At 57.0% G+C, this 57,671-nt stretch carries 51 protein-coding genes (2 of these 51 only partly in view); 22 read left to right on the top strand and 29 right to left on the bottom strand.

Features of this window, described 5'->3' with window-relative positions; all coding sequences use genetic code 11:
• A protein-coding gene (gene ssp4, locus AC3WOK_RS11845; protein ID WP_492354567.1) for an Ssp4 family T6SS effector crosses the window boundary here: on the top strand, positions 1-478 show its end. 518 nt of this gene lie to the left of the window's left edge; 478 of the gene's 996 nt are visible here — the last part of the coding sequence; its start codon lies off the left edge, out of view; it ends in the stop codon at positions 476-478.
• Here the strand turns inward: ssp4 and AC3WOK_RS11850 are convergent.
• Both AC3WOK_RS11850 and AC3WOK_RS11855 read right to left on the bottom strand, forming a co-directional pair.
• Positions 441-2,219, bottom strand: coding sequence for a hybrid sensor histidine kinase/response regulator (locus AC3WOK_RS11850; RefSeq protein WP_063431638.1), 1,779 nt, complete (start codon positions 2,217-2,219; stop codon positions 441-443). The genes ssp4 and AC3WOK_RS11850 overlap by 38 nt on opposite strands.
• The gene (locus AC3WOK_RS11855; RefSeq protein ID WP_059312228.1) at positions 2,216-2,848 is read right to left on the bottom strand and encodes a response regulator transcription factor; all 633 of its coding nucleotides are present in this window, start codon (positions 2,846-2,848) and stop codon (positions 2,216-2,218) included. Before AC3WOK_RS11855 ends, AC3WOK_RS11850 begins: the two co-directional genes overlap by 4 nt.
• 175 nt (positions 2,849-3,023) lie before the next feature.
• Between AC3WOK_RS11855 and AC3WOK_RS11860 the strand changes: the two genes are divergently transcribed.
• On the top strand, positions 3,024-3,338 hold the full coding sequence (locus AC3WOK_RS11860; protein WP_010435531.1) for a lipoprotein: 315 nt from the start codon (positions 3,024-3,026) through the stop codon (positions 3,336-3,338).
• A gap of 116 nt (positions 3,339-3,454) precedes the next feature.
• On the top strand, positions 3,455-6,472 hold the full coding sequence (locus tag AC3WOK_RS11865) for an autotransporter outer membrane beta-barrel domain-containing protein (protein WP_492354568.1): 3,018 nt from the start codon (positions 3,455-3,457) through the stop codon (positions 6,470-6,472).
• A gap of 61 nt (positions 6,473-6,533) precedes the next feature.
• Here the strand turns inward: AC3WOK_RS11865 and AC3WOK_RS11870 are convergent, their stop codons facing one another.
• The gene (locus AC3WOK_RS11870; protein WP_059312226.1) at positions 6,534-7,061 is read right to left on the bottom strand and encodes a helix-turn-helix domain-containing protein; all 528 of its coding nucleotides are present in this window, start codon (positions 7,059-7,061) and stop codon (positions 6,534-6,536) included.
• Positions 7,062-7,732: 671 nt separating this feature from the next.
• Here AC3WOK_RS11870 and pgaA point away from each other — a divergent pair.
• From pgaA to pgaD, 4 genes are read left to right on the top strand one after another with little or no spacing between them, the layout of a single operon-like run.
• Complete coding sequence (gene pgaA, locus AC3WOK_RS11875; protein ID WP_492354569.1) at positions 7,733-10,171, top strand: poly-beta-1,6 N-acetyl-D-glucosamine export porin PgaA; 2,439 nt, start codon at positions 7,733-7,735, stop codon at positions 10,169-10,171.
• Positions 10,172-10,179: 8 nt separating this feature from the next.
• Positions 10,180-12,117, top strand: a complete 1,938-nt coding sequence (gene pgaB, locus AC3WOK_RS11880) for a poly-beta-1,6-N-acetyl-D-glucosamine N-deacetylase PgaB (RefSeq protein ID WP_492354570.1) — start codon at positions 10,180-10,182, stop codon at positions 12,115-12,117.
• On the top strand, positions 12,110-13,441 hold the full coding sequence (gene pgaC, locus AC3WOK_RS11885) for a poly-beta-1,6-N-acetyl-D-glucosamine synthase (protein ID WP_059312223.1): 1,332 nt from the start codon (positions 12,110-12,112) through the stop codon (positions 13,439-13,441). The genes pgaB and pgaC overlap by 8 nt, the downstream gene beginning before the upstream one ends.
• Complete coding sequence (gene pgaD / locus AC3WOK_RS11890; protein ID WP_492354571.1) at positions 13,438-13,872, top strand: poly-beta-1,6-N-acetyl-D-glucosamine biosynthesis protein PgaD; 435 nt, start codon at positions 13,438-13,440, stop codon at positions 13,870-13,872. The genes pgaC and pgaD overlap by 4 nt, the downstream gene beginning before the upstream one ends.
• A 52-nt stretch (positions 13,873-13,924) precedes the next feature.
• On the opposite strand, the gene gss is transcribed toward pgaD, so the two are convergent.
• The 6 genes from gss to AC3WOK_RS11920 all read right to left on the bottom strand — a co-directional run bounded on the left by gss (position 13,925) and on the right by AC3WOK_RS11920 (position 21,356).
• Entirely contained in the window at positions 13,925-15,787 is a 1,863-nt protein-coding gene (gss, locus tag AC3WOK_RS11895) for a bifunctional glutathionylspermidine amidase/synthase (RefSeq protein ID WP_492354572.1), read from the bottom strand.
• Between the two features lie 185 nt (positions 15,788-15,972).
• On the bottom strand, positions 15,973-16,950 hold the full coding sequence (locus AC3WOK_RS11900) for an ABC transporter ATP-binding protein (RefSeq protein WP_492354573.1): 978 nt from the start codon (positions 16,948-16,950) through the stop codon (positions 15,973-15,975).
• The gene (locus AC3WOK_RS11905) at positions 16,947-17,924 is read right to left on the bottom strand and encodes an ABC transporter ATP-binding protein (RefSeq protein ID WP_059312218.1); all 978 of its coding nucleotides are present in this window, start codon (positions 17,922-17,924) and stop codon (positions 16,947-16,949) included. The genes AC3WOK_RS11900 and AC3WOK_RS11905 overlap by 4 nt, the downstream gene beginning before the upstream one ends.
• Positions 17,917-18,762 carry an ABC transporter permease gene (locus AC3WOK_RS11910; protein WP_023294546.1) on the bottom strand — a complete coding sequence of 282 codons (846 nt, stop codon included), beginning with the start codon at positions 18,760-18,762 and terminating at the stop codon, positions 17,917-17,919. Before AC3WOK_RS11910 ends, AC3WOK_RS11905 begins: the two co-directional genes overlap by 8 nt.
• Positions 18,763-18,767: 5 nt before the next feature.
• Entirely contained in the window at positions 18,768-19,721 is a 954-nt protein-coding gene (locus AC3WOK_RS11915) for an ABC transporter permease (protein ID WP_492354574.1), read from the bottom strand.
• Positions 19,722-19,766: 45 nt separating this feature from the next.
• Positions 19,767-21,356 carry an ABC transporter substrate-binding protein gene (locus AC3WOK_RS11920; protein ID WP_063430985.1) on the bottom strand — a complete coding sequence of 530 codons (1,590 nt, stop codon included), beginning with the start codon at positions 21,354-21,356 and terminating at the stop codon, positions 19,767-19,769.
• Between the two features lie 245 nt (positions 21,357-21,601).
• Here AC3WOK_RS11920 and yghU point away from each other — a divergent pair, with 245 nt between their 5' ends.
• Together yghU and AC3WOK_RS11930 are read left to right on the top strand one after the other, a co-directional pair.
• Positions 21,602-22,468 carry a glutathione-dependent disulfide-bond oxidoreductase gene (gene yghU / locus AC3WOK_RS11925; RefSeq protein WP_059312546.1) on the top strand — a complete coding sequence of 289 codons (867 nt, stop codon included), beginning with the start codon at positions 21,602-21,604 and terminating at the stop codon, positions 22,466-22,468.
• Positions 22,469-22,623: 155 nt separating this feature from the next.
• Positions 22,624-22,956, top strand: a complete 333-nt coding sequence (locus tag AC3WOK_RS11930; RefSeq protein ID WP_059312547.1) for a glycine zipper domain-containing protein — start codon at positions 22,624-22,626, stop codon at positions 22,954-22,956.
• Between the two features lie 107 nt (positions 22,957-23,063).
• Here the strand turns inward: AC3WOK_RS11930 and AC3WOK_RS11935 are convergent, their stop codons facing one another.
• Positions 23,064-23,318: a hypothetical protein gene (locus AC3WOK_RS11935; RefSeq protein ID WP_492354575.1), complete on the bottom strand. Its 255-nt coding sequence runs from the start codon at positions 23,316-23,318 to the stop codon at positions 23,064-23,066.
• A 127-nt stretch (positions 23,319-23,445) separates the two neighbouring features.
• Entirely contained in the window at positions 23,446-24,993 is a 1,548-nt protein-coding gene (locus AC3WOK_RS11940; RefSeq protein WP_063430991.1) for a methyl-accepting chemotaxis protein, read from the bottom strand.
• Between the two features lie 219 nt (positions 24,994-25,212).
• On the opposite strand from AC3WOK_RS11940, the gene AC3WOK_RS11945 reads away from it, so the two are divergent.
• Positions 25,213-26,253, top strand: a complete 1,041-nt coding sequence (locus tag AC3WOK_RS11945; protein ID WP_063430993.1) for an aldo/keto reductase — start codon at positions 25,213-25,215, stop codon at positions 26,251-26,253.
• Positions 26,254-26,355: 102 nt separating this feature from the next.
• Here AC3WOK_RS11945 and AC3WOK_RS11950 read toward each other — a convergent pair whose 3' ends face one another.
• Both AC3WOK_RS11950 and AC3WOK_RS11955 read right to left on the bottom strand, forming a co-directional pair.
• The gene (locus AC3WOK_RS11950) at positions 26,356-26,844 is read right to left on the bottom strand and encodes a TIGR00645 family protein (protein WP_047347852.1); all 489 of its coding nucleotides are present in this window, start codon (positions 26,842-26,844) and stop codon (positions 26,356-26,358) included.
• A gap of 81 nt (positions 26,845-26,925) precedes the next feature.
• Positions 26,926-27,429, bottom strand: a complete 504-nt coding sequence (locus tag AC3WOK_RS11955; protein WP_008499806.1) for an ESA_00282 family adhesion-associated protein — start codon at positions 27,427-27,429, stop codon at positions 26,926-26,928.
• Between the two features lie 103 nt (positions 27,430-27,532).
• On the opposite strand from AC3WOK_RS11955, the gene AC3WOK_RS11960 reads away from it, so the two are divergent.
• Together AC3WOK_RS11960 and AC3WOK_RS11965 are read left to right on the top strand one after the other, a co-directional pair.
• Complete coding sequence (locus tag AC3WOK_RS11960) at positions 27,533-27,937, top strand: hypothetical protein (protein WP_047347851.1); 405 nt, start codon at positions 27,533-27,535, stop codon at positions 27,935-27,937.
• A 1-nt stretch (position 27,938) separates the two neighbouring features.
• Positions 27,939-28,385, top strand: a complete 447-nt coding sequence (locus AC3WOK_RS11965) for a cytoplasmic protein (RefSeq protein ID WP_447856191.1) — start codon at positions 27,939-27,941, stop codon at positions 28,383-28,385.
• Here the strand turns inward: AC3WOK_RS11965 and AC3WOK_RS11970 are convergent.
• From AC3WOK_RS11970 to exbB, 3 genes are all read right to left on the bottom strand, one after another.
• Positions 28,382-29,833 (bottom strand): methyl-accepting chemotaxis protein, encoded by a 1,452-nt coding sequence (locus AC3WOK_RS11970; RefSeq protein WP_447856192.1) that lies wholly within the window; start codon positions 29,831-29,833, stop codon positions 28,382-28,384. The two genes, AC3WOK_RS11965 and AC3WOK_RS11970, sit on opposite strands and share 4 nt — an antisense overlap.
• Before the next feature lie 325 nt (positions 29,834-30,158).
• A complete protein-coding gene (exbD, locus tag AC3WOK_RS11975) occupies positions 30,159-30,584 on the bottom strand; it encodes a TonB system transport protein ExbD (RefSeq protein WP_047347848.1) in 426 nt (141 codons plus the stop codon).
• 4 nt (positions 30,585-30,588) lie between these two features.
• Entirely contained in the window at positions 30,589-31,320 is a 732-nt protein-coding gene (gene exbB, locus AC3WOK_RS11980) for a tol-pal system-associated acyl-CoA thioesterase (RefSeq protein ID WP_047347847.1), read from the bottom strand.
• Between the two features lie 251 nt (positions 31,321-31,571).
• Between exbB and metC the strand changes: the two genes are divergently transcribed.
• Both metC and yghB read left to right on the top strand, forming a co-directional pair.
• Positions 31,572-32,759 (top strand): cystathionine beta-lyase, encoded by a 1,188-nt coding sequence (gene metC, locus AC3WOK_RS11985; RefSeq protein WP_492354576.1) that lies wholly within the window; start codon positions 31,572-31,574, stop codon positions 32,757-32,759.
• 143 nt (positions 32,760-32,902) lie between these two features.
• The gene (gene yghB / locus AC3WOK_RS11990; protein ID WP_059312553.1) at positions 32,903-33,562 is read left to right on the top strand and encodes a DedA family general envelope maintenance protein YghB; all 660 of its coding nucleotides are present in this window, start codon (positions 32,903-32,905) and stop codon (positions 33,560-33,562) included.
• 45 nt (positions 33,563-33,607) lie between these two features.
• Here yghB and AC3WOK_RS11995 read toward each other — a convergent pair whose 3' ends face one another.
• On the bottom strand, positions 33,608-34,507 hold the full coding sequence (locus AC3WOK_RS11995) for an AraC family transcriptional regulator (RefSeq protein ID WP_492354577.1): 900 nt from the start codon (positions 34,505-34,507) through the stop codon (positions 33,608-33,610).
• A 195-nt stretch (positions 34,508-34,702) separates the two neighbouring features.
• On the opposite strand from AC3WOK_RS11995, the gene yqhD reads away from it, so the two are divergent.
• Positions 34,703-35,866, top strand: a complete 1,164-nt coding sequence (yqhD, locus tag AC3WOK_RS12000) for an alcohol dehydrogenase (protein ID WP_492354578.1) — start codon at positions 34,703-34,705, stop codon at positions 35,864-35,866.
• 105 nt (positions 35,867-35,971) lie between these two features.
• Entirely contained in the window at positions 35,972-36,799 is an 828-nt protein-coding gene (gene dkgA / locus AC3WOK_RS12005) for a 2,5-didehydrogluconate reductase DkgA (RefSeq protein ID WP_492354579.1), read from the top strand.
• A 41-nt stretch (positions 36,800-36,840) separates the two neighbouring features.
• Here the strand turns inward: dkgA and AC3WOK_RS12010 are convergent, their stop codons facing one another.
• The 6 genes from AC3WOK_RS12010 to AC3WOK_RS12035 all read right to left on the bottom strand — a co-directional run bounded on the left by AC3WOK_RS12010 (position 36,841) and on the right by AC3WOK_RS12035 (position 44,833).
• Complete coding sequence (locus AC3WOK_RS12010; protein ID WP_492354580.1) at positions 36,841-37,182, bottom strand: transthyretin-like family protein; 342 nt, start codon at positions 37,180-37,182, stop codon at positions 36,841-36,843.
• Between the two features lie 173 nt (positions 37,183-37,355).
• Positions 37,356-39,530 carry a YgiQ family radical SAM protein gene (locus AC3WOK_RS12015; protein ID WP_492354581.1) on the bottom strand — a complete coding sequence of 725 codons (2,175 nt, stop codon included), beginning with the start codon at positions 39,528-39,530 and terminating at the stop codon, positions 37,356-37,358.
• Positions 39,531-39,681: 151 nt separating this feature from the next.
• Positions 39,682-41,094 carry a cell division protein FtsP gene (gene ftsP / locus AC3WOK_RS12020; RefSeq protein WP_059310604.1) on the bottom strand — a complete coding sequence of 471 codons (1,413 nt, stop codon included), beginning with the start codon at positions 41,092-41,094 and terminating at the stop codon, positions 39,682-39,684.
• 59 nt (positions 41,095-41,153) lie between these two features.
• The gene (gene plsC / locus AC3WOK_RS12025) at positions 41,154-41,891 is read right to left on the bottom strand and encodes a 1-acylglycerol-3-phosphate O-acyltransferase (RefSeq protein WP_029740707.1); all 738 of its coding nucleotides are present in this window, start codon (positions 41,889-41,891) and stop codon (positions 41,154-41,156) included.
• A 163-nt stretch (positions 41,892-42,054) separates the two neighbouring features.
• Positions 42,055-44,313 carry a DNA topoisomerase IV subunit A gene (gene parC, locus AC3WOK_RS12030; RefSeq protein ID WP_063957085.1) on the bottom strand — a complete coding sequence of 753 codons (2,259 nt, stop codon included), beginning with the start codon at positions 44,311-44,313 and terminating at the stop codon, positions 42,055-42,057.
• A 118-nt stretch (positions 44,314-44,431) separates the two neighbouring features.
• Entirely contained in the window at positions 44,432-44,833 is a 402-nt protein-coding gene (locus AC3WOK_RS12035) for a YgiW/YdeI family stress tolerance OB fold protein (protein ID WP_047347838.1), read from the bottom strand.
• 138 nt (positions 44,834-44,971) lie between these two features.
• Between AC3WOK_RS12035 and qseB the strand changes: the two genes are divergently transcribed.
• The 5 genes from qseB to lysM all read left to right on the top strand — a co-directional run bounded on the left by qseB (position 44,972) and on the right by lysM (position 48,583).
• Positions 44,972-45,631, top strand: a complete 660-nt coding sequence (qseB, locus tag AC3WOK_RS12040) for a quorum sensing response regulator transcription factor QseB (protein WP_059310602.1) — start codon at positions 44,972-44,974, stop codon at positions 45,629-45,631.
• Complete coding sequence (gene qseC / locus AC3WOK_RS12045) at positions 45,628-46,965, top strand: quorum sensing histidine kinase QseC (RefSeq protein WP_447856194.1); 1,338 nt, start codon at positions 45,628-45,630, stop codon at positions 46,963-46,965. Before qseB ends, qseC begins: the two co-directional genes overlap by 4 nt.
• A gap of 105 nt (positions 46,966-47,070) precedes the next feature.
• A complete protein-coding gene (locus tag AC3WOK_RS12050) occupies positions 47,071-47,652 on the top strand; it encodes an NAD(P)H-dependent oxidoreductase (RefSeq protein WP_047347835.1) in 582 nt (193 codons plus the stop codon).
• A 31-nt stretch (positions 47,653-47,683) separates the two neighbouring features.
• Entirely contained in the window at positions 47,684-47,998 is a 315-nt protein-coding gene (locus AC3WOK_RS12055; protein ID WP_059310600.1) for a putative quinol monooxygenase, read from the top strand.
• A gap of 144 nt (positions 47,999-48,142) precedes the next feature.
• Positions 48,143-48,583: a peptidoglycan-binding protein LysM gene (lysM, locus tag AC3WOK_RS12060; protein ID WP_003862507.1), complete on the top strand. Its 441-nt coding sequence runs from the start codon at positions 48,143-48,145 to the stop codon at positions 48,581-48,583.
• A gap of 17 nt (positions 48,584-48,600) precedes the next feature.
• Here the strand turns inward: lysM and AC3WOK_RS12065 are convergent, their stop codons facing one another.
• The 5 genes from AC3WOK_RS12065 to AC3WOK_RS12085 are packed head-to-tail and all read right to left on the bottom strand — an operon-like array spanning position 48,601 to position 53,274.
• Positions 48,601-49,488, bottom strand: a complete 888-nt coding sequence (locus AC3WOK_RS12065; RefSeq protein ID WP_063431012.1) for a MurR/RpiR family transcriptional regulator — start codon at positions 49,486-49,488, stop codon at positions 48,601-48,603.
• Positions 49,485-50,435, bottom strand: coding sequence for an iron-siderophore ABC transporter substrate-binding protein (locus AC3WOK_RS12070; RefSeq protein ID WP_063431014.1), 951 nt, complete (start codon positions 50,433-50,435; stop codon positions 49,485-49,487). Before AC3WOK_RS12070 ends, AC3WOK_RS12065 begins: the two co-directional genes overlap by 4 nt.
• A 9-nt stretch (positions 50,436-50,444) precedes the next feature.
• Positions 50,445-51,485 (bottom strand): FecCD family ABC transporter permease, encoded by a 1,041-nt coding sequence (locus AC3WOK_RS12075; protein ID WP_492354582.1) that lies wholly within the window; start codon positions 51,483-51,485, stop codon positions 50,445-50,447.
• A complete protein-coding gene (locus AC3WOK_RS12080) occupies positions 51,482-52,465 on the bottom strand; it encodes a FecCD family ABC transporter permease (protein WP_492354659.1) in 984 nt (327 codons plus the stop codon). The genes AC3WOK_RS12075 and AC3WOK_RS12080 overlap by 4 nt, the downstream gene beginning before the upstream one ends.
• The gene (locus tag AC3WOK_RS12085) at positions 52,465-53,274 is read right to left on the bottom strand and encodes an ABC transporter ATP-binding protein (RefSeq protein WP_492354583.1); all 810 of its coding nucleotides are present in this window, start codon (positions 53,272-53,274) and stop codon (positions 52,465-52,467) included. The genes AC3WOK_RS12080 and AC3WOK_RS12085 overlap by 1 nt, the downstream gene beginning before the upstream one ends.
• Before the next feature lie 385 nt (positions 53,275-53,659).
• Between AC3WOK_RS12085 and AC3WOK_RS12090 the strand changes: the two genes are divergently transcribed.
• A complete protein-coding gene (locus AC3WOK_RS12090; RefSeq protein WP_447856196.1) occupies positions 53,660-55,801 on the top strand; it encodes a TonB-dependent siderophore receptor in 2,142 nt (713 codons plus the stop codon).
• 126 nt (positions 55,802-55,927) lie between these two features.
• Here AC3WOK_RS12090 and parE read toward each other — a convergent pair whose 3' ends face one another.
• Positions 55,928-57,671 carry the 3' portion of a DNA topoisomerase IV subunit B gene (gene parE / locus AC3WOK_RS12095; RefSeq protein WP_047347830.1) on the bottom strand. It continues 149 nt past the right edge of the window, so only the last 1,744 of its 1,893 coding nucleotides appear in the window; the start codon falls outside the window, past its right edge; its stop codon occupies positions 55,928-55,930.

Genomic DNA, 57,671 nt, shown 5'->3' on the forward strand with positions numbered 1-57,671 from the left:
AGTCGACTGGATTGATACACAGGGCTGGTATATAGCCACTACCACTGCGCTCGATTTAATTTCACTGCTTTCGCTAACGGGGCCGCTAAAAGAGGCGGTCATGACATACAAGGCAATGAAGTCAGCCTCTTCGTTGAAAGTTATTGACTGGTTGAAGCGTTATCCGAGAATGGAGCGGGTTCGTCTGACCGAAGGCATCATAAAACAGCTCAATCCGGGGATATCCAACAAAGCGATGATCCGCGTTGGGAAATACCCAAGACGTTTTCCCTCAGAGGCCGTTCACAAAGAATTAATAAAGCAACTCATCAGCGCAACGACCAGTGCAATGGCGATTTCCGGAAGTACTGTCAGTGGGGTTATACAATCACCGGGAAGCATCACCACCTCCGGTGAGTATATTTTTAGATTACTACAATCAGTGGATACTTTCATCCACGTCACCCCGACCACTGCGTCAGCAGCGCATGCAGTTTAGCCGGCTCCAGAGGCTTGCGCAGCACCAGATATCCCTCCTGCTCCGCCTCTAGCAGAACCGGTGAATTAAATTCGCCGCTGACTATCGCGCCGCTCATATCCGGGAGACGTTCAAAAAGCGCTTTCAGGATATCGAAGCCGCTTTCGCCGGACCGCAGGCGCTGGTCGCACAGCACGGCAAACGGCGTGAAGCCGTCGTCGATAATGGCGAACGCTTCTTCAGCAGAGGCAGCACAGCGCACGTTGATTCCCCATACGCTCATCAGGCTCTCCCAGGCAGACGTTACCAGCGGATCGTCATCGACGACCAGGCAGGAACCGTGCAGCGGCGCAAAGGGTACCGGCGTGGCGGTGTTGTCACAGGCGGGCGAGATATCCGGCGCGATGTCTTCGCCAGCATATTGGGTAAAGCGCATCCAGAAGCGTGAGCCTTTACCTTCAATGGATTGCATCCCGTACTTCACCTTCATCAGCTTGGCACAACGGGCCACTACGGCCAGTCCCAGCCCGTGTCCGGCGCTGTCGATCTTCCATGCCAGCTCGGGACGGTAGTAAGGCGAGAAGATTTTACCTTTCTCGTCATCGGCAATACCGACCCCCGTGTCCCACACCTCCACCATACACTCCTCGCCGCGCGGTCGGATGGCGACCAGCACGCCGCCCTGAAGCGTGTAGCGAAGGGCGTTTTGAATCAGGTTAATCAGAGATTGTCGCACCAGCAGCGGATCGCCCATCACGTAGATACGGCGTTTGGGCCGCCGGGTACATAGCCTAAGCGCGCGGCTGTTGGCCTCTTCGCGAAACAGCGTTATGACCGAGTCGAGCAGAGCACCGATATCCACTTTGGTCGGGGCAGAGAGTACATTTCCGGATTCTATTTTGCTGAGATCGAGCAGAGAATTGAGCATCAAATGTACCGAGCGAACGCTCTGCTGCAGGTCAAGAAGCTGCGGCGTCAGGCTGACGTCCCGGTTTCGGTGGAGGATGGCCTCGATCAGAAAGCCCATAGCGTGCACGGGCTGGCGCAGATCGTGGCTGGCGGTGGTCAGAAACTGATTTTTATCCAGCAGCGCCTGCTCCGCGTCCTCTTTGGCCTGACGAAACTGTTCCGCCAGCCGTGAGCTTTTTTCCTCAAGCAGCGCTTGCTGAATAAAGAACGCATGTGACGTTAACGCATGGCGGTAAATCGCGAATCCGTAAAGCAGATTCAGCATGAGCACGATAAACATCAGCTCATCCAGCCGCCAGATAATACCGAGGTTCAGCATCCCCCAGGAGGCGAAGAAAAAACGCGTAAAGGTGCTGATGACAGGCGTCAGATGCGTCGCATTGGCGGCGACGATGGCGGCGATGCTGATATTAAGCAGCAGGAAAAAGTCAAAGTTCTGCGTCTGCGGGGTAATTAAATAGAGTGATGAAATTCCCAGCCCGTGAATAAAGGCGATATTATTAATACGCGGAAGCCAGCGTCTCAGGACGTCTTTTTCAACGTTTTCTTTCGCTTCGCGCTGATAGCGTCGGTGCAATATTCGTATCGCTACAGCACATAGCAGATAAATGCTTATCCAGGTAATCGTTGGGCCAAGGTCGTCCCCAAGCATATAAATCCAGATGGCGAAAGGAATACCGACAAAGGGGACCGCGCTAAAGCTGAACACCAGCCGTAAAAAGGTGTTGTTTAGCAAACGGATCTGCGCCGGAGCGGAGATACTCTCGTTCTGTAAACTCTGGAAAAACCTCATTCCGACGGTTCCTGCTTGCCATGCAGAAGCGTGATGGCCTCTACCCTGCTGTTAACACCTATCTTTTTCAATATATTGCTGATGTGTTCTTTGACCGTGGGCTCAGAAATTGAAAGCTGTGCGGCAATTCTTTTATTTGGCAGGCCACGCATAATCATATTTAACACATCTATTTGCCGCGGCGTTAAGTTAAATTTACTTAACTTGTCATTATTCGACTGAACGGAAATTTCGCTTCCATCAGGGAACCACGTCAAATTATTAGTGAGTGCGAAAACGGCTTGTGAGAACATTTCAGGCGGTTCGCTTTTCAATACAAAACCGTGCCCCCCGGCGGCATGAACTTTCCGCCAGAGATCATTATTGTTATCCCCGCTGACCACCAGGAGTCGTATCTGTGGGTAAAGGTGTTTCACTTCTTTGAGTAATTTCAACGCCGTTCCGGACGAGAGCCAAAAATCGATTACCAGCAAACGTGGCGGGCCATTATCCCTAATTTGACGGTAGCAATCGTCTTCATTCGTCACCACATACGCCTGCTTAAATTGGCAATGTGTAATCAGATAATTGGCGATGCCGCTAGCGACCAATGGATGGTCATCAACGACTAACGCATAATTCTGTCCCAAAGGGTCCTCCTTTAACCTTCGCATATCTGAGAGTACAGATGAATTATTATCTACCCACCCTACTTTAGGAGGGTTTTTTCGATTAGGAAAGGGAAATATATTATTTGCTGATTTGAGTAAATGAAAACATAAATACAATCGGTGAAATTAACTGATTGGATATCAAGGATAATTTATGAAAAAACCTCTCGTCTTTTTAACCGTTACGTTGATGCTAACCGGTTGTTCCACGCTGAAAACCGATCAGGCAATTCCACTCCTGCAGGCGGAGACCGCTAAAATGCTGGGGCTGGGCTCATCGGATGAAATAACCGTGACCAATGTTAATGGCGCCCAGCCGGACGCGCTGGGAGGACAAAAACTCTCTTATCGCGCTACGACGGAAAAAGGGCGCATTTTCGATTGCTCATCGATGATGATGCCTGGGATTTTAGGATCCGCACCGACGCTGAGCGCGCCAACCTGTACACCTGTTGTCACACATAAATAATTAACAGCACATCAAAAGGCGTACTGAAATAACGCCTTTTACGTTATCTGACGTATCTGAGTTTTCATATAAAAACGATTTTCCCGACATCACGCTAATGAGTACGGAGATAGCCCGTGAATAACTCTACATCGCATTCTTTAGCGGTTAAGACACCGCTTTCCAGACTTTACCTCGCTCTATTTTCCGCGCCGCTGTTACTGCTTTCGCCTGCCGATTTCGCCCGTGCAGCCGATGCAATTTTTGATGGCGATTCGCGTATTACCGAAACGCTGGGTTACGCCGGAGATGTTTACGTTGGACGTAATCAACGCGGAAACCTAATGATCGATAACGGCAAAATCACCGCCTATAACATCAATATCGGTCGGCTGTTCGACGGCCAAATTTATGAAAGCGTGGTCACGGTCCGAGGGCCAAGCGCGGAGCTTAACGCGGTGAACGATCAATACGTCCTGCGCGGCGACCTGAATCTTGGCCTCGGCACCCTTCGAGTCGAAGAGGGCGCGCTGGCGAGCGCTAAGGAGATCGTTGTCGGCACCACTCGCGGCTATGACAGTCACCTTATCGCAACGGGTGCCGGCTCTCGCGTGACCAGTAATTTTCTTAGCGTAGGCACCGATCTGGGCGCACGCTCCACGCTGGTGATTGAAGACGGTGCAGCGCTCAATACCGCCTACGATGCGCGTATCGGCAATGGTACCGGGCCGGATGAAACCGACACGCTGAGCCCAAAAGCCACCGTCACGGGCAGCGGCTCACAGTGGAATGTTGGCCGTACGTTGACGCTTAATGGCGACCTGGACGTACTGAACGGCGGAACGGTTAACGTTGGCGGCGTGCAGGTGGCGGGTGTCTCCGGGGCAGGGAAAACCGCCGAGCTGGTGATTGCAGGCAAAGACTCGCGTTTTACCAGCGGTAGCAGCGTAAGTGTTGGCGATTATGGCAACGGCGTGCTGTCGGTTATTGACGGCGGTTCATTTTCCGCTGGCAGCAATGCGCTGATCGTAGGGACTTCGGGTTCCGGTTCGAACCGGGGTGCACTCATCATCGGCAGCCGCGGCAACATGGACACCGGCACGGGTTTAACTGAGCCAACGCTTGGTACGGCGGGCGGCGCGGGTACCCTCGATGCGAAGACGGCAATCAGCCTGCGTGGCGGGCTGTTCGGCAGCTATGTCTACTTCAACCATACCGACGAAAATTACGTCTTCAGCAACACGATGAGCGGCGAAGGTGAGGTGATCAATAACGCCGGACAAACAACGCTGAACGGGGATCTTTCAGCCCTTCAGGCGAACGTGACTGCGCGCGGAGGCAAAGTCATTATTGCCAGCAACATCAACACCCAGCCAGAAGACGATATTTTTGACATTCAGACCCTTAGCGCCGAGAACGGCGGTACGCTGATCCTCAACGCGACGGCGGGTTCAGACGTCAGCAATGGGCTGGGTTACAGCAGCGCCGCGTCAATCAAGGCAGGCGGCACCCTGGGCGGCAACGGTACGCTGGGCCAGACCGAGATCCTGTCCGGCGGGCATATCTCGCCAGGGGATGGCGATATCGGCACGCTGACGCTGAAACGCTATCTGAATTTTGTGGGCGAGTCTTTCTATGACGTCGATATCGCAGGAGATGGCCGCAGCGATCAGCTGCTGGTATCGGGCAAAACGACTATCAGCGACCTGGCTAAAGTACAGGTAACCGCGCTGGACCCGCAAACCAGCTACAAAACGGGCCAAAGCTATCGCATTTTAACCTCGGACGGGGGAATTGACGGTCAGTTCGCCGGAGCGATCTCCAAATCTGCCTTCCTGGACGTGGCGCTCAACCAGGGCACCAACGCCGTCGATCTGACCATCGCTCAGAAAGAGACCGGCGGCGAGAATCCTGGAGGCGAAAATCCGGGAGGTGAGAATCCTGGAGGAGAAAACCCCGGTGGCGAAAACCCGGGCGGTGAGAATCCTGGCGGTGAAAACCCAGGAGGAGAAAATCCTGGCAGCGGCAAGCCCGGGATTTTCCAGACCGTGGCCAAAAGCAGCAACCAGTGGAACACTGCTGGCGCGCTCTCCACGCTGACGCAAAGCGGCCCGTCGCTGGCGCTGTATAACTCGCTGCTGGTGCTGAGCGCAGCGGAAGCGCGCGAGGCATTCAACCAGCTATCCGGTGAAGTTTATCCGTCAATGCAGTCCAACCTGATTGCCGGCAGCACCCAGGTGTTTAACGTGTTAAACCAGCGGATGCAGCGCGCGTTTGATAACGACAGCCTGCCGATACCACCGTTAGCAATGTCGCTGGTGCAGCAGCCGGAGCCGCAAAACAATGGCGTCTGGGGCCAGACCTTCAGCTCCTGGAGCCGAAACAGCGGTGACGGTAACGTGGGCAAACTAGACGGCAACACCACCGGCTTCCTGCTGGGGGGAGATCGCAAGCTGGCGGACCATAACGTGCGTGTCGGTGGCTACTTCGGCTACAGCCGGGGGGATTACGATGTCGATAGCCGTCGTTCCTCAACGGATACCGACAACTACCACCTTGGCTTGTATGCGGCTGGCCAACAGGATGCGTTCTCCCTTCGCGGCGCGCTGGGTTACACCTGGCACAAGATCGAAGGCGAGCGCAATGTTGATTTCAGCGGCTTCTCGGATCGGCTGAAGTCGGATTACGACGCCAACTCGCTGCTGGCGTTCACCGAAGCAGGCTACCGTTTCGGCCAGCCTGATATGCATATTGAGCCGTTCGTCAATTTATCGTACATCCGACTGCATACCGACAGCTTCCGGGAAGACGGCGGTGCCGCCGCGCTGAGCGTACGTAATGAAACGATGAACACCTTCTATTCCACACTCGGGGTGCGCGGCGTGACCGAGTTGCCAAAGAACGTTAACCTCTACGGTTCGCTGGGATGGCAGCACGCCTATGGCGATAAGAATACCTCTTCGCGCATGGCGTTTGCGGGCAGCGACGCGTTCATTACTCAGGGACAAGCCGTGGATGAGGACGTGATGGTGGGTGATATCGGCGTGAGCGTACAGCTGTCGCGGGCTGCGACGCTGGATGTGGGGTATCAGGGACAATACGGTGCGGATACCCGCGTCAACTCGGTCAACGCTAATCTGCGCTGGTCGTTCTGAATGATTTCCCTTTAAAGAACCCGCCCTCGTGGCGGGTTCTTTGTTTTGGCTTCTGGCAACGCTAGGGATCGTTCCCACCTGCGTCCAGCAGTTTGTTTTTAAAGATAAACAAACACGCCTCGTTGAAGTTCTCGGCCCCCAGCCGTTCCGAGAGAGCCGTGCGTTTTCGGTAGAGGCTCTTAACCGACGTATTCAGCTCGCTTGCCACCTCCTCCATCGACATACCTGCCCTTAGCAACCGCAGCATGATCGCTTCGTGCGTGCTAAGCCGTAAATTAAGCAGCCACTTCGTGGTCAGGCGCCTGCCCTTCATATTCAGAACCAGATTAAACAGCGACGCCATATCCGGCGCGGTGAGCGACGCGTTCATAAACAGCTTCATACTGAGCAGATTCTCCTCGCGATGGCGCATATCAAGCATAACGCAGCAGATCGTTTTTTTCGTTCTGGCCGGATGGCGTATCAGGTAGTCATATAAACGGAGCGGAGAACGACTATCAATCAATACAGAATATTCATCTGCACCGTTATCAAATATGTTTCGGTCAATCGAGTCGAGCAGGATAATATCCGGAAAGAATATCCTCATCCCCCTGACAAGATAGCGATCCTGAGTCACTAACACTATTGAAGTTGCCACTAACCATCCCTTATAGATTAAAGCAAGAACGATCCCTCGCAAAGAAGGCCGCCTTCGTTTTATAGCGCTGTTATATTAACGATTAATGTTTCCGGCTTTGGACACCCCTCAATACAGACATTGATGGGTAAGACTTCCTGTAGACTATCATTCAATGGCTGCCATTAATTATAAATAAAAAACAATCGCAGAAAAGTCACTTCTCTAAACATTAAGAATTTTTGTCATGAAACTTCCCAAACATGCACCAGAAAGTACTTTAATTGGCGCAGATAAGCGGTATTAAAAATATATACAAAACTGTCACAATAAAAATAAAATAGATTATTTTCAATGAGTTATAAATAAACTATCAATTCAAAATAATCATCACAGACCGCTCAATCCAGAATTATCTCAAAACAACTCAGCCGCTTTTCAACATATTTATCCGGCAAGATATCGGGTGTACATTACCTTCCACCCGGTCCACTGAGATAAGGATCCATAATTACCTTTAAGTAAGTACCCCATAACGTCACTGCATTCAGATTTAATGTTCTCATTTATGGCCTTTTACGCTGAGCTTAAAGGCGGCCGTGTTATGCAATGGATTCATGATAAACAAATGGCAAATAGATATGGAAAGCTCACTTCGCTTCAATACGTTATTCTTTTATCGCGCCCCAACATTATTGTTCCTGTTATTCCTGTTTCCTGTTCTGGTTCAGGCTTCGGAATCCGTTTACGAACAGCAGATTCAAGAGGCGCGTAACGGTAATTACACGTCGTTTCTTGATTATCTTCAGCGTTATCAACAACAGCATGCCCTGACGCCTGAGCAAGTTGCGGACTGGTTACAGGTGGCAGCGTGGGCAGGTCGCGATAACGAGGTCATTCAGGTCTGGCAGCGTTACGGTATTTATATGCCGCTGCCCGCCCGCGGCGTTGCGGCCGTCGCGCAGTCCAGGCGAAATCAAAAAGCGTGGCAGCCGGCCTTAGCGCTCTGGAAAGAGGCGCGTAGCCTTGCGCCGCATAACGACGATTATCGTATCGGCTATATCAAAACTCTGGCCGATGCGCGCATGGATACCCTCGCGCTGCTGGAAGCCCGGCGGCTGGTCGCGGAAAACCCCTCTCAGGCCCATCTACAGACGCTCTCTTACGTCTGGCTGCGCCAGGGAAAAAGCTGGGATCGGCTGTTAGCGGACACGCGCGCGCTAGCCATCGCGCCAGAGAATAACGCGCTGCTCAGCGAGCAGATCGAGGCGCTGACGGATACCCGGGTGAATACCCCTGCGCTCCAGCTTTCACAAAGGGTGACGCTCTCCCCCGCGCAGCGTCGCCGTCTTGAGCTTAACGCCGCTGCCGAAAAGGTTCGCCTTGCTGATGTCCCTGCCAGGACGGAAAAAGAGCGCCTGCAGCTTGCGCAAAGCGCACTGAATCGTTACGACGTCCTGCTTTCTCGCTGGCAAAACGATCCGCAGGCGGCGGAAGACATCGTCCTTGCGCGCATCGACAGGCTTGGCGCGCTGTATGCGCATGGCGATTACCCGCAGGTCATCCGCGAGTATCAGGCGCTGACGGCGGCGAAGCATCCGGTGCCGGGCTGGGCAATCGGCTGGGTTATCTCCGCGTATCTGCAGGAGAAAAATAGCGCTGACGCCTTCTCGCTTGTGCAGCGCTATCCGCAATACGCCTCAAATCCGCAGGACGAGGAGCACGCGCTTTTCTACGCCTGGCTGGATACCGGCCAGTACCCGGCCGCCCGCCGGTACGTTGAGCACCTGACTCACGGCCTCCCCTGGACCCGTTACGACTTCGGTTCCCCTACACCTCAGCCGAACGATCGGTGGCTTATCGGACAGTCGCTTCGCTTTAACTATTTGCTGGCAACCCACGCCCTGCCGGAAGCCGAAACGCTGGCGCACCGTCTGGCCGCAACGGCGCCGGGCAACCAGGGATTGCAGATTGACTATGCCACCCTGCTGCAGGCGCGGGGCCTGCCGCGGGCGGCCGAGCAAAAGCTGAAAATGGCAGAGGCGCTGGAGCCATCGAATCTGGAGCTCGAGCAGCAGCAGGCCTACGTCGCGATGGATCTGCAGGAGTGGAGGCAAATGGATTTACTGGCCGACGACGTGCTTGCTCGCGCCCCCGTCGATCGCAGCGCCCGACGTCTGGACAGGCTCAGAACGGTCCACCATATGTCCGAGCTGCGCCTCAACGCGGGAAAAGGGCTGCACTCCGATAACCCCGTCAGCGGTACACACGACCTGACCTGGGACGCCACGCTTTATGGTCCGCCCATCGCGGATAGCTGGCGGCTGTTTGCAGGCACCCGCTACGGCCAGGGTAACTTTGATGAAGGCAAAGGCTCCAGCAGGCACCTCCTGGGCGGCGTTGAATGGCGGCCTCGTGACCTTCAGCTCGAAGCCGAGCTCTCCAGCAACCGCTATCACGGGGAAAACAAGCCGGGGGCTCGCCTCTCGGCCACGTACAGCCTCACGGATAACTGGCAGGTCAGCAGCAGCCTCGAACGCCTGTCCCGCACCACGCCTCTGCGGGCGTTACGCAACGGAATTAGCGCAAACCGGGGTGAAGGCGGCGTGCGCTGGTACCAAAACGAGCGGCGCGAGTACCAGTTCAATGCCGCCGTCAGCCGCTTCTCGGACCATAACCGCCGGCAGGAATACACCCTCACGGGTAAGGAGCGCCTCTGGCAGGCCCCGTCCCTGACGCTGGATCTCGAACCGGGGATCGCCGCCAGTAAAAACAGCCTGCGGGACACGCTCTACTATAACCCGGCGTGGGACCTGTCCGTGACGGCCGCCCTGTCCGTCGATCATGAGATGTATCGCCACTATGACACCCTCTGGAGCCAGCAGTTCGTGGCGGGAGGCGGCAGGTACTGGCAGAAAAATCAGTCCGCTGGCACCATTACCCTGCTGGGTTACGGGCAGCGCGTTCAGTGGAACAACGTCATTGATACCGGCGTGATGCTGAACTGGGATAAACGCCCTTACGACGGCAAACGCGAAAGCAACCTCTCCGTCACGTTTGATGCGACTTTACGCTTTTAAGGATGAATATGCTGAACACACGTCTTTCCGTGAGCCTGATCGTCATCGGCTGGCTCTGCCTCAGCGCGAGCGCCTGCGCGCAGGCAATCTCGTTCATTGCCCCCAAAGCGCGGCCGCAGCTGGAGGCGACCAAACCCTGGCCGACGAACCAGTTTCTGGTCCTGGCCTACCACGACGTAGAAGATGATGCCGCCGATCAGCGCTACCTCTCCGTTCGCACCAGCGCGTTAAACGAGCAGATTAGCTGGCTTGTGCACAACGGCTATCACGCGGTCAGCGTGCAGGACATTCTGGATGCGCATGACGGGAAAAAAACGCTGCCGCCAAAGGCCGTTTTGCTCAGCTTTGACGACGGCTACAGCAGCTTTTACACCCGCGTCTGGCCGCTGCTTCAGGCATGGAACGTGCCTGCGCTGTGGGCGCCGGTGGGCAGCTGGGTGGATACGCCGGCAAACCAAAAGGTTAACTTCGGCGGCCTGATGACGCCCCGCGATCGCTTCGCGACGTGGGACATGGTGCGCGATCTCAGCCGGTCCCCGCTGATTGAGATCGGCTCGCATACCTGGGCCTCGCATTACGGCATTCCGGCCAACCCGCAGGGCAGCCGCGAACCGGCGATTGCCAATCGCGCTTATGATAAAGCAACGGGACGCTATGAAACGGACCCGCAGTTTAACCAGCGGATCGGCGATGACGTTCGCAAAGTGACCGAAAAAATCACGCAGGTGACCGGCAAGGCGCCGCGCGCCTGGGTCTGGCCGTATGGCGCCGCCAACGGCACGTCGCTCGCGATTGCCAAAAAGCAGGGCTATCAGTTGGCCTTTACCCTTGAGGACGGGCTGGGTGACGTGCGCAATCTCGGCAGCATTCCCCGTCTGCTGATCGCCGGTAATCCCTCGCTCAAAACCTTTGCCAGCACGGTCAGCCAGGTTCAGGAGTCTGAGCCGGTGCGCGTGATGCACGTCGATCTCGACTACGTTTACGATCCCGATCCGGCCCAGCAGACCAAAAACATCAACAGGCTGATCCAGCGGGTCTACGACATGAAAATCAGCCACGTATTCCTGCAGGCGTTTGCCGATCCGCAGGGCGACGGCAGGATCAAGGCGCTCTATTTCCCCAATCGCCGCCTTCCGGTCCGGGCCGATCTCTTTAATTTTGTCTCCTGGCAGCTGCAAACCCGCGCGGGGGTAAAAGTCTTCGCGTGGATGCCGGTGCTCTCGTTCGATCTCGATCCTTCCCTGCCGCGCGTGCAGCGCCGGGATCGTCAGACCGGCCGGTTAAGCGACGCCACCGAGCCCTATATCCGGCTCTCCCCGTGGAACCCGCAGGTGCGCCAGCAGGTGACGGAAATCTATGAGGATCTGGCCCGCTATGCCAGCTTCAACGGGATCCTGTTCCATGACGACGCGGCGCTGACGGACGTGGACGATGCATCTCAGAACACCGCGCGGCAGAAAAGCCAGCTGCTTATTGGGTTTACCCACGCCCTGAGCCTGGCGGTGAAGCACATCCGCGGCCCGCAGATAAAAACCGCACGCAACATGTTCGCCTTACCCATTCTGCAGCCCGAAAGCGAGGCGTGGTTTGCGCAGAATCTTGATGACTTTCTGGCGGAGTATGACTGGACGGTGCCGATGGCCATGCCGCTGATGGAGTCCGTCCCGGTCGACGAGAGCAATGCCTGGCTGACGCGCCTGGTTAACGCCGTCGCCGCACGGCCCGGCGCGCTCGATAAAACCATTTTCGAGCTGCAGGCCAGGGACTGGGACCAGAAACCGCAGCGCGCCGTTTCCGATAGCCAGCTTGCAGAGTGGATGCGCGTGCTCCAGCTGAACGGCGTCAAAAATTACGGTTACTACCCCGACGACTTCCTCAACAACCAACCTGATATTTCACGTATCAGGCCTGAATTTTCTTCGTACTGGTACCCTGACAATGACTGATCGCATTATCGCATTCTCTATTTTATGTCTGGTATTCGGGTTGCCGTTAGGCGTGGCCGCCCTCTTTACCGGTGAGCTGATTCTGGATTTTGTGTTCTTCTGGCCGCTGTTCATGTCGGTGCTCTGGATAACCGGCGGGCTCTATTTCTGGTTTCAGCTTGAACGGCACTGGTCGTGGGATAACGACACGCCCGCCCCGACGCTCGCCGGCGAGCCGCTCATCTCCATCCTTATTCCCTGCTTTAATGAGGAAAGGAACGCCAGAGAGACCATCAGCGCCGCGCTGGATCAGCGGTATGAAAATATAGAGGTAATCGCCATCAACGACGGCTCTTCTGACAACACCGCGCAGGTGCTGCAGGCGCTGGCGCTGGAACAGCCGCGCCTGCGGGTGATTAACCTCGCGGAAAACCAGGGAAAAGCGCTGGCGCTCAAAGCCGGGGCAGCGGCGGCCCGGGGCGATCTGCTGGTCTGCATTGACGGCGACGCGCTGCTCGATCGCGATACCGCCGCTTATCTGGTGGCTCCGCTGATTCAGTATCCCCACGTCGGGGCGGTGACCGGCAATCCGCGCATTCGCACGCGGTCCACGCTGCTTGGCCGCATTCAGGTGGGCGAGTTCTCTTCAATCATCGGGCTCATCAAGCGGACGCAGCGGATCTATGGCCGGGTCTTTACCGTCTCCGGCGTTATCGCCGCCTTTCGCCGACAGGCGCTGGCGGACGTCGGGTACTGGAGCCCGGACATGATCACCGAGGACATCGACATCAGTTGGAAGCTCCAGCTGCGCCACTGGGATATCTTTTTCGAGCCGCGGGCGCTGTGCTGGATTTTAATGCCGGAGACGCTCAAAGGCCTGTGGAAGCAGCGCCTGCGCTGGGCCCAGGGCGGCGCAGAGGTGTTTCTGGTCAACCTGCGCAAGATTGTGCGCTGGGAGCATCACCGCATGTGGCCGCTGTTTCTGGAGTACGCGCTGTCAACGCTGTGGGCCTTCGCCTACGCGATGACGGTGCTGCTGTTCATCATCAGCCATGTCGCGCCCCTTCCCGCGAACCTGATCGTTGAGAGCCTCTTTCCCCCGGCATTTACCGGGCTGCTGCTGGGCGTGATGTGCCTGCTGCAGTTCCTGGCCAGCCTGTACATCGAGCGGCGCTATGAGCGGAACGTGGCCAGCTCGCTTTTCTGGGTGATCTGGTTCCCGATGGTGTACTGGATGATTGGTCTGTTCACCACCCTCGTCGCATTTCCAAAAGTCATGCTTAAACGCCAGCGTGCCCGCGCGCGCTGGATCAGTCCGGACCGGGGAAAAGGAAGCCTGCAATGAATGAAAACACCTTAATTTTGACCGAGCATCGGCTCATGCCGCGTCTTTTCGATGCCGCGTTAACGCTGGTGGCGTGGGGAGGTTTTCTGTTTTTCCTGTATGCCAGGCTCTGGATGCAGCTAACCGAGGAGAGCGACTACCGCTGGAGCGCGATTATTGCGTCCTTTAATACGGTGTTGATCTACCTGCTGTTCGCCGCGCTCAACGGCTGGCTGCTGATTTTGTGGTACCAGTACAACCGCCGCCGCGCCCACGTGAGGCGGCGCCAGCCGGGCTATTTCCACCAGGAGGAACTGGCCCGCAGCTTTAACGTCTCACCGCAGATCATCTCCGAGATGAGCCAGTACAATCTGCTGACGGTGTATCACGATCAGATTGGCCGCATCATCGATCTGAAGATCAGCGAGCAGCTGGAAGAGGAAGAACAGTAACGAAAAGCCCCCGCAGGATACCCTGCGGGGGCTTTGTTAGAGCGGGTGTGCGTTACTTATCCTTCACCACAATCAGCGGCTCAATATCGCTCTCTTTCTTCACCACCAGCGAGTCATCGCCGCGCAGGCAGGTACCGCCATAGTTCCCGCCCACGGTAAAGGTACAGACCTGTATGTATTTGCCGTCGACCTTCGGCAGGCACCACAGCTGCTGGTAGATGTTTTTACGGTCAACAAACTTGCCGCTGGATTTATCCAGCAGCTCGTCCTCGGCGCTAATCAGATCGATGTTGCTGCCGCAGCGCCCGGCGATGGGCTTAACGGCATAGCCGGTCTGTTTCAGCAGCTCGTTCACCTCAAAATCGGTATCGAGCAGATAACGGTGATTCGGGAAGAGCTGCCACAGCACCGGGAGGATCGCCTTGTTGCCGGGAATCACCGTCCACAGCGGTTCAAACACCAGCACTTCCGGGCGCAGCAGAACGTCAATCAGGCGCACCTCGCCCTCGGGGTGCCCGGTGCGGATCGGCACGGCGGCGTATTCGGTTTCGCTGACCTCGCGGATCTGCTCAATCGCCGTCTCCCACGCCCAGGTTTTCCACACGCAGTTGACGTGGCGACCTTCGTCGTCAATCAGCTGCCCGGCGGCGTCCCAGCTCAGGGCGCCAAGCCCGTGCAGAATTTTGGTTTCAAACCCGGCCTGCATCAGCGAACGCTGGATAAAGAGCGCGTGATAGTCCTCTTCGACATCGTTGTCCTGCATGATGTGAACGAACGGCCGCGCGTGGCTGTGCTTCCATGCGCCGGTCAGCTCTTCCAGAAGGCCTTCCGCCGGGTTATGCCCGTTGCCGCGATAGCCGTTTTTGACCCACTCTTCGAGAATCAGCCCGCCCTCGGTATGGCAGGAAGCGGAGTCCGCGTTGTACTCGTAAACCTTAATCCCGCGCTCATCCATGCAGAAATCCATACGACCGGTGATCATATGGTGACGACGCCACTGCCAGGAGAGGCGCAGGCGCGGCCAGAGGATTTTCGGGATGTCGAAAAGCGCCAGCAGATTGTCGTCTTTCAGCACCTTATCCGTGGCGTGCAGGTACATCAGATGCAGCTCGTTGGTGGCCTTGATCAGCTCCTGCTCGGCGCTTTCGGTAATGGTGAAGTACTGGCAGGGATCTTTGTTGATCACATGGCCGTTGGCGCGGATATATGCCTGCTGCAGCGCGTCATTTTCGTTAAGCCATTTTCCGTCGAACTGACGTTTGTTTTTCAGCCGCGCGCCGCTGATTTTCAGCAGTTCGCCGTCGATTTCCGGCTGGGGAATGCTGTGTTCCGTGTCGTCGGTCTGGATCATCCAGCCGAGTATCTCCGTGTCGTTGAAGGTGTCATGGATGGTATAACACCCGTTCTCCACGCTCAGACGCAGCTCGCGCGTCCACTGCTGCCCGAGCGGCAGCGGGGCGTGAATCACGTTCTGCTCGGCGATACGCACCTTATCGTCGAGAAGCTGGGTGATCACCGCCACGTGGCCGGTCTCGTGAAACTCGCCGCCCTTTTGCCAGATCAGCAGCGCCCCGGCGCGCGGGGCGCGTTTCGAACCGTTGGCAAAAGCCTGAAGGGGCAGAATGTTATCGTTCACCACCTGGCGCAAAAAGCGCAGGGAGAAGATTTCCCACGCCATGCCGACGTCGGTAAACACGAAGCCATAGTTGAGGAACAGAAAACGGCGGGCAAACTCAACGCACTGCCATTTGTGGCCCATGTATTCGTTGCCGATATAGCTGCGGAAATCTGCGTCTTCCGGGTATTTTCGCGGGTCCAGACTGCCGTAATTTGAAGAGTAAATCGCCACGCCACCGGGTGCATAGCCTAACAATGTCCCGAATGGCGCATCACTGCTTAACTTTCCTTTACGCATGTATCCAACCTAAAACAGGCAGGCGGCAATTTTTTGAGGGGTTGTCGTCGTCTGCACGTTGTAATTAACCTGACAGAGGTGGATTTATCATACACCTGCGTGGCAAATAATGCGCCTTACCCGGCCTACGAAACACAACCCCCTGTAGGTCGGGTAAGCGAAGCGCCACCCGACACGTTTAAGGCTCAAATCTTAAACAACCAGCATGCCGCGAAATGCCCTGGCGCAATCTCCTGCATCGTGGGCTCCTGCGTCTGGCAAACCGGCATGGCGTGCGGGCAGCGGCTGCAGAACTTACAGCCCGGCAGCGGGGACGTGGGGCCTGGAATATCGCCGCGCAGGGTGACGTCTTCGAGATTGCGGATGCGTGGATCGGGCTGGGGAACCGCCGCCAGTAGCGCGCGGGTGTAAGGGTGTGCCGGACGCTGATACAGTTCATTCGCCGGGGCAACCTCTACCAGCTTACCGAGATACATCACCCCAATGCGGCTGGAGATATGGCGCACCATGGAGAGATCGTGGGCGATAAACAGATAGGTTAGCCCCAGCTCCTGCTGCAGATCCTGCAAAATATTCACCACCTGCGCCTGCACCGAGACGTCCAGCGCCGAGAGCGGTTCATCACACAGCACAAATTCAGGATTCACTGACAACGCGCGGGCAATACTGATGCGCTGGCGCTGCCCGCCGCTGAACTCGTGCGGGAACCGTTCAAGGTGTTCCTGCTTCAGCCCCACTTTGTAGAGCAGCGTTTCCGTACGTTCTCGCTGTTCTTCGCGACTGTAGCCGTGGATCTGCATCGGTTCGGCCACCAGCTGTCGCACCGTCATACCGGGGTTGAGCGAGGAGTAAGGATCCTGAAAAATCGCCTGCATTCGCTTACGCAGCGGCTTGAGCTCTTTTTCACGGGCGTGAGCAATCGCCTGCCCGGCGAAGTGGATCTCGCCAGAGGTGATATCGAAAAGGCGCAGGATGGCGCGACCGAGGGTGGATTTCCCGCAGCCGGACTCCCCCACCAGGCCAAACGTCTCGCCCGGCTGAACATCAAAGCTCACGCCATCAACCGCTTTCACGGCCACGCCTTTACGCAGCAAACCGCCGTTGAGCTGATAGTGTTTGCGCAGATCGCGCACGCTCACTAAAGGCGCCTGTTGTTCACTCATGCCTGAATCTCCTTATCGGCCCATAGCCAGCAGGCGGCGCGATGGCCCTCGCCGGTGGGATAAAACGCGGGCTGTCGCTCGCACTGCGGCATGCGCTTCGGGCAGCGTTCCGCGAACGGGCAGCCCGGCGGCGGGTTAAGCAGGCCAGGCGGTGAACCTTCAATCGGCGATAGACGTTGGTTCACCTCATCCGGCCGCGGTAGCGAGGCCAGCAGCCCCTGGGTGTAGGGATGCGCGGGGCGATAAAAAATGTCCTCCACGCTGCCCTCCTCCATCACCAGCCCGCCGTACATCACCACCACGCGGCTGCAGACCTGCGCCACGACGCCGAGATCGTGGGTGATCAGCAAAATCGCGGTCCGGGTCTGCTGCTGCAGGCTTTTCAGCAGGCGCAGGATCTGCGCCTGAATGGTCACGTCCAGCGCGGTGGTCGGTTCGTCGGCAATAAGAAGCTTCGGGTTGCAGGAGAGCGCAATGGCGATCATCACCCGCTGGCGCATCCCGCCGCTGAACTCGTGCGGATACTGGTCGTACCGGCGTTCCGCTTCGGCAATACCCACCTGTTCCAGCATGGCGATCGCCGCCGCCCTGGCCGCTTTTTTGCTGAGCCCTTTGTTGCGCATCAGGATCTCAGCCATCTGTTTACCGATGGTCAGCACCGGGTTCAGGGCGGTCATCGGATCCTGGAAAATCATCGCAATCTCGTTGCCGCGAATGGCGCGCATCTGCGCAGGAGTTTTCTGCGCCAGGTCCTCGTTCTGGAAGCGGATGCTGCCCCCGGCGATGCGTCCGTTGTTCCCCAGAAGCTGAATGATCGACTTGCAGGTGACGCTTTTCCCGCAGCCCGACTCGCCGACGATGCCAACAACCTCCCCCGGCTGAACCTGAAAGCTCACGCCGCGCACCGCGTGAACCTCGCCCTCGCGGGTGCGGAACGTGGTTTGCAGGTTCTCAAGCGCTAATAAGTTACTCATCGCGATTCGCTCCCGGCTCAAAGGCGGTACGGAACACATCGCCCAGCACGTTAAAGCTGAACACCGTCAGCAGGATCAGAATGCCGGGGAACATCGCCAGCCACGACGCTTCGCCAATATAAGACTGAGCGTTGTTAAGCATGCTACCCCACGACGCCGCGGGCGCCTGCACGCCCAGCCCTAAGAAGCTGAGCGTTGATTCCATCAGGATGGCCGAGGCGATATTCAGCGTGGCCGCCACGATAATGGTCGGCAGCACGCCGGGAATAATATGGCGCACGATAATACGCAGCGGATGCTCTCCCGACGCGCGGGCATAAAGCACATACTCGCGCTCTTTCACCGACAGCGTTTCGGCACGCACCAGCCGCGACATGTTCATCCACGTCAGCAGGCTGATAATCAGGATGATGTTATCCACGCCCGGCTTGAGGTAAGCATTCACCACCAGCAGAAGGAAGAAGGCCGGAATGGCCATCAGGATATCCACGGCGCGCATCATCAGGTTATCCAGCCAGCCGCCAAAATAGCCGCTCACCGTTCCCACCACCGTGCCGATAAGCGTGGAAAAGAGCATGGCGAGAAAACCGACCATCAGGGAGATCTGGCCGCCATACAGCGCGCGGGTGAAGTAGTCGCGCCCGTATTCATCGGTGCCGAACCAGTGCGCGGCATCCGGCGGTAGCGTGCGCGCGCCGAGCGCCATCCGATCCGGATCGTACGGACTCAAGCCCGCACAGAGCGCGGCGACAACGAAAATAAAAAGCACAAACAGAGAGAACTGCGCCGGACGGTTGCGGCGCAGCTGGTGGCGAACCTGCTGCCAGCGTCTGCTCATCCGGGTTACCTCAGCGTACGAATGCGGGGATCGGCGAAGCGATAAAGCACATCGGCGATCAGGTTACCGACGATCAGCATCATCGACGAAAGCATGATGATCGCCATGATCAGCGGATAGTCCAATGAGGCGATCGACTGGATGCCGAGCAGCCCCATCCCCGGCCAGGAGAAGACGCTCTCGGTTACATAGGCCCCCACAATCAGCTCGCCGAACGACAGGCCGAACAGGGTAATCACCGGCAGCAGCACGTTTTTCAGCACGTGGCGGAACAGAATACTGGAACGCGTTGCGCCGTAGGCAAGCTGGGTTTGCACGTAGTCGGCGGAGAGCTGCGAGATGGTGTTGGAGCGAATGTAGCGCACGTAGCTGGAGAGGTTGTAGAACGTGAGCGCAATGCACGGCAGCACGCCGTGGCGCAGCACGTCCAGCCCGTTATCCTCTACGCCGATAGTGCGCATCCCCATGCTGGGAAACCAGTTAAGCTGCACGGCAAAGACGGTAATGAGCAAGATCCCGAACCAGAAAATCGGCACCGAGATGCCGATATAGGCGAACAGGTTCAGCAGGTGATCCAGCCAGCGGTGCTTAAATGCCCCCGCCAGCAGGCCCAGCGGAATAGCCAGCACGATCGCCATCAGCAGCGACGCGCCCATCAGCCCCAGCGTGGCCGGAATGCGTTCGCCGATCATCTCCAGCACCGGGCGGTGGTAAATCAGCGAATAGCCGAGATCGCCCTGCAGGACGTTTTTCAGCCACATAACGTACTGCGTGACCAGCGGCTTATCCAGCCCCAGGCTCTGGCGAATACGTTCGATATCTTCCGGGGCCATACGCGGCGTGATGTACGCGGCCACCGGATCGCCGGGCGCGAGCTTGACCAGCAAAAACGCCACCAGCGAAATAAAGAAAAGCATCGGCAGCAATTGCAGCAGCCGACGCGTGAGGAGTGTGTTCACGACGTGCCCTTACCAAAGCCCCGACCTGACGGCCGGGGCAATCGCTTATTTCTGATAGATTTTTGACAGATCCTGGAACAGGTAGACCGGTTTCGGCTCTGCTTCCTGGGTGCCGCCGAAACGCTTGTCCACCGCGACGGTCGCATTGGTATAGGCGATCGGGTAGTACGTCATGTCGTTTGCCACGGTCTGCTGAATTTGCTTATAGATATCGGCACGTTTCGCGGCGTCGGTTTCCACGGCGCCTTTATCCCACAGGGCATCGAACTGCGGATTTTTGTAGTGCGCGTAGTTATAGGCCTCGTTGCTCATGAACAGCGATTTATAGCCGTCCGGCTCTGAGCCCATGATGTAGCCGCCCAGGTTCAGCTCCCATGCGGTGTTGTTCATGTCGAGGCTGCGCTGAGACATCGCGTTGGAGTCCAGCGGCATCAGCTCCACGTTCACCCCAATGCCCTTCAGCGCCTGCTGAATGTAGAGCGCCATGCTCTCCTGGGTTTTGTTGGTGTTCACATACGCCAGGCGCAGCTTGAGGTTATCCGGCGCGCCGGACGCTTTCAGCAGATCTTTGGCTTTTTGCAGATCGAATTTGTACTGCTCGACGTCATCCGTCTTGTAAAGCGTATCTGGCGTCAGGAACGAGGTTGCCGGTTTGGCGTAGTCGAGCGAGGTAAAGGCGGTCTGGGTCAGCTCGTCCTTGTTGATGGCGTAAGCAATGGCCTGACGCAGTTCTTTACTCTTCATCACCGGCACGTTCTGGTTGAACGTCATATAGGCCAGACGACCCTCCGGATAGACCACGAAGTCGAACTTACCGGTATTTTTCAGGCGGTTCACATCCTGCGGGTCAACCATCTTGAGGTTGATTTCACCGTTTTGCAGCGCCAGGTTGGCGGCGTTACTGTCTTTGGCGAAACGGTAGGTGACAGAATCAAGCTTCGCTTTGCCGTTCCAGTAATCGTCAAAACGGGTCAGGGCGTAATACTGCCCGGCACGGTACTCTTTAAATTTGAACGGCCCGGAGCCTACCGGCGCATCGTTTTTGGTGCTCTTTTCCAGATCGCCTTCACCGGCAAACACGTGCTGCGGGATCGGGTAGATCTGCACCAGGGTTCCGGTAAAGGCGGCGCTAACCTGCGGTAATGTGAATTTAACGGTGCGGTCGTCAACCTTGCTCACCTGTACCGGCTTATCGCCGTAGGTGAACATGCTGCGGAAGAAGCTGTGCTGTTTGGCATCCAGCAGCTTGTTGAACGTAAAGACCACGTCGTCCGCCGTCAGCGGCTGTCCGTCCTGCCATTTCAGGTTGGGTTTTAACGTCAGGGTGTAGCTCAGGTTGTCGGCAGACGGCGTCAGGCTTTCCGCCAGGCCCCACTCGATGTTGCCGTTATTAAAGCTGTACAGCGGGGCATAGAGCGCCTGCATGATGGTTAACGTTGTGCGGTCGCTGGCGTAGAGCGGATTAACGGCTAACGGGTCGCCGGAGGTAATCCCGATAATCAGTGACCCACCCTCTTTCGGCGCGTCGCTTTTTGCCGCCGGGGGCGTATTTGTCTCTTTATTTTTCGCATCATCACAGCCCGCCAGGCCTAACGCGAGCGAAACGACCACTGCCGATAACAGAAGCTTGCGCATCTCACTAACTCCTTGCCTTATAAAGTGTTTATTACTGCATCTTTTATTTATGTTGAAGCATCATATGCAGCTTTATTCATTTACGCATTAATTATGAAAATGCGATTTTCGATTAAGCTTATGCCGGATTTGATATATATAAGCGCCAGAAGGAATAGCGGTTAATTGCTTGCGCTCACAACGTTAAACGGTTCACAAATCTCCTGCTACACTGCCTCAACACATCACTAAAAAGGCAGGCCAACATGTCAGACAACACGTATCAGCCACCAAAAGTATGGGAATGGAATAAAAACGGCGGCGGCGCGTTCGCCAACATCAACCGTCCGATTTCCGGCGCAACGCATGAGAAAGATCTTCCTGTCGGCTCTCACCCGCTGCAGCTCTACTCTCTGGGTACACCCAACGGCCAGAAAGTGACGATTATGCTCGAAGAGCTGCTGGCGCTGGGCGTGACGGGCGCGGAGTACGACGCGTGGTTGATCCGCATCGGCGAGGGCGACCAGTTCTCCAGCGGCTTTGTTGATGTGAACCCGAACTCGAAAATACCGGCACTTCGCGACTACTCCACGACCCCGCCAACGCGCGTATTTGAATCCGGCAATATCCTGCTCTATCTGGCAGAGAAGTTCGGTCACTTCCTGCCGAAAGATCCGGCAGGACGCACCGAGACGCTGAACTGGCTGTTCTGGCTCCAGGGCGCGGCGCCGTTCCTCGGCGGCGGCTTTGGTCACTTCTACAACTACGCGCCGGTGAAAATTGAGTACGCGATTGACCGCTTCACCATGGAAGCCAAGCGCCTGTTCGACGTGCTGGATAAACAGCTTGCGCGCGGTCGTTACGTCGCGGGTGAGGAGTACACCATCGCGGATATCGCCATCTGGCCATGGTTCGGCTGCGTGGCGCTGGGCAGCGTCTATAACGCCGCCGAGTTCCTCGACGCAGAGAAGTACACTCACGTGCAGCGCTGGGCGAAAGACGTGGCGAACCGCCATGCCGTCAAGCGCGGACGCATCGTTAACCGCACCAGCGGCGAGCTGAACGAGCAGCTCCACGAGCGCCACGCGGCGAGCGACTTTGAGACGAATACGGAAGATAAGCGTCAGGCGTGACGACTGGCCGGGCGGTTCGCCGCCCGGCAGATCCTTGCTCAGGGCATGATTAGCCTAAAGGTTGGGCCGGTGTTGCTGGCACTATCTGGCCGTTTCTCTCCTGTCAAACGCAGAGAGATGACGTCTCAACCGACAGCAGTCACAAAGGATCTGTTATGAAACTGATTAAAACTACGCTGGTTATCAGCGCCCTCATGTTTTCCACCTCGGGAATGGCCATCGACAAAACTGCCGCAGGCGCGGTTGCGGGCGCTGCCATTGGCGCGGCCACGGGCAAAGATCTGAAATCGACCGTTGGCGGCGCCGTCGTGGGCGCAGGTACCGGTGCCATGTTCAAAAATGGTGACAAGGGTAAAGCCGCGCGTAAGGGCGGCGCGGTAGGGGCCGCCGTGGGCGCGGGCGCTGCGGCGGTAACCGGGAAGAGCGTGCTGAAAGGTGCGGCAGTCGGTGCGGGTACAGGCGCGCTGATTGGTGAAGCAACTCACTGACAGATATCGCCGGGCAGCGCTCTGCGAGCCCGGCATGAATAACAATTCCGGCCATCCTTTCCGCTTATCAAGAGCGCTTTATTCCTGTACGGTTCTCGTCAACAGCATTAATACTTAATATCCCGCGCTTTCTGTCTGCCAGCCTGCTTCATCTGCCGCTTGTCCTGACGGCAGTCGTGATTACTCTGGTTATTGTTCGCCACGCAGGTCTGCTTCACCTGGCGTGACGCATCGCGGGTTTCCTGCCTGACATCACGCGCCACGCGACGTTCCTGCGCCTGCTCGGTCGCGCTGGCAGAAATCGGGAACAGCACCATGAAAATGAACGAAAGGACAGAGATGGCAAATAACGATCTGTTCATAGCAACACCTCGTGGAAGGAGCCCAGAACGTCAGTGGGGTTAGCCAAAGAATAGCAGTTTCAGAGAGACCTGAATGTGAAAGGCGCTAATAAAGCAAGGCCGCACGGGGCGGCCTTGCAAAATAGCGTTATGCCGTAAGGCGGAATTTTTGCACCGAGCGCTGAAGATCTTCGGTCTGGCGCTCCAGCGCCGCCGCCGCGGCGGAAACTTCCTCCACCAGCGAGGCGTTTTGCTGGGTGACGCCGTCCATCTGGGTAATGGCGATACCGACCTGAGAAATCCCCTTACTTTGCTCCTCAGAAGCCGATGCGATTTGCTTCATAATGGTCGTCACTTCCGTGACATCCCGCAAAATGGCATCCATGGTTGTGCCGGTGTCGCTCACCAGCTGCGCCCCCTGCTCAACGCGGGAAACCGAATCGGTAATCAGCCCCTCAATCTCTTTGGCGGCGTTGGCGCTGCGGCTTGCCAGGTTACGAACTTCGCCAGCCACTACCGCGAAACCACGACCCTGTTCGCCCGCGCGCGCCGCTTCAACCGCCGCGTTAAGCGCCAGAATATTGGTCTGGAAGGCAATGCTGTTGATGACGTTAGTAATTTCAGCAATTTTCTTCGAGCTTTCAGAAATACCGCTCATGGTGCTCACGACCTCTTCCACCAGCGAGCCGCCGCGGCTTGCGGTGGTTGAGGCCACATCTGCCAGCTGGCTTGCCTGACGCGCACTTTCCGCGTTCAGCTTCACCGTGGCGGTCAGCTGTTCCATGCTGGCCGCCGTCTCTTCCAGCGCGGCCGCCTGCTCTTCGGTACGGGAAGAGAGATCGTTGTTACCGCTGGAGATCTCCGTCGCACCGCGCCAGATATTCTCGCTTCCGGAGCGAATCGTGCTGACCGCTTCGCGCAGGCTATCCTGCATGGCGCTCAGCAGAGGCACCAGCTGTCCCACACAGTTGCGTCCGAACGGCTCAATAGGCTGGCTGAGATCGCCCTGGGCAATCTGGCGGAACTGCTGACGGATGCGGTCCAGCGGTTTGACCAGCATCGCCACCAGGTAGCGGTCGGTGAAGAGCAGGATCAGCAGGCCGATAATCGTGGCGACGATAATCACCGTGCGGGTCATGCTGGTCAGGCCGTCCACCACCACGCGGGTGCTGTCGAGGGACTTCGCGGCAGCATTGTTGAACGCCTCAGCAGCCGCACCGAACGCGCGGCTCAGCGGCGGCGTAACGTTGTTGGCCTGCTGGCGGTAACCCTCCAGAGCCCCCTGCTTCGCCTGCTGCATTTGCGGCGTGACGCCCTGCTCAAGCAGCGCCTGCCAGGTGCCAATCACCCGGGAAGAGATCTGCTCATCCATCGGGCCTGGAGAGATCGCTTTCATCTCGGCCAGTTTCTTGCCCATGTTATCCAGCGCCTGCTGGGCAGAGGCCAGATCCGGCGTGCCGCCTGCGGCTTTGACTTCCATTGCGCGGCTCAGACGGGTCACAAAGCGGAAATACTGATCGTTGCCCTGGCTGAGTACCGTCATCTGTTTAACCAGCTGGCGGTCCACCTCATTGCCATCTGAAACGCGAGAAAGGGACCAGGTGCTGTACAAGCCAACGCCCGCCCACATTAAACAAAAGATCCCGAGAATCGTCAGCATGACGAAGCGGATCGTAAAATTACGGAGCATGTTCATAAGTCTTCCTTGCCGTGAGGGTGAATTCGCCCAGAGGCGAGTACTCCTCTCGTTATCGGCAGGAAACAGGGAAATTATAACGTTTTGTGATCATTTTTAATTAGCGTGGCTTCACTGGTCGCACAGCCACCGTTAACCATTATCTTCGCACTGAGTGTTGTGATAAGTTCAGAATGAAAACGACGTTTCAAAAAATTATCGATAAGAAAAGGAGACATCATGTCCTGGTACCCTGACGCTACCCGCTATGAACATATGCAGTACCGCTACTGTGGAAACAGCGGCCTGCGCCTTCCTGCGCTGTCGCTGGGTCTGTGGCACAGCTTCGGCCACGTACAGCCTCTTGATGCCCAGCGCGCGCTGCTGCGCAAAGCCTTCGACCTCGGCATTACCCATTTCGATCTCGCCAATAACTACGGCCCGCCGGCGGGCAGCGCGGAAGAGAATTTCGGCCGCCTGCTGCGCGAGGATTTTGCCGCGTATCGCGACGAGCTGATCATCTCCACCAAGGCGGGATACGATATGTGGCCGGGACCGTACGGTTCGGGCGGTTCGCGTAAGTATCTGCTCGCCAGCCTCGACCAGAGCCTGAAGCGTATGGGCGTCGAGTACGTGGATATTTTCTACTCCCACCGCGTGGATGAAAACACGCCGATGGAAGAGACTGCCGCTGCGCTGGCCCACGCCGTGCAGAGCGGGAAAGCGCTGTACGTTGGGATATCGTCCTATTCAACGGAGCGCACGCAGAAAATGGCCGACCTGCTTCGCGAGTGGAAAATCCCGCTGCTAATTCATCAGCCATCCTATAACTTGCTCAACCGCTGGGTGGATCACACCGGCCTGCTGGATACGCTTGAGAAAAACGGTACGGGCTGCATCGCGTTTACGCCCCTGGCGCAGGGGCTGCTGACCGGAAAATACCTGAACGGTATTCCTGAAGGTTCACGCATGCAGCGTGAAGGTAAGAAGGTACGCGGCCTGACGGAAAAAATGCTGACCGACGCCAACCTGAACAGCCTGCGTTTGCTGAATGAGATGGCTCATGCCCGCGGTCAGACGATGGCGCAGATGGCGCTAAGCTGGCTGCTCAAGGATGAACGTGTAACATCGGTGCTGATCGGCGCAAGCCGTCCGGAACAGCTGGAAGAGAATGTTCAGGCGCTGGAAAACCTGCGCTTTACGGAGGACGAACTCAAGCGGATTGACCAGCACGTTGCGGATGGGGAGTTGAATCTTTGGCAGGCGTCGTCGGATAAATAGCCCTCACCCCGGCCCTCTCCCGCAGGGAGAGGGAGAAAGGCCACACCGAGCGGTCCCCTCTCCCCTTTGGGAAGAGGGTTAGAGTGAGGGGTGAGGTGTACTTTATTTCTTACTGATCTTATCCAGATATCCCATCACAAACGCCGACAGCACAAACGTCAGATGGATGATGACGTACCACATCAGTTTGTTATCCGGCACGTTCTTCGCGTCCATGAATACGCGCAGCAGGTGGATAGAGGAGATCGCCACAATCGATGCGGCCACCTTGTTCTTCAGCGACGAGGCATCCATTTTGCCCAGCCAGCTGAGCTTTTCTTTACGCTCGTCGATATCGAGCTGGGAGACAAAATTCTCGTAGCCGGAGAACATCACCATCACCAGCAGTCCCCCCACCAGGGTCATATCCACCAGCGACAGCAGAACCAGAATTAAATCTGCTTCGGCAATGGAAAAAATGTTCGGCAGAACATGCCAGATTTCCTGAAAGAACTTAATCGTCAGCGCGACAAGTGCCAGCGAAAGGCCAAAATAGACGGGGGCCAGTATCCAGCGGGAGGCGTACATGGCATTTTCAAAAAAGCGTTCCATAAAGTCCTGTTTGCAAAAGAAACCAGCGCCCAGTATATCTCAACGGCGCTGACTGTTTGCAATAGCTAACCAGTACGTTACTCAGACGTTGTCTGGGTTAACCTCCGGACGGGCATACTCCGGCCAGACCAATACCACCAGTTCCGGGTAGGCTTCCAGGCTGAACTCACGAAAACACTGACGCAAATTTAATACGTCCAGGTCGGAATAAGATACCTTCTCGCCGTTAAGGCAGCGCTTTTTGATATTGTCATAATATTTATACACGGCTGAATTCAGGTCGCTACAACGACGCTGCGCCTCAAACAGTCCAGGCGTGTCATTAATTTCCGACATTTTCATACGTTTAATTGTCGCATGTAAAAAGTCGATATATTCGTGGTTCACCCGCCAGTACCAAACAGGCGTAACGGAGTTCATCAATACAGAGAAATGGTCTTCACCTTCCTCTTTTGTCATGAGCTCCGGTTGTGGGGGTTCACTGGTGTCTTTCGACACTTTCGTTTTATTGAACTCCTGCATCAATAAAAGAACACCAGCGGTCAGTAATAGTAATGTGATGACCGTAAAAAAGATGCTGTTCATGGGTAGGCTCCATTTTTTTTGATTTTAAATTTGCCTCATGATATTGTCAACGAATCTCACGCCTTTACCAACCCCACCCTGTTGAAATTAAAGGAAATTAAAAATGCTGCCCGACTATCTCGTCCCGGCTAAGTATCATATTACGCCTGTGGAACAGCAACCGACGGAAGCAGAAAAAGAGGTCAGTTTCACTCAGGGGAAAAGAAAGCTCTCTGATTTCGAGCCTGATATATTAATTGGTGTTTCCCGCACCGGCAAATCCCGTAATATGTTGCTGGAAGAGCACGATCGTCATATAAAGGACCGCTTATTTCGCGCCATAAAAATTGAAGCCTTTGTCCACCTGCTGAACGACCTGCAGGCCGAAGGTGAAATAGATGCCCAGAAACTAAGTCAAATAATGGCCGAGAAAACCAAAGAAATTAATGAAGCGGGCAATGAAATTTGGCTTAACTTAATTACGCGAGAAAAAAACAACCCAATTTTTTATAGCCTGGGGGAAGATTAACGTGACAGAAGTTAAAAATAACGACGTTTATTTGACTTTAGATGATAAAAAAAGTGATGAATTTATCTTAAAGCAAAATCTCGACGCGCTGCGAAAAACAAAAAATGCCGAGATGACGCGAATTACACAAGACCTGGTATCGATCCCGGCGACGCTGGTCCATCTGAAATGGCAGAATCGCCGCGAGATTTATCCTCTGCAGGTAAAAGAAGAAATTTACGGTGCCGTGATGAACGCCATCATTGAACAGCGTCCCGAGCTGAAAGAGAAGCTTCTTGGACGCCTCGAGGCCAATTACCAGTATCTGCTTGCCCGTGAAATTGCCACCCTGCGCCTGACGCGCAAACTGTCAGACGGTGAGTACCGTACCTCAAACGTCACCTGCGTTGCGCTGGATGAGGACGCGCTGGCGTCTGACACCAGCCCCCCTTCTGAAAAGCAAAGCTAGTTAAATCTGAAGACGGCAATCGCCTCTTTTAACTGACCCGTCTGCTGTCGCTGCGCGTCGGCTACCTGCAATGTTTGCGCAACGTGTCGCACATTCTCCTGCACGCTGGCATCGATGCTGGCAATACTGTCGTTCATCTGCGCAATGCTTGCCCGCTGCTGCTCGCTCATCTGAGACAGCTCTTCAAGCAGAGAGCGGAGCCCTTCGATACTCTCAATGATCGACTTCATTGTCATACCGGCATGCTCAACCTGCTCGACGCCCTGCTGCGTGGTCGCCTGCGATGCGGTCAGAAGCTGGCGGATCTCTTTTGCAGCCCCCTCGCTGCGCTGGGCCAATACGCGCACTTCCGAGGCAACCACCGCAAAGCCTTTGCCATGTTCGCCCGCTCTTGCAGCCTCGACCGAGGCGTTGAGCGACAGGATATTTGTCTGAAATGCAATCCCGTCGATCAGCTCCAGAATGGCGTAAATACGCTGCGACTCCTCGCGAATGTGTTCCATCGCCGCAATCGCCTGCCGTACGTTATGGCCCCCCTGTTCCGCCACGTTACTGGTGCTAAACGCCACCTCCCTGACCTGGCTGGCTTTTTCACTGGTCAGGGTTGCGACTGCCCTTAACTGTTCCATCGCACTGGCCGCCGTTGCCAGCGAGCTTGCCTGATGATCGGTTCGTTCCGACAGCGCGCTGTTGCGCTGTCCTAACGCGCGGGATGCCTCCAGCAGTTGCCCGATATTGACGCTGACCTGCTCAAGCGTGGCACGCATAGTGCCAAGCGTCAGGCTAAAGGTGCGGGCAAAAGGGGACTCTGCCGGCACCGCATCAATGGCAAGCGTGAGGTACCCTGGCTCGCTGTTGATCACGCCCGCGAGCCTTGCCACCTCGCTCGCTGAACGGGCGTCCTGCTCCATTCGTATCGCCAGCAGGACCAGGATCGCGGTCTGGACCACCACAAAAAGACCATGAAAAACCACCATATGAAAGCCGGTGTGCATGAACACCACGACACCGTAAAGGTCGTTTTCCTGTAGGTAGTTAAATACCAGATGATGTAACGCGATGACCGCAGCCCCCATCACCAGGGGCCGCCAGTCTCGCCAGGCAAGCAGCGCGGAAAGCAGGACGAAAACAGAAAAATGGTATTCGGTTTCCCCCTCGCCCAGATGAATGAGCAACGCGGAAAATGCCATTAGCACAAACGCAGAGCTCAGTCGGAGCAGCAGCGTGCCGGGAAGCAACAGCGTTAGCAGTGTCGATAAACCGGCCAGCGAGGTGCCAACAACCGCACCCTGCACAATATTCTCGTTTATATAACCTACGCCTAGCGAGATGCCCCACATCGACCAGATAAGCCCCAGTATTAGCCTGTCGGCGCGTCGTCGAATTGCAGAAAGCGAGAACTGGTCGTTTTGAGGCGCGTGCGGATACAGCCATGTCATCGTAGCCATAGGGAGTCTCTTGCTGTGCAGATGAAAAGATCCTTCGAAGAAGGTCTGTTTTTATTATCTTTTTTAAGCGTAGTGGGGATATTCCGCGACGCCATTTCAACAAAAGATATATTTTAAAAGCGCAGCAGAATATTGATATTTACTTAACTATCAATAGATTATTAACTATGGCTTTATTGATTAATAAATATGAAGTATGGGGACAAACAGCAGAAAATAATAACGATTTCGCGTAGAAGAAAACAAAAAAGGCGGCTTTCACCAGCCGCCTGTCTTGCCGGGTGGCGCTGCGCTTACCCGGCCTACATTCCGCTACGATAGCATATCATTTCGCGGCCGCTTTCTCTTCGCCGACCAGCCCAATCTTCAGGTACCCCGCCTGATGCAGCGTGTCCATTACCTTCATCATGGTTTCGTAATCAACGGTTTTATCCGCACGGAAGAAGACCGTGGTGTCTTTCTTACCGCCCGTAAGCTGCTCCAGCGCCGGGATGACGGAGTCCGCCGTCACCGGATCGTTGCCAAGGAACATGGATTTATCCGCCTTCACTGACAGGTAGACAGGCTTCTCCGGGCGCGGCTGTGGCTGGCTGGATGAGGCAGGCAGGTTTACCTTCACGTCGACCGTCGCCAGCGGCGCAGCCACCATGAAGATAATCAGCAGAACCAGCATGACGTCGATAAACGGCGTCACGTTGATTTCATGCATTTCGCCGTTATCGTCCAGATTTTCGTTTAGACGCATCGCCATCGTATCAACCTGCGCGCAGTTTAGACGCCGCATGCACCGGCTTAACCGAGCTGGCATTCAGGTCGAGATCGCGGCTTTGCAGCAGCAGAACCTGCGCGGCAACATCGCCGAGTGTGGCTTTGTAGCTGCCAATCATGCGTGCGAAGATGTTGTAGATAACCACCGCCGGGATAGCGGCGACCAGACCGATTGCCGTCGCCAGCAGCGCTTCTGCGATGCCCGGTGCCACAACCGCCAGGTTGGTGGTTTGGGTCTGCGCGATACCGATAAAGCTGTTCATGATGCCCCATACGGTACCGAAAAGACCGATAAACGGTGAGATTGCACCAATGGTCGCCAGATAACCATTGCCACGCCCCATGTGTCGGCCAACGGCCGCAACGCGACGCTCCAGGCGGAAGCCGGTACGTTCTTTGATGCCTTCGTTATCTTCACTGCCTGCGGAGAGTTCCAGTTCGTTCTGTGCTTCATTCACTAACAGGGTGGTCAGGCTTTTCGCATGGAAGGATGAGGTCATATCCGAGGCCTGATCCAGAGAGCGGGCTTCAGCCAGCTGCAATTGTTCCCGCTTGAGGCGACGCTTCTGGGAAAGCAGCTCGGCACTCTTGCTGAAGAAAATAGCCCAGGTGACAACGGACGCCAGAATCAGGCCGATCATCACAATCTTAACCACGATGTCAGCATGCTGATACATGCCCCAAACGGAGAGATCCGTCTGCATCAAATTATTACCCACTCTGTATCTCCAGGACGCAAATCACAAAATCTGACCGTAATAATATCAAAACGTCGTCGAATTGATAGTCGTTCTCATTAGTATTTACATGGTGCCGCAATTTTCGTTCACTTTCCTTGCGCTTACGCAGTAAAAATTTCTTATGCGTTTTTTTGCTGAAATTTTCTGCTTATTCGATAAGCCTGCGGGTGCAGTTTTTTCCAATCGTGGTAGTCTGGACGTCCAGACGTATAAAAACAGGGTTAGCGAACATGACAAAGAAGCATCTTGATACCACGCTGGTACAGGCTGGACGCAGCAAAAAATACACTCAGGGATCGGTCAACAGCGTGATTCAGCGCGCCTCCTCGCTGGTGTTTGACACCGTTGAGGAGAAAAAAATCGCCACGCGCAATCGCGCTAAAGGCGGGCTGTTTTATGGCCGTCGCGGCACGCTAACCCATTTTTCCCTGCAGGAAGCCATGTGCGAGCTGGAGGGTGGCGCGGGCTGCGCGCTGTTCCCGTGCGGGGCGGCTGCGGTGGCCAACACTATTCTGGCGTTTGTGGAACAGGGCGACCATATCCTGATGACCAACACCGCCTATGAACCCAGCCAGGACTTCTGTACCAAAATCCTCAGCAAGCTCGGCGTCACGACCGGCTGGTTCGACCCGCTGATTGGCGAAGGCATTGCCGAACTTATTCAGCCAAACACGCGCATTGTGTTCCTGGAATCGCCGGGTTCGCTCACCATGGAAGTCCACGACGTGCCGGCTATCGTGAAGGCCGTGCGCAGCAAAGCGCCAGAGGCAATCGTCATGATCGACAACACCTGGGCGGCAGGCGTGCTGTTTAAAGCGCTGGAGTTCGACATCGATATCTCCATCCAGGCGGCGACGAAATACCTGATTGGCCACTCTGACGGCATGATTGGAACCGCGGTCTCCAACGCGCGCTGCTGGGACCAGCTGCGTGAAAATGCCTACCTGATGGGCCAGATGGTGGATGCAGACACGGCGTATATGACCAGCCGCGGACTCCGCACGCTGGGGGTTCGCCTGCGTCAGCACCATGAAAGCAGCCTGAAGGTGGCCGAATGGCTGGCGCAGCACCCGCTGGTGGAGCGCGTTAATCATCCCGCGCTGCCCGGCAGTAAAGGTCATGAATTCTGGCAGCGTGACTTTACAGGCAGCAGCGGTCTGTTCTCGTTCGTGCTGAAAAAACGGCTGAATAACGACGAGCTGGCAAGCTATCTGGATAATTTTACCCTCTTCAGCATGGCCTACTCCTGGGGCGGTTTTGAATCCCTGATCCTGCCTAACCAGCCGGAGCAGGTCGCGGCCCTGCGCCCCGGGGGCGAAGTGGACTTCAGCGGCACCCTGATCCGGCTGCATATTGGTTTAGAAGATGTGGACGATTTAATTGCGGATTTAGCAGCAGGGTTTGAGCGTATCGTGTAGAGTGCTGGCTTAAAATGTACTCCCTGGACGCATTTGTGGACACTGCAAGCAGAAAAGTCTGCATGAGTTGCGCCCGGGATCAAACCCGACGGGCGAATAAGGGAGTACAATAATTCTATATCTGCTGTTCCACAGGAAAGTCCATGGCTGTAATTCAAGATATTATCGCGGCGCTCTGGCAACACGACTTTGCCGCGCTGGCGGATCCTCACGTCGTCGGTATCGTCTATTTCGTGATGTTCGCAACCCTGTTTCTGGAAAACGGATTACTGCCAGCCTCGTTTTTACCCGGTGACAGCCTGCTTTTACTTGCCGGGGCGTTAATCGGCAAAGGCGTCATGGACTTTACGCCAACCATGGTTATTCTCACCTCCGCCGCCAGCCTGGGCTGCTGGCTGAGCTATCTGCAGGGCCGCTGGCTTGGCAATACGCGCATCGTAAAAGGCTGGCTGGCGCAGCTACCGCATAAATATCATCAGCGTGCGACCTGCATGTTCGATCGCCACGGCCTGCTGGCGCTGCTGGCGGGGCGTTTCCTGGCGTTTGTTCGCACCCTTCTGCCCACCATGGCGGGCATTTCCGGTCTCTCTAACCGTCGCTTCCAGTTCTTCAACTGGCTGAGCGCTCTGCTGTGGGTTGGCGTGGTCACCACGCTCGGCTACGCGCTGAATATGATCCCCTTTGTGAAACACCATGAAGATCAGGTGATGACCTTCCTGATGGTGCTGCCGATGTTCTTGCTGGTCGCGGGACTGGTGGGGACTATTGCGGTAGTGATTAAGAAGAAATATTGCAGCGCGTGAGGTCATTGCCGGGTGGCGCTGCGCTTACCCGGCCTACGTTCTCCGTCAGGCTCCCTGCATGGTTCGGATGCGCGACGCATCCTCTCCCGGCGTGACGCCGAAATAGCGCTTAAACTCCCGACTGAACTGCGACGCGCTTTCATAACCCACCCGCATCGCCGCCGCGCTGGCCTTCATGCCATCGTGGATCATCAGCATCCGCGCCTTATGCAAACGGTAGGTTTTAAGGTATTGCAGCGGCGAGGTGCTGGTCACCGATTTAAAGTTATGGTGAAACGCCGAGACGCTCATGTTCGCTTCCGCGGCCAGCTGGTCGACGCTGAGGTTTTCCGTGTACTGGCTTTCAATACGCTTGAGCACGCGGCTTATCAGGCTAAAGTGGGTCTGTCGGCTCACCAGGGCGAGTAACGCCCCACCGCCGTGCCCCAGCAGCACGTGGTAGAGAATTTCGCGGATAATCTGCTTGCCCAAAATACGCGCATCCAGCGGCCTTTCCATAACGTCCAGCAGACGCTCAATAGCGCAAAGTATCTCTTCTGATAAGGTTGCGGAGTTAATCCCGCTCGACGCCATTGACGGCTGGAAGAGTTCGTCTTCGCCAATCTCCATCAGCAGCTCCTGCAGCTGAAGGATATCAACATTGACGCGGATCCCCGCCAGCGGAACCGCCTCTGTCGCGAAAGTTTCACATTCAAAGGGTAAAGGTACTGTCAGGAGCAGATATTCATTGGTGTCGTACCGGAAGACGCGCTCGTTGATATAGCCAATTTTATGGCCTGAAAAGAGAAAAACGATGCCCGGCTGGTACATCACCGGCGTGCGCGTCCCGGGCTGCGTGCCGTACAGCAGGCGAATATCCGGCAGCAGTTCGCTGATACCTTTTTCGTTATCTATCAGTCTTTTAATCTGCTCAGTGAGCTGATGGCAGATCGCGTCACGATTCATTTTACGTTACTCCGGGTACGGTTTCCGACGCTGACAGTGTGCGTCGTTTTCCGCGCTTTCTCCAGCGCTCTGTAGAAATGGGCAAGACATCGGCAGGAATGTGCATTGAGAGGATATCCCCGGACGGCCACAATGTGCAGCATCAGGTTGCCCTCTGCGCCACCACGATTTTTCACCCACTAAAGGGAACGAGCAATGAACAACTTTAATCTTCACACCCCAACCCGCATTCTGTTTGGTAAAGACGCTATCGCTGACCTGCGCGCGCAGATCCCTGCTGACGCCCGCGTTCTCATCACCTACGGCGGCGGCAGCGTGAAAAAAACCGGCGTGCTGGATCAGGTTTACAGCGCACTGGACGGCCTCGACGTGCGTGAGTTCGGCGGCATCGAGCCAAACCCGTCTTACGAAACGCTGATGAACGCGGTGAAAATCACCCGCGAAGAGAAGATCACCTTCCTGCTGGCCGTCGGCGGCGGTTCCGTGCTGGACGGCACCAAGTTCATCGCGGCAGCAGCCCACTACGCTGACGGCGTTGACCCTTGGCACATTCTGGAAACCCGCGGCAGCGACATTAAAAGCGCCATCCCGATGGGCTCCGTGCTGACCCTCCCGGCCACCGGTTCTGAATCCAACAAGGGTGCGGTGATCTCTCGCAAAACCACCGGGGATAAGCAGGCCTTTATGAACGAGCACGTTCAGCCCGTGTTCGCCATCCTGGACCCGGTTTACACTTACACCCTGCCTGCGCGTCAGGTAGCGAACGGCGTGGTCGATGCTTTTGTGCATACCGTTGAGCAATACGTCACCTACCCGGTCGATGCAAAAATTCAGGATCGCTTCGCGGAAGGCATTCTGCTGACGCTGGTCGAAGACGGTCCGAAAGCGCTGAAAGAGCCGGAAAACTATGACGTTCGCGCCAACGTGATGTGGGCGGCAACGCAGGCGCTGAACGGCCTGATCGGGGCTGGCGTGCCGCAGGACTGGGCGACCCACATGCTGGGCCACGAGCTGACGGCGATGCACGGTCTGGATCACGCGCAGACGCTGGCCGTTGTTCTGCCTGCGCTGTGGAACGAAAAACGTGATACCAAACGTGCCAAACTGCTGCAGTACGCCGAGCGCGTGTGGAACATCACCGAGGGTTCTGACGATGCGCGTATTGACGCGGCAATCGAAGCGACCCGCAGCTTCTTCGAAGGCCTGGGCGTGCCAACCCGTCTGTCCGGCTACGGCCTGGACGGCAGTTCCATCCCTGCTCTGCTGGCAAAACTTGAAGAGCACGGCATGACCCAGTTGGGCGAGCACGGCGACATTACGCTGGACGTTAGCCGTCGCATTTACGAAGCGGCGCGCTAAGCGTTTTTGCCCTCCCGACTTTCGTTTTTTGACATTTCGTCCAGACTTAATGCACACCCCATCGCCGGAGTCCCCCTCCGGCGATGCGTACCTGAAGGAGGAAAAATGGCAAACCAAACCGTAATCAAGCTGCAGGACGGCAACGTGATGCCCCAGCTGGGGCTAGGTGTATGGAAAGCCGGTAACGACGAGGTCGTCTCCGCCATTCATAAAGCCCTGGAAGTCGGCTATCGGTCGATTGATACCGCCGCCGCGTACAAAAACGAGGACGGCGTAGGCACTGCCCTGGCCAGCGCCGGCGTTTCCCGCGATGAGCTATTCATCACCACTAAACTCTGGAATGACGATCAAAAGCGCCCCCGCGAAGCCCTGCAGGAAAGCCTGGAGAAACTCCAGCTCGATTTCGTTGACCTGTATCTGATGCACTGGCCTGTTCCGGCCATCGATCACTACGTTGACGCCTGGAAAGGGATGATTGAACTGCAGAAAGAAGGGCTGGTGAAAAGCATTGGCGTCTGTAACTTCCAGGTGCATCACCTGCAGCGCCTGATTGACGAGACGGGCGTCGCGCCTGTGATTAACCAGATTGAACTGCACCCGCTGATGCAGCAGCGCCAGCTTCACGCCTGGAATGCCACGCACAAAATTCAGACCGAATCCTGGAGCCCGCTGGCCCAGGGCGGTGAAGGGGTGTTCGATCAGAAAATTATCCGCGACCTGGCGGATAAATACGGCAAGACGCCGGCACAGATTGTCATTCGCTGGCATCTGGACAACGGTCTGGTGGTGATCCCGAAATCGGTCACGCCGTCGCGCATCGCCGAGAACTTCGACGTCTGGGATTTCCGACTGGACAAAGATGAGCTGGGTGAAATTGCGAAGCTGGATAAGGACAAGCGTTTAGGGCCCGATCCGGATCAGTTTGGCGGGTAATACCTAAAACGAGCCCGGTCTTCCGCCGGGCTCGTTTTAATCTATAAACCGGACTGACATCTCGCTTCTCCGGGAAGGTCAGGCAATGTGCAAATAACGTTAAACGCTTTCCCTTCAAGTTCATGTGGCCCACCAAGACCGCCGCCTGCTTCAGCTTCATATTTCTTTCCGTTGACACTTATCTGGAGCGGGGTGTGATAAATCCAGTCCATCGGACCTATTGGCAGAAAAAAGCTCCACTCATGCTGGCTCTGAAAAGCAAAACGACCGTTGTCGTCAGAAAGCGTTTGCTCCTTCTCTAATGTTATTTTAGCGCCCGGGACTGGCTTACCTGCGCTGTCGATTAGACGTCCTTCCACTTCTGGCTGTGTCTGGCGGTGCATACGCAACCGCTTAACGTCAGGCAAATCAGCATCGCTCCCGTCAACTTCTTTATTTTCATTTTGGGCCTCCTGCCCTTATGCAGAAAAAAGCCGGGTGGCGGCTGCGCCTTACCCGGCCTACGTTCTGACCTGTAGGCCCGGTAAGCGCAGCGCCACCGGGCATTGTTACAGGTTTAACCGGTCTTACGTTTTACGTTCTTCTTCGTTCCCGCAACACCGTTCGAACGCTGATGCACAATTGGCGTGTGCTTGGTCAGCGCCGGGCGCGTATTGCGATTCTGGCGACGCGCTTCGCGCATCTCATCCAGCGTCGGGGCCGGTACCAGGCAGTCGCGACGCGAGCCGATCAGGTGTTTTTTACCCATCTCTTCCAGCGCCTGACGGATCAGCGGCCAGTTTTTCGGATCGTGGTAGCGCAGCAGCGCCTTGTGCAGACGACGCTGTTTATCCCCTTTCGGCACCACCACTTCTTCACTCTTATAGCCAATCTTGCTCAGCGGGTTCTTACCGGTGTAATACATGGTCGTCGAGTTGGCGAGCGGTGAAGGATAGAAGTTCTGCACCTGATCCAGACGGAAGCGACGCTGCTTCAGCCACAGCGCCAGGTTCACCATGTCCTCATCGCGCGTGCCCGGGTGCGCGGAAATGAAGTAAGGGATCAGATACTGCTCTTTGCCCGCCTGCTTCGAATAGGTGTCGAACAGCTCTTTAAAGCGGTCATAGCTACCCATGCCCGGCTTCATCATCTTCGACAGCGGGCCTTCTTCGGTGTGCTCCGGGGCAATCTTCAGATAGCCGCCGACGTGGTGCGTCGCCAGCTCTTTGATGTAGCGCGGATCTTCCACGGCGATGTCGTAACGTACCCCGGAGGCGATCAGGATCTTCTTGATGCCCTTCAGGTCGCGCGCGCGGCGATAGAGGTTGATCGTCGGCTCGTGGTTGGTGTCCATATGCTCGCAAATGCTCGGATAGACGCAGGAGAGGCGACGACAGGTTTGCTCCGCGCGCGGCGACTTACAGCGCAGCATGTACATGTTCGCGGTTGGGCCGCCGAGGTCGGAAATCACTCCGGTAAAGCCCGGCACCGAGTCGCGAATTGCTTCGATCTCGTTGATGATCGAATCTTCAGAGCGGCTCTGGATAATACGCCCTTCGTGTTCGGTAATAGAACAGAAAGAGCACCCGCCGAAGCAGCCGCGCATGATGTTGATCGAGAAGCGGATCATCTCATACGCCGGGATACGGGCGTTACCGTACGCCGGGTGCGGCACGCGCTTGTACGGCAGCGCAAAGACGCTGTCCATCTCTTCGGTAGAGAGCGGGATCGCCGGCGGGTTGATCCAGATAAAGCGCTCGCCGTGCTTCTGCATCAACGCGCGGGCACAGCCCGGGTTGGTTTCATGGTGCAGAATACGGGACGCATGCGCGTAGAGCACCTTGTCGGCTTTCACCTTCTCGTAGGACGGCAGCAGCACATAGGTTTTTTCCCACGGCTTCGGGCGCGGCGGCTGTACGACGATAGCCTTCGCTTCCGCCTTCTTTGGCTCTACCGGCTTGTTATCGGCACACGGCAGATCTTCGCCGTACGGATGTGGGATCGGGTCGATTTTGCCCGGCATATCGATGATACGGGAATCCACCCCGCTCCAGCCCGGCAGCGCCTCTTTCACCATGATGGCGGTATTGCGCACGTCGCGGATGCTGGTCACCGGTTCACCCTGCGACAGACGGTGCGCCACTTCCACCAGCGGACGCTCGCCGTTACCGTAAATCAGCATGTCGGCTTTGGAATCCACCAGCACCGAGCGGCGAACGGTATCTGACCAGTAGTCGTAGTGCGCGGTGCGGCGCAGGCTCGCCTCGATGCCGCCCAGGATCACCGGCACGTCTTTCCAGGCTTCTTTACAGCGCTGGGTATACACCAGGGTGGCGCGGTCGGGGCGTTTACCCGCCACGTTATCCGGCGTGTAGGCATCGTCATGGCGCAGCTTACGGTCGGCGGTATAGCGGTTGATCATCGAGTCCATGTTGCCTGCGGTGACGCCAAAGAACAGGTTGGGTTTACCCAGACGCATAAAGTCGGCTTTGCTGTTCCAGTCAGGCTGGGAGATGATCCCCACACGGAAGCCCTGCGCTTCAAGCATACGGCCACAGATGGCCATCCCGAAGCTCGGATGGTCAACGTAGGCATCGCCCGTGACCAGAATGATATCGCAGCTGTCCCAGCCCAGTTGGTCCATCTCTTCCCGGGACATCGGCAGGAACGGCGCCGGTCCAAAGCAGGCCGCCCAGTACTGGGGCCAGGAGAAGAGGTCACGATCCGGCTGGATCAGGGAAATTGCGCTCATAATGCTTCCGAAGAAAAAATAGACAAAAGGGCGGGGATTATACGCTGGATCGTTGAAGGAATTGAAGGGGTATTTATTGCCCGGTGGCGCTACGCTTACCGGGCCTACGGGCTTGTAGGTCGGGTAAGGCGAAGCCGCCACCCGACTCGTTTTACGGCGCCGGATTCACCAGCATCTGCCCCACGGAGCCCCTGTCCATCATCTCCAGCGTCTGGCTGTGGAACAGGAACGGGAAGTGCGGCCACGAAGGCTGACCATAGTAGACGAGCAGCTCGACCTGACCATCCACCCAGACGGTATCCTTCCAGCCGCGATCTTCCGGGAACGGCATCGCGCCATTCACGTTGCGAATAAGGAATGACACGCCTTCAATATGGAACGACTGCGGCATATCCGAGCGAACGGTCCAGCGTTCCCAGGTGCCCTGCTGTGCGGTAATGTCGATACGGTTAACGTCCCACAGCGCGCCGTTGATGCCTGGATCGTCGCCCAGGCTGATATCACGGCTGCGCGCCGGAGAGCCGCTCATGATCTCCTGCGGCAGCAGGCGCATTGGCAGGCTATCGGTTACCAGCGGCAGCAGGCCGGTCGGGCGCAGGGTCAGCACCAGCGTGGAGACAAGAATGCTCGACGGTTCAAAGAACCCGCGGATGCGATCCACAATGCTGGCCGCCTCGCCGCAGGTCAACGACACCTCATCCCCGTTGGTCATATCAATGAGAATTTCGCGACGTTCGCCCGGCGAGAGCGCCAGCTGTTTGACGGACACCGGCGCCGGTAAAAAGCCCTGGTCGCCGGAGATCACGTGTAGCGGTCGGCCATCGCTCATCTGGAGCTGATAGCGGCGCGAGTTAGAGGCGTTGAGCAGGCGCAGGCGCACCCAACCACGCGAGACCTCAACGTAGGGGCTTTGTGCGCCGTTGACCAGCAGCGTATCGCCAACAAAGCCACCGCTGCCCGGCTCGCTGTATTCCGGCGTACCGAAATTATCCAGACGTTTGTCCTGGATAATAATCGGGAAATCGTCCACGCCGTAGTGGTTCGGGATCGGCAGAGCTTTACTGACCTCATCCTCAATAAGCCACATTCCGGCAAGGCCGTTATAGACCTGCTGAGCGGTGCGGTTAGGGGTGTTAGCGTGATACCACAGCGTTGCCGCACTCTGGCGGATTGGCAGCACGGGCGCCCAGTCGGCATTGGGTGACATCATGCGCGGGGCCCCCCCCATCAACGGGCCCGGGACCTGTAAGCCGCTGACGGTCATCGCGACATTTTCAGTCGTACGGTTACTGTAAATCAGCTTAACGTCATCGCCGTTCCACACGCGAATGGTTGGGCCAAGGTAGCGCCCATTGATTCCCCATATCTGCGCGCGCGTCCCCTGAGTAAAGGACCAGTGGCTACGCTGCAGGGTCAGGAATAGCGGCTGCCCGCGACGGGATTCAATCAACGGCGGAATGGGCAGCGGCTGCTGCTGCCCGGCGGCGCTGGCTGTCAGCGGCATCGCACCCGCACAAAGGGCGATCCCCGAAGCCTGAATAAACTGACGCCGACTGAGTGACATATAAGCTCCATCTGAAACGACTAACAACGCGGGAATTCGTTTTCCCTTTTAACGCCGGATTAAATCTTACCGGCGGCTTCTCTCTCTGCGACTTCTTTATCGAGTTGCGCAATATGCTGAGCCATCAGCTCACGGCAGTGTGCTGCCAGCTCGCGCACCTGATCTTTACCGTATTTGCTGGTATCGACGGGTGGCAGCATTTCGACAATCACCAGCCCGTTATTCAGGCGGTTAAGATTAATCTTATTCGATGTATTGGAAACGCACACGGGAATAATTGGAACGCCTGCCGCAATTGCGGCATGAAACGCACCGGTTTTAAACGGCAGCAGGCCACGACCACGGCTGCGCGTCCCTTCCGGAAACATCCAGATAGAGATTTTGCGCTTCTTAAAATGATTCACCACTTCGGCGATGGTGCTGTGCGCTTTCGCACGATTATTGCGGTCGATCAGCAAGTTACCGGTCAACCAGTACAGCTGACCGAAAAACGGGATCCACAGCAGGCTCTTTTTCCCCACCGTCACGGTCGGAGGTAAAACGATGTTTGCGGCGGTCACCATATCGTAGTTGTTCTGATGGTTAGCAATATAGATGGCGTTACCGAAATTCTCAGCCCCTTCAGGCAGGCGTTTTTCAACCTTCAGACCAAACAGCGGTGCCAGGCGACCGAACATATGGCCAAAGGTGGCAACATGCTTCGGATTACGCGGGCTGAACAGGCAATAGATGCAGCCGAAGATACAGACCAGAATGCAGTAGATAACGGTAAGAATGAGACGAACAATGTATAGCATAGCGACCTCTGAAGCCCCAACAGCTGACAATTATACTTCACCTGTGGCCAGGTAAGGACTTTATTACGAGCGCGTATTGTTAATCGCAACGCACGAATTAACAACGATTTTACGGGAAATTTTATTGAAATTCCCCCTCCGGACGGAGGGGGATATCACGACATTACTCTTCGCTGTCACCCGTGGTGCTGCGTGCAGGAGAGTCAATCTCCACGCGGTCAATACGCTGCAGACCGCGCATCAGCGAGCCACGGCGACCGCGCTCACCCACCACCTTCTGCAACTCTTCCGGGCGAAGTTTGATTTTACGCTTGCCGACATGAATGGTCAGCGTGCTCTGCGGCGGCAGGAGGAAGAGATGCGCCAGGCCATCTTCGCCTTTCGCGGCTTCCGCCGACGGGATGTTGATGATCTTGTTGCCCTTGCCTTTTGACAGCTCCGGCAGATCGCTGACCGGGAACATCAGCATACGGCCGGCGGTGGTGATTGCCAGCAGCATGTCGCTTTCGTTCTCGATCACCAGCGGCGCCATCACGTGAGCGTTGTCCGGCAGGCTGATCAGCGCCTTACCGGCACGGTTACGGGAGACGAGATCGTTGAAGGTACAGATAAAACCGTACCCCGCATCAGACGCCAGCAGCAGCTTCTGGTCATCGGCTTCCATCAGCATATGGTCAACCGTTGCCCCCGGCGGCAGCGTCAGCTTACCGGTGAGCGGCTCGCCCTGCCCGCGCGCGGAAGGCAGCGTGATCGGGTCGATGGCGTAGCTGCGACCGGTGGAGTCGATAAACGCCACCGGCTGGTTGCTCTTGCCCTTCACCGCCGCTTTGAAGCTGTCGCCCGCCTTGTAGCTGAGCCCCGGTGCGTCGATATCGTGGCCCTTGGCGCTGCGCACCCAGCCGCTCTGAGACAGGACAATAGTCACCGGCTCGGACGGCTGCATGTCGTGCTCGTTCATCGCCTTCGCTTCTTCACGCTCGTGCAGCGGAGAGCGACGGTCGTCGCCAAATGCGTCAGCATCGGCCTGCAGCTCTTTCTTCAGCAGGGTGTTCATCTTGCGTTCGGACGCGAGGATCGCCTGCAGCTGATCGCGCTCTTTTTCCAGCTCGTTCTGCTCGCCGCGGATTTTCATCTCTTCCAGTTTGGCGAGATGGCGCAGCTTCAGTTCGAGGATCGCTTCGGCCTGGGTTTCACTGATGCCAAAGCGCGACATCAGCGCTGGCTTCGGTTCGTCCTCGGTGCGGATGATCTCAATCACTTCGTCGATATTGAGGAACGCCACCAGCAAACCTTCGAGGATATGCAGGCGCTTAAGCACTTTTTCCAGACGGTGGTTCAGACGGCGTCGTACCGTATCGCGGCGGAACGTCAACCATTCGCTGAGGATCTCCAGCAGGTTTTTCACCGCCGGGCGACCGTCGAGGCCGATCATGTTCAGGTTAATGCGGTAGCTTTTTTCCAGATCGGTGGTGGCGAACAGGTGGTTCATCACCTGCTCCATATCCACGCGGTTAGAGCGCGGCACGATCACCAGACGGGTCGGGTTCTCGTGGTCGGATTCGTCGCGCAGGTCGTCCACCATCGGCAGCTTTTTATTGCGCATCTGGGAGGCGATCTGCTCCAGTACTTTTGCACCGGAGACCTGATGCGGCAGCGCGGTGATCACCACGGCGCCGTCTTCTTTATTCCACACCGCGCGCATGCGCACGGAGCCGCGACCGTTTTGGTAGATTTTGCGGATTTCCGCGCGCGAGGTGATGATTTCGGCTTCGGTCGGGTAATCCGGCCCCTGCACGATATCCAGCAGCTCGTCCAGCGAGGTTTTCGGCTGCTCGATCAGGGTGATGGCGGCTTTCGCCACTTCACGCAGGTTGTGCGGCGGAATGTCCGTCGCCATACCGACCGCGATACCGGTGGTGCCGTTCAGCAGGATATTCGGCAGACGCGCAGGCAGCATCTTCGGCTCCTGCATCGTACCGTCGAAGTTAGGCACCCAGTCAACGGTTCCCTGGCCCAGCTCGCCCAGCAGCACTTCGGCATATTTTGACAGGCGGGATTCGGTATAACGCATCGCCGCGAAGGATTTCGGATCGTCCGGTGCCCCCCAGTTCCCCTGCCCATCCACCAGCGGATAGCGGTAAGAGAACGGCTGGGCCATCAGCACCATCGCTTCATAGCAGGCGCTGTCGCCGTGCGGATGGTATTTACCCAGCACATCACCGACGGTACGGGCGGATTTCTTGAACTTGGCGGTGGCGTTCAGCCCCAGCTCGGACATCGCATAGACGATGCGGCGCTGAACGGGCTTCAGGCCATCCCCGATAAACGGCAACGCCCTGTCCATGATGACGTACATGGAGTAGTTCAGGTAGGCGTTTTCCGTGAATTCATGTAGCGCGAGGCGCTCTGCCATATCGCTCATTACGTGTGATTCCTCAACTCAGAAACCGATGGGTTTCAGGCAATATTGCCGCAGATACTACCCTATCTGGCGAGTTGAGTCACAAAGAAAAAGGGCCGCTTATGCGGCCCTTTCCGGGTTATTTGTTCAGCTTAATAACCTGCTTCACGTCGATTTCGAAATCGTTCCACTCTTTATCGACCTTGCCCTGGATTTCCACCTTATCCTGCGGGGTAACGGTCACGCCGTTCCAGCGCTTGTGGTCAATCTCGACGTTTACCGTGCCGGTCTCATCGCGGAAGGTGTAGCGGTCGTCGGACAGGCGCTGGGTGATGTTCCCGCGCAGCTTCACCCAGCTGTCGTCCTTCATCTCTTTTACCTTCACCGCGGTGGTGAGGTTCGCGTCATTATCGACAAAACCGCCTGCCTGCGTTTGGGTCTGGGTTGGTGCGGCAGACGGGCCGTTAAATCCGCCCTGCGCGGCAAAAACGGGGGCAGTGGTCATCATCATGATGGCGGCAATAGCAGCGAATTTTTTCATATTAACTCTCCCTTTAATCTGGTTTCGCAAACCATTTAACAGGGTAATCCTTAACAACTTCTTAAGGGAAAAATTTATTTATTTTTACTGTACAGCAGGCGCTTACAGAGGGTTTACTGGCGGCATCACGGAGGGAACATGCGCATTTTACTGGTAGAAGACGACACCTTAATCGGCGACGGTATTAAGACGGGATTAGGCAAAATGGGCTTTAGCGTGGACTGGTTTACCGATGGAAAAACCGGCCAGGCCGCCCTCGCTTCTGCGCCTTATGATGCCGTGGTGCTGGATCTGACGCTGCCGGAAGTCGACGGGCTTGAGATCCTGCGCGCGTGGCGCGAAAGCGGGCGCAGCGAGCCGGTACTGATCCTGACCGCGCGGGATGCGCTTAACCAGCGCGTCGAAGGGCTGCGCCTGGGCGCGGATGATTATCTCTGTAAGCCCTTCGCGCTGATTGAAGTGGGGGCTCGCCTCGAAGCGCTGGTCCGCCGCAGCCACGGCCAGGCGTGCAGCGCGCTACGCCACGGTAAGGTTACGCTCGATCCAACCCGCCTCGTCGCCACGCTGGACAACGCTCCCCTGACGCTAAAGCCCAAAGAGTTTGCACTGCTTGAGCTGTTAATGCGTAACGCGGGCCGGGTGCTGCCGCGAAAGCTTATCGAGGAAAAACTCTATACCTGGGACGATGATGTCTCCAGCAACGCCATCGAGGTTCATGTCCATCACCTGCGCCGCAAGCTTGGCAGCGAGTTTATCCGCACCGTGCACGGCATCGGCTATACCCTGGGTGACGCATGAAGCTGAGCCTGAAGCTGCGCCTGACGATTCTCTTCCTGCTGCTGTCGCTTGCGGCCTGGTTTACCGCCAGCCTGGTCGCCTGGCAGCAGACCACCCACAAGCTCGACAAGCTCTTTGATACCCAGCAGATGCTGTTTGCCAAACGGCTGCTGACGATGGATCTCGACGAGCTTCGCGCGCCTGAACGCATGCGCGAAGTGCCCAAAAAAGCCAAACACGGACATCTGGACGACGACGCGCTGGCGTTCGCCATCTACGCCGTCGACGGCAAAATGATCCTCAACGACGGTGAAAACGGCCGCGATATTCCGTACCACTATCGCCGCGACGGGTTCGATAATGGGCAGCTGCAGGACGACAACGACGAATGGCGCTTCTTATGGCTGACGTCGCCTGACGGGAAGTACCGCGTGGTGGTCGGCCAGGAGTGGGAGTACCGGCAGGATATGGCGCTGGACGTGGTCAGCTCGCAGCTCACGCCGTGGCTGGTGGCACTGCCCGTGATGCTGCTGTTGCTAATCTTCCTGCTAAGCCGCGAGCTGAAGCCGCTGAAAAATCTGGCGCAGACGTTGCGTTCTCGCTCACCGGATGCCACCGATAAACTGCCGACGGAGGGTGTACCAACCGAAGTGCGCCCCCTGCTCGACGCGCTGAATCATCTCTTCGCACGCACTCAGGAGATGATGACCCGCGAGCGCCGCTTTACCTCCGATGCCGCCCACGAATTGCGCAGCCCGCTGGCGGCCCTGAAGGTGCAAACCGATGTGGCGCAGCTTTCCCAGGACGATCCGCAGGCGCGGGAAAAAGCGCTGATGCAGCTGCATGCGGGTATCGACCGCGCCTCCCGGCTGGTGGATCAACTCCTCACGCTGTCGCGTCTGGACTCGCTGGATAATCTTGACGATGTCGAACCGATTACCCTGGCCGATTTACTGCAGTCGGCCGTGCTGGATATCTGGCATCCGGCCCGGCAGGCGGGCATTGATATTCGCCTGAACATCCATGCGCCAGAGGTTACGCGCACGGGCCAGCAGCTGCTCCTGAGCCTGCTGGTGCGCAACCTGCTGGATAACGCGATTCGCTACAGCCCGCGCGGCAGCGTGGTGGACGTGACGCTGGACCCGCGCAGCTTTACCGTTCGCGACAACGGCCCCGGTATTTCACCTGATGCGCTGGCGCGCATCGGCGAACGCTTTTATCGTCCGCCTGGCCAGGATGCCACGGGCAGCGGGCTGGGGATATCTATCGTCAGACGCATTGCCGCACTGCATGGGATGCACGTCTCGCTGAACAATGCGCCTGCAGGGGGCTTTGAAGTAAAGGTCAGTTGGTAAGGGATTATTGCATTTAACGCAAAAGACTTTGCACATTTTGCTTATTTTACCGCACCGTCCTCGCGCGTAGAATACTCGCCATACTCTCATCACCGAGGACAAATAATGAGCAACATTCTGATTATCAATGGCGCAAAAGAATTCGCACACTCTAAAGGCCAGCTGAATGACACCCTGACCGAGGTCGCGGACGGTTTCCTGCGCGACGCCGGGCATGATGTTAAGGTCGTGCGCGCGGACAGCAATTACGACGTGAAGGCCGAAGTGCAGAACTTCCTGTGGGCCGACGTGGTGATCTGGCAGATGCCGGGCTGGTGGATGGGCGCGCCGTGGACCGTGAAAAAATACATGGACGACGTGTTCACCGAAGGCCACGGCTCACTGTATGCCAGCGACGGCCGCACCCGCTCCGATGCCTCTAAAAAATATGGCTCCGGCGGCCTGATTCAGGGCAAAAAATACATGCTGTCCCTGACCTGGAACGCGCCGATGGAAGCGTTCACCGAGAAAGATCAGTTCTTCGAAGGCGTGGGCGTTGACGGCGCGTACCTGCCGTTCCACAAGGCTAACCAGTTCCTGGGAATGGATCCGCTGCCGACCTTTATCGTCAACGACGTGATTAAAATGCCTGATGTCCCGAGCTATATCGCAGAATATCGCAAGCATCTCGCGGAAATTTTTGCTTAACTGGTACCCTGGAATTAAAGGAGTAGTCACAATGCTTACCGTTATTGCAGAAATCCGTACTCGTCCAGGTCAACATCACCGCCAGGCGGTGCTGGATCAGTTCGCGAAAATTATCCCGACCGTACTGAAAGAAGAAGGTTGCCACGGCTACGCGCCGATGGTGGATGCCGCCACTGACGCCAGCTTCCAGGCGACCGCACCAGACTCGATCATCATGGTTGAGCAGTGGGAAACGGTCGCGCATCTTGAAGCGCACCTGCAGACCGCGCACATGAAAGCGTGGAGCGAGGCGGTGAAGGGTGACGTGCTGGAAACCCACATCCGCATTCTGGAGCAAGGGGTTTAAGTTTCCCCTCACCCAGCCCTCTCCCACGGGGAGAGGGAGAACATATCCAGGCCCGGTGAGCGTCAGCGCTACCGGGCTTTTTTTTATCGGCTTAAAACTCAACTGCTATGCTTATTCTGACTTCATGATTAACAGGAGGATGGAATGGGTCTTTTTAACTTCGTAAAAGAAGCAGGCGAAAAGCTATGGGATAACCTGACCGATCATAAAGGCCAGAGCGACAAAATCACCGAGCATCTCAAAAAACTCAATATTCCCGGTTCAGATAAGGTTCAGGTTAACGTCACCGACGGCAAAGCCAGCGTGACGGGCGACGGGCTGACCCAGGAGCAGAAAGAGAAAATCCAGGTTGCCGTCGGGAACATCGCGGGCGTCAGCGAGGTGGAGAACAACATCACCGCGACCGATGCCAAAGATGAAGCCACCTACTACACGGTGAAATCCGGCGATACGCTGAGCGCTATCTCCAAAACCGTGTACGGTGATGCCAACCAGTACAATAAGATTTTTGAGGCTAACCGCCCGATGCTCTCCAGCCCGGATAAAATCTATCCTGGCCAGACGCTGCGTATTCCTAAAGCGTAATCCGCGAGCCGGGGAAATCAGCTGCTTTTCTTCCCCGGTTTTAACCCACGATGTAGCTCGTTGATGCGCTTCATGGACTTGATGGTGCGCTGCGGCTCGGTGGAGGCGACGGATAAAATGATCATCTCCAGACACAGCAGCACCGTGCCGTGGAGCGGGATTTTGCCCTTTTCGCCGCCACGCGGAACGTGGATCACCACGCTGGCCTCCTTACTGAAACGCGAGTCAAGGGCGTTGGTCAGCAGGATCGTTGGGATGCCCAGACGTTTAGCTTCACGCAGCGTGGTTTGCCCCTCCCGGTGCGCGGACTTCTGCGCCATCATCACCAGCACGTCGCCGCGCTGAAGCGCAATCAGCTGTTCGGCAAGCCCTATCCCGGTGCGGTTAAGCGGCGTGGCGGGTAACCCCATGCGGCTGAACAGCCTGGCGGTGTACTCGGCCAGAATGCCTGATGCGCCAATGCCAAATATGGCAACCTGCCTCGCCTGCGCCAGCAGGGAAACCGCCTGCGCCATCGCGTAGCGGTTATGCGGCTCGGATAACACGTTGCAGGTGTGTTGATGCCCCTCCAGCACAAAATCGATGCTCGCGTTGACGTCGCTGGCAAGCGTATTCACCGTGGTGGAGATCTTTTCGCTGGACGTCACCACCGGACCAAACCACTGCTCCAGGGTCTGCTTCAGATCGCGCAGCCCGGCGAAACCCAGCGCCTGGATGGCGCGAACCACCGTGGCGTCCGAGGTTTTCAGCCCAGCAGCAATCTCCATTGCCGTCTGCTCCATCACCGCTTCGCGGTTATCGTGGATATAGCGTGCGACCTGCAGCAGGCGCGGCGACAGCTGATGCGCGCGGGCGCGAAAGCGGTCGCCATAGACATCCACGCGTCCCTTCTCTTTGCGAATCACCGTGACGCCTCCGGCAGCGGACGCCCGGCAATCTGCGACTGCACCTGCGCGGCCATCAGCCCTAACGAGGCGAACGAATTCGAGATCGCCTCTTCACGCGAGATCAGCACATAATGCCCGGTCCGGCAGGCATTCAGGAACTGACACCAGCCCGGCATCACCGCATCCATCGCCGCCAGCTCGTCCTGCGGTTTACCGCCGGTATCCCCGCGCCAGGTGGCAAACACAAAATCGGCATCCAGCTCCGGCAGGCGCTCGGCGCTGACGTCAATTCGTCCCCCTTCCGGGATGGACTCAATCAGCGGCGGGAAGGTGAACCCGGCATCACGGAGCACGCGGCCCAGCGAGTGGTAGCTGTGCATGGCGTTAATCTTCCCCTGATTCGCCTGAATCACGGACACGCTAATTTTGCGGGTATCCACCGTCGCTTTCAGCGCCTCGATCTGCTCCTGATAGCGACGCTCAAGGATCGCCAGCCGCGCCTGCGTGCCCGTGAGCTGCGCCAGCTTGCGGTAGATCTCCGGGGCGCCGCCATCGAGATGATCGATGCTGACCGTCGGGGCAATTTTTGCCAGCTGTTCCACCGGCGTGTTACGGGTCGGCTCGGTCACGATCAGATCGGGCTTTGCGGCGGCGATCGCTTCAATGTCGATATCTGCCGTGCCGATAAATTTGATGTCGGAATTATCGAAGTCGACGCCCGTCAACATCCCGCTGGAGCGCAGAAAATGGCTGCCGTCCGGCCGCGTACGGCCATGGCTCGCCACCGGCGGCACGCCTAACTCAATCAGCGGAATGGTGATATCCAAATCGTGTAATGAGACAATCCGCTTCGGATGAACCGGCACAACGACCTTGCGTCCCAAATCGTCGGTAAATACCTGAGTCGGCTCCGCCGCGCTCACCGCAAACCCCACCAGCAACAGCATCGAAAATACTACGCGCATCACAGTCCCCTAAAATCTGTCCCGACGCTGCCAGAGCAGCAGCAGGAAAAACGGTCCGCCAATCAGTGAAATCACAATTCCCGCCGGCAGCTGCAGCGGGAGGAATGCCAAACGGCCAACGTTATCCGCCAGCAGCACCAGCAGCGCGCCCAGCACGGCGCTTCCCGCCAGGAGCGCGGTTTGCCCACCGCGCAGCAGCAGGCGTGCCATATGCGGGGCAATCAGCCCCACGAAACCAATACTGCCCACGCAGGAGACGCTGGCCGCCGTCAGCACCACCGGGGCGAGAACCCGCAGCAGCGCCAGCCGGGTTGTGCGAACGCCAAGACCCGTAGCGGCCTGATTGCCGAGCAACGCCACGTCCGCGGCCCGCGCGGTTAACAGCAGCAGCGCAACCGCGGGAGCCGCCCAGAGTGCGGCCAGTCCCACCAGCGTCCAGTTAGCCGCGTGCAGGCTTCCCGTCAGCCAGAGCATCGCCGTCTGCACGTCGCGTACGTCAGCGGTGGTAATAAAGACGCCCATTGCCGCGGCAAATGCCCACGACACGCCGATACCGATCAGGATGAATCGCGGGCGCGAGATATCGCGCGCCAGGGCTATCACCAGCAGCGCGGTGAACAGCCCGCCGGCCATCCCGACCAGCGGGCGCCAGGCCAGACCCAGCGCCGGGAACTGAAAAATCAGCAGCAGTACCGCCGCGCTACAGCCCTCTTTCACGCCGATAAGCCCCGGGTCAGCCAGGCCATTGCGGGTAATTGACTGCATTGCCGCCCCAGCCATGCCGAGCATGGCGCCGCACAGTATCGCCATCAGCAGGCGCGGCAGGCGGATGTCCATCACGATGTAGCGCGCCTCCGCCGTCAGGCTTTCAGGATAAAACAGCGCGCGCCCGACATCGGATGTGGGAATGGGCAGGGAACCGTGCGTCAGGCCAAAACCGGTCAGCAGGCAGGCGGCCAGCGCCAGGATGATCAGACACGCCAACGCCTTTGGACGAACCAGCGCCGAGAAGGCGCCAACGCGCAGCGCGCGCAGTCCGGCGCGGTTCATTTAAACATCCTCGAGGCCATGAAGATAAAGACGGGGGCACCAGCCAGCGCGGTCATAATGCCGGTTGCCAGCTCCCAGGGCGTAAACAGCGTGCGGGCGGCGATATCCGCCAGCAGCAAAACCAATGCGCCGCACAGGGCAGACAGCGGCACCATCGCACGTAGATCGACCGACACCAGACGGCGAATGAGCTGCGGCACCACAAGGCCGATAAAGCCAATCGGCCCGGCGATGGAGACGGCCGCGCCGCAGAGCAGCGCGATGGCCAACAGGGCAAGCAGGCGGGTTTTCAGCAGCGATACGCCAAGCCCCTGGGCCATTCTGTCCCCCAGCGCCAGCATGTTGAGAGAAGGCGACAGTCCGATAGCGAGAACCAAGCCGGCTGTCGCAGCCCACAGGGCGCTCTGCAGCGTCTGTGCGTTAACCCCGGCTAAATCCCCTGCCAGCCAGGTACGCAGGGAGAGCAGCGTCTGTTCGTCCAGAATCAGCACGGCGGCGGTGACTGACGAGGCAAAAGCCGACATCGCGACGCCGCACAGGGTGATTTTCATCGGCGTGAGCCCGGTGCGACCGGAAGAGGAGAATATCAGCACCAGCAAAAACAGCGTGGCGGCACCGGTGGCGGCAATAAGCGGCTGGCCAACCGGCAGGGTCAGCCCCAGCGCGCTCGTCAGCACCACCGCCAGCGCCGCCCCGGCATTAAGCCCCAGAATATGCGGCTCGCCCAGCGGGTTGCGGATGACCGACTGCAATAATACCCCCGCCACGCCCAGCGCCGCGCCGGTCACCGTGGCGGCAATGAGGCGTAACAGGCGCAGCCTGATGATGACGTTATGATCGAAATTATGCGGGTCGAAAGCGAAAAAAGCCTGGGCCACCGTCCAGGGAGGAATAACGCGCGCGCCGATCCCGAGGTGTGCAACCGCTGCCGCCGCCAGCAGGAGCGCAAAAAGGATAAATGCCAGAGACGTGCGCATCATCATTTTTCTGCGACCTGGCGAAAGGGCATAAAGAACGGCTTGCCGGTCAGCGGGTTAATGGACATATGCACGTCGACATCGAACACCGCTTTAATTAGCTCCGGCGTGCAGACGTCGCCTTCATGCAATACCCCCTCCACTTTTCCCTGGCGTAAAAAGACCAGCGAATCGCCGTAGTTCACCGCGAAGTTGAGATCGTGGAGCACCACCACCACGGTACGTCCGTGCTGGCGGGTCAGGGCGTGCAGCAGCTCCAGGATCTCCACCTGATAGCGGAGATCGAGAAACGTCGTGGGCTCGTCCAGCAGGATATACGGCGTTTGCTGCGCCAGCGCCATGGCAATCCAGCAGCGCTGGCGCTGGCCGCCGGACAAGCTTTCGACCGGCAGGTGCGCAAAGTCTGCCGTGCCGGTCAGGCGCAGGGCCTCTTCCACCGCCAGCTCGTCTTCGTCACTCCACTGACGCATAAAATTTTGCCAGGGAAACCGCCCGCGCGAGACCAGATCGAAGACGGTTAACCCTTCCGGCAGCAGCGGAGACTGAGGCAGAATGCCAAGCTGGCGGGCAACCGCTTTGGTTGGCTGCTCATGAATGGCTTTGCCGTCCAGCAGCGCGGTTCCCCCAAGCGGCTGCAGCAGCCGCGCGATAGTACTTAACAGCGTGGATTTCCCGCAGCCGTTCGCCCCTACCAGCACCGTCATTTTCTGCTGAGGGATTGCAAGGGAGATCTCATCAATGATGATTTTTTTCTGATAGCCCGCAGAGAGGTTCTCCAGAACCAGTCCCGGTTTGTTTGTGTTGTGAGCCACGTGAACGCCAACGTAATGAAAAAAATAACAAATAAAAATAAAACTCATTCTCTTTTGAGAGTTTGACGCCGCGCTATGTAGTAGTCAAGAGAAGAAACACCCTGAAAACACAAGGGGTAAACGGAAGGCATTACAAAAAACACCAAAATAATAAAATCTTTAATTTCAATGCATTGAATATTATTTCTCTGCACTTTTACGCACCGCTTATAGCTGTAGCCGATTTTTGCTTTTTTCCATTTACTACTACATCCGCACATGATTGAATGATTCTCAATTACATGTTCGATGCCGTTTCAGGCTAACGAGCAGACCATTAAGGGCAATGACTCACACATTCTTCCGCGAAACGTCATTCGCGGGATATTTCGGGATAACAGATGTAATGGCTACGTTCACACCTTCCCTCTCTGGGGTAAAAGGGCGCGCACTCTTTTCACTGCTGTTTATGGCACCGCTGGTGCAGGCGGCAGACACCACCGCGGCTAAAGACGGCGAAACGCTTACCGTCACCGCCGATGCAAATACCGTGGTGGAGGCTACGAATGGCTATCAGCCGCTGAATACCTCCACCGCCACGCTAACCAACATGCCGATGCTGGATATCCCGCAGGTGGTGAATACCGTCAGCGATAAAGTGCTGGAGGATCAGCACGCCACCACGCTGGATGAAGCGCTCTATAACGTCAGCAACGTGGTACAGACCAACACCCTGGGCGGCACGCAGGATGCCTTTGTGCGCCGCGGATTTGGCGCGAACCGCGACGGTTCGATCATGACCAATGGCCTGCGCACCGTACTGCCGCGCAGCTTTAATGCCGCAACCGAGCGCGTGGAGGTACTGAAAGGCCCGGCCTCGACGCTTTATGGCATTCTCGATCCGGGCGGCCTGATTAACGTCGTCACCAAACGCCCGGAGAAGACCTTCGGCGGTTCGATTTCCGCCACCTCTTCCAGCTTTGGCGGCGGCACCGGACAGGTAGACGTGACCGGCCCGATTGACGGCACGCGTCTGGCGTATCGCCTCACGGGCGAATATCAGGACGAGGATTACTGGCGTAATTTTGGCAACGAGCGCAGCACCTTTATCGCTCCGTCGCTCACCTGGTTTGGCGACGATGCCACCGTGACCGTGCTCTATTCGCATCGCGACTATAAGACGCCGTTCGATCGCGGAACGATCTTCGATCTCAACACTAAACAGCCGGTGAATGTGGATCGTAAAACCCGCTTTGACGAGCCGTTTAACGTCACCGACGGGCAGTCCGATCTCGCCCAGCTCAACGCGGAATATCGCCTCAACAGCCAGTGGACCGCGAAGTTCGACTATAGCTTCAGCCAGGATAAATACAGCGATAACCAGGCCCGCGTAATGGCCTATGATTCAAAAACCGGCAACCTGACCCGCCGCGTGGATGCGACCCAGGGTTCGACCCAGCGTATGCACACGACGCGAGCGGATCTGCAGGGGAACGTGGACATCGCGGGCTTTTACAATGAGATCCTGACCGGCGTGTCGTATGAGAATTACGATCTGCTGCGTACGGATATGATCCGCTGTAAGAACGTTAAGGACTTCAACATTTACAACCCGAGTTACGGCAGCCTGGGCAAGTGCACCACCGTCTCGGCATCCGACAGCGATCAAACCATTAAGCAGGAGAGCTACTCCGCCTACGCGCAGGACGCGCTGTACCTGACCGATAAGTGGATCGCCGTCGCCGGACTGCGCTACCAGTATTACACCCAGTACGCGGGCAAAGGCCGTCCGTTTAACGTGAACACCGACAGCCGCGACGACCAGTGGACGCCGAAGCTAGGTCTTGTTTATAAGCTCACCCCGGCGGTCTCGCTGTTTGCCAACTATTCCCAGACGTTTATGCCGCAGTCGTCCATTGCGAGCTACATTGGCGACCTGCCGCCGGAAACGTCGAATGCTTACGAAGTGGGCGCCAAGTTTGACCTGTTCAACGGCATTACCGCCAACATTGCGCTGTTTGATATCCACAAGCGCAACGTGCTGTACACCGAAAGCATTGGAGATGAAACCGTCGCCAAAACCGCGGGCCGCGTGCGCTCTCAGGGCGTTGAAGTGGATCTTGCCGGGTCATTGACCGAAAACACCAACATTATCGCCAGCTACGGCTATACCGACGCGAAGGTGCTGGAAGATCCGGACTATGCCGGCAAACCGCTGCCGAACGTGCCGCGCCATACCGGCTCCCTGTTCCTGACCTACGATATTCACAATGCGTTTGCCGGGAATACCCTGACGCTGGGCGGCGGCGGGCACGGCGTAAGCCGTCGTTCCGCAACCAACGGGGCGGATTACTACCTGCCGGGGTATGTCGTGGCGGATGCGTTTGCGGCATATAAGATGAAGCTGCAGTATCCGGTGACGCTGCAGGTCAACGTGAAGAACCTGTTTGATAAGACCTACTACACCTCGTCTATCGCGACCAACAACCTGGGCAACCAAATTGGCGATCCGCGCGAAGTGCAGTTTACGGTGAAGATGGAGTTTTGATGTCAGTGCGGGGTGTTCCCCTCACCCTAACCCTCTCCCCAGAGGGGCGAGGGGATCGATCGTAGGCCCGGTAAGCGCAGCGCCACCGGGCAAAAAAAAGCCCTGCATCGCAGGGCTTTTTCAGCATCAGGCCTCAATATCCGCCATATCGCCTTTCTCCTGCAGCCAGTTACGTCGGTCTTCCGAACGTTTCTTGGCAAGGAGCATATCCATCATGGCGTTGGTTTGCTGTTCGTCCTCGTCGCTGATCGTCAGCTGTACCAGACGGCGGGTGTTCGGATCCAGCGTCGTTTCGCGCAGCTGCATCGGGTTCATCTCGCCCAGCCCTTTAAAGCGCTGAACGTTAGGCTTGCCCTTCTTACGCTTGAGCTGCTCCAGCACGCCCGCTTTCTCTTCTTCCGTCAGCGCGTAATAAACCTCTTTGCCAAGGTCGATACGGTACAGCGGCGGCAGCGCCACGTGGACGTGACCATTTTTCACCAGCGTGCGGAAGTGCTTCACGAACAGCGCGCACAGCAGCGTGGCGATGTGCAGACCATCGGAGTCCGCATCTGCGAGGATACAGATCTTGCCATAGCGCAGCTGGCTCAGATCGTCGCTGTCGGGATCGATGCCGATCGCCACCGAAATATCGTGGACTTCCTGCGAGGCCAGCACTTCATCAGAAGAGACCTCCCAGGTGTTCAGGATCTTACCCTTCAGCGGCATGATCGCCTGATATTCGCGATCGCGCGCCTGCTTGGCCGATCCGCCTGCCGAATCCCCTTCCACGAGGAAGAGTTCAGTACGGTTGAGATCCTGTGCGGTACAGTCCGCCAGCTTGCCCGGCAGCGCGGGGCCGCTGGTCAGCTTTTTACGCACCACTTTCTTCGCGGCGCGCAGACGACGCTGGGCGCTGGAGATGGCCATTTCAGCCAGCATCTCTGCAGCCTGAACGTTCTGGTTCAGCCACAGGGTAAACGCATCTTTCACCACGCCGGAGACGAACGCCGCGCACTGACGTGAAGAGAGGCGCTCTTTGGTCTGGCCGGCAAACTGCGGATCCTGCATCTTCACGGAAAGCACGTAAGCGCAGCGGTCCCAGATATCTTCCGCCGACAGCTTCACGCCGCGCGGCAGGATATTGCGGTATTCGCAGAACTCGCGCATCGCGTCCAGCAGCCCCTGACGCAGGCCGTTGACGTGGGTACCGCCGAGCATGGTCGGGATCAGGTTAACGTAGCTTTCGGTCAGCAGCTCGCCGCCTTCCGGCAGCCACAGCAGCGCCCAGTCCACGGCTTCGGTATCGCCGCTAAAGTTACCGACAAACGGTTTTTCCGGCAGCGTTGGCAGGCCGTTTACCGCTTCGCACAGGTAGTCGTTCAGACCGTCGGCGTAGCACCAGGTTTGTGCGGTATTGTTAACGTGATCGGTAAAGGTGATTTCTACGCCCGGACACAGCACCGCTTTGGCTTTCAGCAGGTGCGTGAGGCGAGAAACAGAAAAGCGCGGGCTGTCGAAGAAGCTTTCGTCAGGCCAAAAGTGGACGCTGGTCCCGGTGTTGCGTTTACCGCACGTGCCGACAACCTGCAGATCCTGCACCTTATCGCCATTTTCAAACGCGATGTTATAGACCTGGCCGTCGCGACGGACGTTCACTTCCACGCGTTTGGACAGGGCGTTGACGACGGAAATGCCCACGCCGTGTAAGCCACCGGAGAACTGGTAGTTTTTGTTGGAGAACTTACCGCCCGCATGCAGGCGACAGAGGATCAGCTCGACGGCTGGCACACCCTCTTCCGGGTGGATATCCACCGGCATGCCGCGCCCGTCGTCGATGACTTCCAGCGACTGATCGGCATGCAGGATAACGTCAACGCGTTTGGCATGG

The sequence above is a fragment of the Enterobacter sp. FW301-JW81 genome (assembly GCF_058788735.1).

What these genes read in the sequence shown, in the direction of transcription:
- AC3WOK_RS11850 (WP_063431638.1), bottom strand. Translation starts at nt 2,219, where the DNA reads ATGAGGTTTTTCCAGAGTTTACAGAACGAGAGTATCTCCGCTCCGGCG.
- AC3WOK_RS11860 (WP_010435531.1), top strand. Translation starts at nt 3,024, where the DNA reads ATGAAAAAACCTCTCGTCTTTTTAACCGTTACGTTGATGCTAACCGGT.
- AC3WOK_RS11870 (WP_059312226.1), bottom strand. Translation starts at nt 7,061, where the DNA reads ATGAGGATATTCTTTCCGGATATTATCCTGCTCGACTCGATTGACCGA.
- pgaA (WP_492354569.1), top strand. Translation starts at nt 7,733, where the DNA reads ATGGAAAGCTCACTTCGCTTCAATACGTTATTCTTTTATCGCGCCCCA.
- pgaB (WP_492354570.1), top strand. Translation starts at nt 10,180, where the DNA reads ATGCTGAACACACGTCTTTCCGTGAGCCTGATCGTCATCGGCTGGCTC.
- pgaC (WP_059312223.1), top strand. Translation starts at nt 12,110, where the DNA reads ATGACTGATCGCATTATCGCATTCTCTATTTTATGTCTGGTATTCGGG.
- pgaD (WP_492354571.1), top strand. Translation starts at nt 13,438, where the DNA reads ATGAATGAAAACACCTTAATTTTGACCGAGCATCGGCTCATGCCGCGT.
- gss (WP_492354572.1), bottom strand. Translation starts at nt 15,787, where the DNA reads ATGCGTAAAGGAAAGTTAAGCAGTGATGCGCCATTCGGGACATTGTTA.
- AC3WOK_RS11900 (WP_492354573.1), bottom strand. Translation starts at nt 16,950, where the DNA reads ATGAGTGAACAACAGGCGCCTTTAGTGAGCGTGCGCGATCTGCGCAAA.
- AC3WOK_RS11905 (WP_059312218.1), bottom strand. Translation starts at nt 17,924, where the DNA reads ATGAGTAACTTATTAGCGCTTGAGAACCTGCAAACCACGTTCCGCACC.
- AC3WOK_RS11910 (WP_023294546.1), bottom strand. Translation starts at nt 18,762, where the DNA reads ATGAGCAGACGCTGGCAGCAGGTTCGCCACCAGCTGCGCCGCAACCGT.
- AC3WOK_RS11920 (WP_063430985.1), bottom strand. Translation starts at nt 21,356, where the DNA reads ATGCGCAAGCTTCTGTTATCGGCAGTGGTCGTTTCGCTCGCGTTAGGC.
- yghU (WP_059312546.1), top strand. Translation starts at nt 21,602, where the DNA reads ATGTCAGACAACACGTATCAGCCACCAAAAGTATGGGAATGGAATAAA.
- AC3WOK_RS11930 (WP_059312547.1), top strand. Translation starts at nt 22,624, where the DNA reads ATGAAACTGATTAAAACTACGCTGGTTATCAGCGCCCTCATGTTTTCC.
- AC3WOK_RS11935 (WP_492354575.1), bottom strand. Translation starts at nt 23,318, where the DNA reads ATGAACAGATCGTTATTTGCCATCTCTGTCCTTTCGTTCATTTTCATG.
- AC3WOK_RS11940 (WP_063430991.1), bottom strand. Translation starts at nt 24,993, where the DNA reads ATGAACATGCTCCGTAATTTTACGATCCGCTTCGTCATGCTGACGATT.
- AC3WOK_RS11945 (WP_063430993.1), top strand. Translation starts at nt 25,213, where the DNA reads ATGTCCTGGTACCCTGACGCTACCCGCTATGAACATATGCAGTACCGC.
- AC3WOK_RS11950 (WP_047347852.1), bottom strand. Translation starts at nt 26,844, where the DNA reads ATGGAACGCTTTTTTGAAAATGCCATGTACGCCTCCCGCTGGATACTG.
- AC3WOK_RS11955 (WP_008499806.1), bottom strand. Translation starts at nt 27,429, where the DNA reads ATGAACAGCATCTTTTTTACGGTCATCACATTACTATTACTGACCGCT.
- AC3WOK_RS11960 (WP_047347851.1), top strand. Translation starts at nt 27,533, where the DNA reads ATGCTGCCCGACTATCTCGTCCCGGCTAAGTATCATATTACGCCTGTG.
- AC3WOK_RS11970 (WP_447856192.1), bottom strand. Translation starts at nt 29,833, where the DNA reads ATGGCTACGATGACATGGCTGTATCCGCACGCGCCTCAAAACGACCAG.
- exbD (WP_047347848.1), bottom strand. Translation starts at nt 30,584, where the DNA reads ATGGCGATGCGTCTAAACGAAAATCTGGACGATAACGGCGAAATGCAT.
- metC (WP_492354576.1), top strand. Translation starts at nt 31,572, where the DNA reads ATGACAAAGAAGCATCTTGATACCACGCTGGTACAGGCTGGACGCAGC.
- yghB (WP_059312553.1), top strand. Translation starts at nt 32,903, where the DNA reads ATGGCTGTAATTCAAGATATTATCGCGGCGCTCTGGCAACACGACTTT.
- AC3WOK_RS11995 (WP_492354577.1), bottom strand. Translation starts at nt 34,507, where the DNA reads ATGAATCGTGACGCGATCTGCCATCAGCTCACTGAGCAGATTAAAAGA.
- yqhD (WP_492354578.1), top strand. Translation starts at nt 34,703, where the DNA reads ATGAACAACTTTAATCTTCACACCCCAACCCGCATTCTGTTTGGTAAA.
- dkgA (WP_492354579.1), top strand. Translation starts at nt 35,972, where the DNA reads ATGGCAAACCAAACCGTAATCAAGCTGCAGGACGGCAACGTGATGCCC.
- AC3WOK_RS12010 (WP_492354580.1), bottom strand. Translation starts at nt 37,182, where the DNA reads ATGCACCGCCAGACACAGCCAGAAGTGGAAGGACGTCTAATCGACAGC.
- AC3WOK_RS12015 (WP_492354581.1), bottom strand. Translation starts at nt 39,530, where the DNA reads ATGAGCGCAATTTCCCTGATCCAGCCGGATCGTGACCTCTTCTCCTGG.
- ftsP (WP_059310604.1), bottom strand. Translation starts at nt 41,094, where the DNA reads ATGTCACTCAGTCGGCGTCAGTTTATTCAGGCTTCGGGGATCGCCCTT.
- plsC (WP_029740707.1), bottom strand. Translation starts at nt 41,891, where the DNA reads ATGCTATACATTGTTCGTCTCATTCTTACCGTTATCTACTGCATTCTG.
- parC (WP_063957085.1), bottom strand. Translation starts at nt 44,313, where the DNA reads ATGAGCGATATGGCAGAGCGCCTCGCGCTACATGAATTCACGGAAAAC.
- AC3WOK_RS12035 (WP_047347838.1), bottom strand. Translation starts at nt 44,833, where the DNA reads ATGAAAAAATTCGCTGCTATTGCCGCCATCATGATGATGACCACTGCC.
- qseB (WP_059310602.1), top strand. Translation starts at nt 44,972, where the DNA reads ATGCGCATTTTACTGGTAGAAGACGACACCTTAATCGGCGACGGTATT.
- qseC (WP_447856194.1), top strand. Translation starts at nt 45,628, where the DNA reads ATGAAGCTGAGCCTGAAGCTGCGCCTGACGATTCTCTTCCTGCTGCTG.
- AC3WOK_RS12050 (WP_047347835.1), top strand. Translation starts at nt 47,071, where the DNA reads ATGAGCAACATTCTGATTATCAATGGCGCAAAAGAATTCGCACACTCT.
- AC3WOK_RS12055 (WP_059310600.1), top strand. Translation starts at nt 47,684, where the DNA reads ATGCTTACCGTTATTGCAGAAATCCGTACTCGTCCAGGTCAACATCAC.
- lysM (WP_003862507.1), top strand. Translation starts at nt 48,143, where the DNA reads ATGGGTCTTTTTAACTTCGTAAAAGAAGCAGGCGAAAAGCTATGGGAT.
- AC3WOK_RS12070 (WP_063431014.1), bottom strand. Translation starts at nt 50,435, where the DNA reads ATGCGCGTAGTATTTTCGATGCTGTTGCTGGTGGGGTTTGCGGTGAGC.
- AC3WOK_RS12075 (WP_492354582.1), bottom strand. Translation starts at nt 51,485, where the DNA reads ATGAACCGCGCCGGACTGCGCGCGCTGCGCGTTGGCGCCTTCTCGGCG.
- AC3WOK_RS12080 (WP_492354659.1), bottom strand. Translation starts at nt 52,465, where the DNA reads ATGATGCGCACGTCTCTGGCATTTATCCTTTTTGCGCTCCTGCTGGCG.
- AC3WOK_RS12090 (WP_447856196.1), top strand. Translation starts at nt 53,660, where the DNA reads ATGGCTACGTTCACACCTTCCCTCTCTGGGGTAAAAGGGCGCGCACTC.